Consider the following 57,671-nt stretch of genomic DNA (forward strand, 5'->3'; position numbering starts at 1 on the left):
CTCCCTCGTAAGTGTATTTCACAGTCTCCCCGCTAATCGTGGTGCGGCTGACGACACGGTCCATCCCGTCGTAATCCCAGGAGAGCTGTTTCCCTCCCGGCGTACAGAGCAGGACGAGGTTGCGGTTTCCGTCGTAGCTCAGGAACGTATCCTCGCCGTTCTCGTCCGTTATCCGGACGGGTTGGCCGGACTCGTTGTAGGAAGTCTTGCGGGTATAGCCTTCGGGGTTGACCGTGACCTCCAGTTCCTGGTATCCGTTGTACTGCTGGCGTGTGATTCCCCCATTGGCATCCACTATCTTGTAGATGAGCTTGTCCTCCCCGTAATGGTATTCGGTTTCGGCACCCTCCCCGTTACGGATATGGGTGTAGCCTTTGCCGTAACGGATGAAGTACTCCATGACGCCGCCGTCCCCCCATGTATGCACACAACGGGCGTTCTCACCTTTGCCCTCGTATTCCCAATGGAAGGACATGCCTCCCTGATTGGTCAGCTGTACCAGCAGATGCCCGTCGGTATAGACGAAATGCTTGCTGACATCCAGCGCGTCGGTGGTCTCCACCATGTCGCCCCGGTCGTCATAACGATAGCGGACAAGCCTGGTTTCCTCACCGTCCTGCTTCATGGACACACAGCATACCCGTCCCAGTTCGTCGGTTTCCACTTTCAGGCGCTCCCCCCGAGAAGATACGATTCCCGCCAGTTTTCCAGCCGAAGCGTATTCGAAACGGATGCGGAACCCGTCTTTGGTGGATATGCCCGACACCATGCGGTAGCCGAAGCGGTTCTCCGGTCCGTCGAACCTGTATTGAAGTCCCCGGATGTCGGTCAGCAGATAACCCTGCCCGTCAAGCGTCCAGAGCAATTGTTCCTTGCGGTCAAAATAGGAATCCCCCAGTTCCAGCACGGGCAGGAAGGACTCCCGTCCGTCGGCATGGCGGAAGAGGAAAGCCTCTTCTTCCAGCCGCCGGATGCCCAGGTTGTAACTGTGGTGCCAGTTGTAGCCCAACGGGCCGTCCACGGCGGCATCGCTGTAATAGGTGCGTTCCCAAACGATGGGGATGGGGCCGGGCAGCTCGAAATCCACGTTGGTGTGGTACACCCTGCCTGTTGCCGCATCGACCGGCTCACCGAATGTCTTGCATTTGATGGGCTGGAGAATGTCCGCCAGCCGGTTCTTTCCTTTCTTTCTCAGTCTGTCAATCAAGTCCTGGAACTTGTCGCCCAGTTTCTTCCACATTTTTCCCAGCCCCTTGAGTCCGAACTTCATTGCCAGCGCGAACATGTCGATGGTGGGCGGCCCGCCCACGAGCACCGGCTTGCCTACGGAGGTGATGGTGGAGAGCATGGATGTGGGTGCCAGCAACGCCTTGCTCACTTTCTTGGGCTTTCCCTTGCGGGGAATGGTCGGGATGCCGACCAGGTTGCAGGAGAGCGCCGGATGTGTCAGCGTGGAGCAGGGGGCACCGTCCGCCAGCACGGTCGCGCTGCCCATCCACATCTCCGACTCGGACATGCCGCTGACCAGCGGTGCCGGGTGCAGGACGAATGCGGGCAGGTGCACGATGCCTATGCCCGCTTGCGCAATCCACTGGTTATGCACCTTCACCGTGGGCGCCATCCCCTTGAGAATGCTGCACGCCACTCCCGCCACCCCTTCGGTGACGGGCGGCATGGCGGCGGCGATGCCTGCCATGATGTCCGCCATGAGGTCATATACTTTCCCCACATGCGGCACGGGCATGACGGGTGACGGCGGTGTGACCGTAGGGTGCATGTCTATCCCTATGGCAAGGTCGCCGAACTTGGCTACGGGCATGCCCGGCATGGATGGGAGCAGTCCGCCCAGTCCCGCCTGGAGCTTGTCCAGGGCAGCCTTTGAGTCGGCGAAAAGGTCGGAGAATCCCCGTCTGGTGCTGTTGTTGTCAACGGCATCAGCTATATTTTTCAACACATCTGACATAGTGAGAACGGTTTAGAAAAGTAAAGAAAGGAAACAGCCGGAGAGGTTAACCGGAGTTCTCCGGCTGTTTCAGAAAAGGGATTGCCTATGCATCCTGTGCATAATCGCTGTTCCAGTCATTCTCGTCATCCCCCTTGGTGCCTTCCAGCTTGATGACAAAACTCTTTGCCGGGAAGTAAGGAGTCAGGTGAATGTCGAGGAAAATGCGGTCTTTCTGTTTCGGGTCACGCTCGAAGCGGAGAATCTTGAATTTTTCAATCAGGCGTCCGGGACCCTGAATGCTGTCCAGGAACTTGCTGATTTGTCCACGCAAATCCCTCTCTGCCTTGCTGTTCCAGTTCTCGAAAGCGCGCCGGTTGAGGAAGTCCATCAATACCTTGGTCACCCAATCGAACACGCGTACCACCGAATAGGTCTGCAAGCCCAGGTTATCGCCGTTGAACAATGTCTTGGCCGAAAACGCCATCACCTTGCCGTATTCCTTCACCATGGGAATCAGACCAATCTTCTCCAGTTCGGAAATCTCGCTCTTCTTCAGGTTGAAAGCCACTCCGTCCACCTCACTCATGGAACCGTATTTCTTGCCGGCGGTGACCTGTGCCATCACCGTCTTGTACACGCTGCCCGCCAGTGCCGCGGAAGGCGGAATCAGCAAGTCCTCCGTTTCGCCCAGTTCGGCATAACGTCCACGTCCGACCAGGTAGTTGCAGGCCATACATACGTTGGACTTGTACACATCGCCTCCCGACAGGTTGGAGTCGAAGAACATTTCGATGACATCGTCCGGCTTTTCAAGGTCGGCGAAGTCGGTATAAATCATCACCTTGTTGTCATGCGCTATCTTCGCCCATTTCTCAATCACCTTGTTGGAACCCAGGTAGCCGGGGATGACCAGCAAGGAATAGTTGGTGCGCAGGTCCAGACGGTCGTAGTTGGCACGCAGCTCGTCCGCAATGGCATCGATGAAGAAAGAGTTGTCCAGGTCGGTGAGCTGCTCCATGGAAGCATTGACGATGGAAATGTTCTTAATCTTGTCGGAATCCGTATTCTTGTAGAAAAGCATGACCGTACGGTATGACTTCTCCAATTGTTTCACCTCTTCCACCGCCTTCAGCTGGTTTTGGGAAAGCAGATCGGAAACGGCCGCCGATTTCTTCTGGCACAGTTCAATCATTTCGCTGATGGACTTGTTGCCTTGCAGCATGTCCACCCACATTTCGAGCCGTTTCTCCAGCTCCTTGCGCTCAGGCGCCCGTTCGGGGTCTGTAAGGAAAATGTTACGGCGCGCCTTGCGCTCCGGGTTCAGGTTCTGTATGCCGTCCACAGAGGACTCCAGGACATTGAAACCACCAAACTTAGCCAGGACCTGTAGCTCCGCGTTCAGGTTTCTGGGCTGTGCCGCAGCCTGTTGTTGTACGGCTGCCTCCCTGTGTGTGTTCTGTTCACTCATAGCTGTTGTCATTCATTTGCAGGGTTAGACTTCTCGTTTTTCTTTAAATCGTCCAGCATGGCAGAAAGCGAATTAACGAATGCCTCGCGTGTCGCCGGATTCTCCAATACCCGTTGCAGCACCTTGTTGGAGCGCAACGACTTCTCCATTCTGTCAGCGAACTGCTTTTCCGTATTCAGGCCTGACAGGAAATGACTTTGCTCCGTCATTTTCTTGACAGAAAAGTCCCCCACATTGTGAAAACGGAAGTTTTCCTCCACGGGAGCACCTTCCGCATCGGTGAACTCAATATCTATCTCCGGTAAGAAATGCGCGAAGACCTGGTCGATATTGGTCAGCCCCGTGATCACTTCGGGAGCCACCGGTTCGTCTTTAGTCAACTGCTCCACCAATAATGTCCGGTTTTGTGGAATTTCCGCAATGCCTTCGGAGGCGTCAATCTTCACTTCGTTTCCGCCGATTCCGTAATTTCCAAGATCCATAAATTCGATATTTAAGTTTAAACTATATGTTGATTAAATTCTCTTTCAGTTGAAAATACCTCCTTTTCTTCTGGCTTTTGCCTGCCGCATGGAGGGGTTCTCCACCAGTTCCTTCCAGTCCTCGCCCAGCCATTCGTGAAGCTGGCGTTCCAGCACCTCGATGTCAATCGGCGCACGCACCTGCCTGCCCGTATGGAGCGCCAGGTGTGCCGCGTAGGTGAAGGTGGAGCTCCGTCTGATGTCTTCGGAAAGATAGCTTCCTCCCGCCAATGCCAGCAGGAAATATTCGAACGCCTGTTCCAGCTTTCCCTCCTCGTACCGCAGGAAGCCGCACATCCGGTAACCCTCCATGACATAATAGGGGTCCTTCCGTTCGACAGCTTTCCCGGCTATCCCCTCGTATAAAGCCACCGCCTCTTCGCGTTTTTTTTCGGCCGTCAGGATTGCCGCCTTCATGGAAACAGCCATCTTCCAGTAGCTGTATCCCGCCGCCTCGCCATCCTTCATCGCCTTTTCCGCCTCGCGGATGGTCTTGTCGCTGTATTTCATGCTGCTTTTGTATTCACGGATAGCATAGCAGGCTTCGGAAGCGATGAAGAGAGCGGATATCCGAATATTCGCATCCTTCAGTTCCCCGGCGATATCCAGGAGCTTCCTTATTTCCTTTTCCAGCGGTTTCAAATCCTGTTTCCGCGTGCAGTCCATGACCGCCGTCACCTGCTGTTTGAACCGGTTCTCGGGCGCAATCAAGTCGTTGCCGGCATCCGCCCGTGCCATCCGGTTATGCAATGCCGCCGCCATGTCAAAGCGTGGGCGTATGTGGACCACCTCCGGCGACTCGTCCAAAGCGACACTCCTGTTCTTTTTCAAATCAATGGTTGTCAGACGGATGCCCTGCGGGACACCCTCTTTCAGTACCTGTCCGAACCATTCCGTCCGGGGAAAATCCCCGGATTGTTCCGGAGGAAAATAGATGCAGAAGAAGGCATTCTCCAAACGGGATATGCACTCCTTGAAGCGCAACATCTCCTTCCACAGGTTTGCCGACGTAGGTTCGACCGACGTGTCGGGGCGGTACTCCGTCTTGAGCAGCCCGTCGTGCCGCAACGCCTTGAGCATGTCATCCTTCTCTTCCGCCTGCTCCTCAAACCATCCGGCATACTCCTGCCAGAGCTGTGCGGCATATTCGTCGTCATCGCCTCTGTAGGGCGTGTCGAAACGGAAAAATATGTCATCGAACTGTCCTACAGGGGAACGCTCTATCTCCAGGAACTTGTCCACCAGGTCCACATCGTTCCTTCCGACAATCCATATCGCCAGTTTCCAGTCTTTCTTTCCGGCTATGTCCGCCCAGTAATCGACCGCCTTGTAGTATTCCTGTATTACAGATGCTGATGCTCCCATATCCAATCCGTTTATGAATTAATTTTCACAATGCCTCCCGTTACGGTCATGTTTGCCGTTCCCTCCACGGTGAGGTTCGTGCCTTTCATGGTTCCGGTCTGTGTATTCAAGTCATATTCCTTGGCCGCCTCCAGTTTGATATTGGTGGCGCTGCCGTTGATGATGTTTTTTTCGCTGCTGAATACCATACTTTCATTGCCCGAGACCAATGTAATGTTTTTCTTTCCTTCGATGGAAATCGTTTCCGCCTGCATACCGATGGACTTTTCGTCCATTACGATAACGGACTTGTCCTCGTTGGTGATGACTACGCTCTTTTTCGCCATAATCGTAATGGCGTCCTTCCCGTCCAGCAGGATCAGTTGTTTTCCCGTCTGGTCGGTGATGACAATGCTTCCCGTTTCATCATCGAAAACGATGGCGCTTCCGCTGCGCGTGATAATGCTTTTGGTCTTGTTGTTCTTGTCCCCTCCCTTTCCTGAAGCGGAATGGAACATGGCTCCGGTCACATAGGGGCGGTCCGGATTGCCGTGTTCGTACCCCACCATGACCTGGTCACCGACTTCGGGAACAAACACCCATCCGCGGTTTTTGGATACGGCGTCGCTTACTCCCGCATTGGGGCTCTGCACCCTGATCCAGTTGGTTGTTTTCCCGTTTTTCTGCCAGTCGAAACTCACTTTTACCCGTCCCTGTTCCTTTTCGTCGTCATTTTTCTTCACCGTCGCAAGTTCGGGCAATGCCAGCGGGAGTTTTGCGTCGGGAACAGGGATGTTTACCGTTCCGTCAGGAATCCCGGCAAACGTGTTGGCATAATGCCCGTCACGGCGCACCTCGTGCGTGATTTCGGTGATGCGGAATTTTCCCAGAGGCGGCAGGTTCATGTCACCGGGGAAAGAGACCTCAATGACTTCGCCTATCCGGATCCGGCATGTCTTTCCTATGCCCCTTATGTTCAACAAATTGGCGCCGGACTCATTTTTGAGGACCTTCATCTGCCCGTCCAGCCCCGCCTTGTCGGCGATGTGCGGATTGGCGGCGGCAGTCGTCTTGGCCCCATACGCCTTTTCGGAACAGTCATGCGCAATGGACTGGAGGTCATTCATGCCATCGGGTTTGGCGGGCGTGTCTGCATTATGTTGTTTGTTCTCCTGCGCTACATAATCGTATCTTGCAGATTTGCCCGGCACCAGATTTGCCACCAGACGTACCTCCTCCAGGTCCACATCGTACATGATTTTTTCCGTGTTGTCCTTGTCGGGTTTGCCGAAATAGACTTTTTTCCCGTCGTAATAGAACCACTCGCCGTATTGGGCGGAGAGCCGGTTCATAAAGTCGAAGACGCTCTCGTTGTACTGCGCCATGTAGGGGATTTTGGCGGAGTATTTGGGATTGGAAGCCAGCGGGACCTTCCCGTATTCCTGTGTCGCCTCCTTTATGATGGCGGAGAGGGTCTGGTCCATCCACGAGTCGAGCGTCCCGTTGTTCTCATACAATATCGTGGGGCTTGCTCCGTGAATGGCCACTCCGCCCGCCTCACCCATGCTTCCGACCATTTCCACCTGTGTGACAACCCCTTCGAAGTCATAACTTTCGCCCGTCTGCTTGTGGGCGAACGAGATGCTGACAGTCTCCCCGACGTAATTGATGAATTTTTCAGGTGTCTGCTTGAACGTATTGCCGGGCGAGAGGTAATTCACAATTACAGTAAAGGCGTGATGCCGGTTAAACCGCTGATGAAGCCGCAGTGAAACGAACTTCTGTTCCTCTCCTTTCACTGTCACCTTGGTAGTTACCAAATTCAGAAAACTTGCTCCCATACTATCTTTTGCTATGAAAATTAATTAATCAATCCGACCAGTCGGTATGTTTTTTGGTGCCGAAATAACCGGAATTGGTATATTCCGGCACCTTAAAAACTTTGATTAGAAAACAACCGTTAGTTGTTTTCCGGCCAATCCTGTACAAATGTAGCCTCGTCCATCTTCACTGTCTGTGCGGAAATGGCGAACTTGATTGTCATCGGATAGGGGTTGGCCACATTCAGTGCCTCCTCGTATTCCACCACGTAACCGTTCTCAAATACCAGTTCCTTCATCTTGGCATCCTCATCCGCTTTCTTGAAGACGATGCTTCCGTTTACGGGCTGATACTGTTTGAACATCTTGTCCAACACAATGGTGTCCGGAGTAGATTCGACCTCCACATAGATTTTACCACCATAGATGTCAGATGCCGGACGGCCTTTGGGATCCACATCGCGATTGAACTTGACATCCCATCTCAATACATCAAACTCTCTTGAGTCTGAAAACTTAAATGACGCTTTAAATGCCATATTCTCAAAGTTTTAAAGTTTGTAAAAAAGTTGATTACGGAATTTCCGGCTACCGGCGGTTCGGCGCCTCCCCGCCTTTGGCTTTCAATTTCCGGGGGCTAATATATGGAGCTTTCTGAAAATTACAAAAGTTTTTCGGGAAATTTTTTGCGATATTTTTTGGTTTTTTCAAAAATTATGTTCGTTAACATAAAAAAATCTGCCCTGAAAAGTGGCGGACTTATTTTTTTGCCTTATATTTGCAATGTTCTCCTGCGCAATTTTTAAATCTTATTGATTATGGATACAGGAGTTGGTTTCATTAATCTTGATGATTCTGTAAAAATTGCGCTTAACATAGCACTTGCAGTGGCTCGTGAAAATGCGAACGAGTGTTACACTCCCTCGCATTTGTTGAAAGCTCTACTTCATAAAGATGTAGGGCTAAGAGATTTTATAATAAGTATAGGTAAGGATTTGGGGTATCTGGAGGAATGGGCGGATGTCCATATTGAACAATGTCCGAAATCCACCCGGTTTGCCGAAATCAAGCCGTCGGAGAAGATCGACGCCGTTTTCCGTGCAGCCGACGACGCTCGGATACAGATGGGGCTGTTTGACATCAATCCCATCTGCGTGTTGCTGGCACTGACGAAACCGGGCATCGCCTTTTCCAGTGACCAGCTCAGGTCTTTCCCTATCCTGGAGAAAGATATCCATTCCATATATACAGGCAACGAACCGGCGGGAGTCTCCGGCAACGTGCCGGAGAGTTTCATTCAAAGCTCCGTTTCCTCTTCCACTTCCTTTCTCGCCAAGTATTGCGTGGACCTTACCGCCACCGCGGCAGACAGACTTTACCCGACCATCAACCGTGACCGGGAGAACCGCATGGTCATGGAGGTGCTGGGCAGCCGCAGCAAATCGAACGTGCTGATTGTCGGTGATGCCGGGGTGGGGAAAACAGCCCTAGTGTACGGGCTTGCATGGAACATAGTCAACCATAAGGTGCCTTCGTTCCTGGAGGGAGCCCGTGTGTTTGAGCTTGACAATGCCTCGCTCATAGCAGGCGCCACCTACAAGGGGGAGATAGAGGACCGTTTGAAAAACATCGTGAAAGAGTTGCGCGGCATTGACAACGCCATCCTGTTCATTGACGAGATTCATATCCTGCTGGACAGCCGGCAGGGCAATTCCGGTGCCGGCAATGTGCTGAAGCCCGAATTGTCGCACGGCGACCTGACCGTTATCGGCGCCACCACCATTGACGAATACCGTAAGATTATAGAGCCTGACCATGCGTTCAACCGCCGTTTTGAGGTGGTGCAGGTCAATGAGCCGGATTTGAAGTCCGCCATACAGATGCTGCATTCCGTCCGGCAATCATACGTGGAGTACCACCGGGTGGGAATCAGCGACGATGCCGTGGCGGAATGCGTGCGCCTTGCCAAGCGGTATGTGAAAGACCGCCGTTTGCCCGACTCCGCCATCGGCCTGCTGGACATGACACTTTCGGCCATCAAGATGGTCAATGAAACAGGAAGGAAGGATACGGAAGCCTTGCTTGCCCGACTGGACGAGATAGAAAAGGAGGAAAAAACTCCTCAAGAAAAGGCGGAAGAGCTGAAAACGCTGCTTTTCCTGATGCACAACAAATTAAGCCCCATCCTTTTGGGCGTGGTTTCCGATGAGGCGGATATCCATGAATTGCAGGAGTATGAAGAGCTGGCGGCTTACCTGCGGAGCGCACTGGCCGCCATCCTGTCATTTGCGGAAAAGAGCATAGAGGAGGTAGGAATTTATGAGGTTGTCGCCGTTGTCGCCAGCAAGACGGGCATTCCTATCGGCAAGATACAATCGCAAGAGAAGGAACGCCTGCTCAATATGGAAGACTACCTGCGCCGTCGGGTTGTCGGTCAAGACCAGGCGCTGAAAACGCTGACCGATGCCATTCTTGAATCCCGCAGCGGTATGAACAAGCCGGGCCAGCCCATCGGCTCCTTCTTCCTGCTGGGACCTACCGGTACCGGCAAGACCGAACTTGCCAAGGCACTGGCGGAGGCGCTGTTCAACGATGAAAAGTCCATGATTCGTTTTGATATGTCCGAATTCAAGGAGGAGCACTCCGCCGCCCTGCTTTACGGGGCGCCTCCGGGATACGTGGGCTATGAGGAGGGCGGTATGCTGGTGAATAAAATCCGCCAGCAACCCTACGCGGTGGTCCTCTTTGACGAGATAGAGAAAGCGCATCCGTCCGTCTATGATATTTTCCTGCAAATCATGGATGAAGGGAAACTGCATGACCGTCTGGGCAAGGAAGGGGACTTCTCCAACTCCATCGTGCTATTCACTTCCAATGTGGGCAGCGAATGGCTGACGAAGCAGTTGGAATCGGGCAATGTGCCGGCTACCACCCAGATCATGGAGGTGATGGGGCAGTATTTCCGTCCGGAGTTCCTGGCGCGTCTGTCGGAAATCGTCCCGTTCTCTCCTATCCGTGAAGACATCCTGTTGAAGATATTCGATATACAGTTCAACAGTGTCAGGAAACTGCTGGACAAGCAAGGTATCGGTATCACCATCAGTGACGATGCCCGTAAAATGCTAGCCCACAAAGGATTCACTCCCAAATACGGCGCCCGCCAGGTTGCCGGGGTTATCCGCAACTACCTGCGCAGACCGATTTCGCGGCTTATCATCAATGAAGAGCTGTGCAAAGGAAAAAATCTGGAGGTGGGTCTGGACGAACAGAATGAATTAACCTGGAATATTCACCAATAATCAAGTACAGTATGTTTGGATATACAGTATTCTTAAAGATCGGCAATCTTGCCGCTTCCTCACTGGTCGATATGTATAAGGACAGTTACCAGCTTATCGGCTGTGAGTTCGGGTTCGCCCAGGGGATAGACATCAAAGGACAGGCCCAGACCGAAGTGAAAGGCGGTACGTTCTATGTGACTTACCCCCATCTTCCCAACCGTGACATGATCCAGTGGATGCTGGATGCCCGTAAGTATCAGAACGGAGCCATCGTGGTCCATGACAACCAGGGTTCCACGCTCGAAAAGATACTCTTTGAGAAAGCGACCTGTGTGGATATGGAAATCAGCTATATCCGGCAGGGGAAGAGCTATATCGCAACCAAGCTGACCGTGCAAGCTCAGAAGCTGACGTTCGGGTCGGAGGAATTTGAAAATCAGTGGGTATTTTAAAAACAACAATGTTATGGGACTCTTTAGTTTTCCGCAAGTGGACAGCAATGTGAATGTCATATTCAGTGTTGACGGTGACGAGTATACAGTGGAACAGTTCAAAATCGGTTTTCACCAGCCTGTCGATGGTATAAAGAACCAGCCGGAGGGGGAAGTGCGTGGCGGACGCATCATGATAACCCTTTCGCAAACAGTGAAGAACAACATCTACGGATGGGCTGTGAAACCGTGGATGAAAAAGAACGGGGCGGTACTGTTCAAAACCGGTACGTCCGGGGTGATATTTGAGGTGGCGTTTACGAATGCGTATTGTGTCAATTTGAAACGGGTTATTGAATCTTTGGGGCAAGGCTTGTCAACTACCTTGATTTTGTCTCCTGAAAGTGTAAGCGTGAATGGTATTGAATTTGATAATCGGTGGGTGAAATAAGAAATTATGCGATATAAAACAAATCAAGTAATATCATTTGAAGAGTATCTTTTTTTGCAAAACATGGGACTTCCTTATACCGGTTTTGTCAAAGGCATGGGATATACTTTTCCTAACTACCTACCTGTACAGATGCCTCACATAGAAAATAATAGAGTACAGTGGAATACTTGGGTAAATTATCCTGTTAGGCAACAAGTTTGGGATACATCTCCTCAAGCTGTGTTTAGGAGCATGGATTATTCTCCTGAGGATATAATCAACAAGATAAAGAAAGATAATGGTGATGGAACTATAACTTTTCAAATAGGCATGGATAAGATTACAGTTCCATCAGACCCAAGTAAATACAAGGTTGGTGTTGAAATAAATAAATCATCTGATTTTTATAGTGTAAGCATAGGTATCCATAACAATGAAAATAACCAATCTTATTTTAAGACAATAACGTATCGTGAAGAAATAGTTGATAATGTAAGTGAGCCATCTCATGGTGCGTTAGATAATACGTTGGAGACTTTAAAAAATATTGGGAATTATAATACAGGTATTGGGGTTGCCATAGGATCGCTTGAAACAGGTTTAAATCCTATAGCGAAGAAAATTCACCCCTTTAGACCTATCTATTATTCTGATGGCCACATATTTAAACCTGCTTTACCAGGATATAATTGGGGACCTATTTCCGGTCAATTTGTTGAGAAAAGTTTTGAAAAGCTAAATAGATGGGGAAGATATTCTGGAGGATTGGGAATTATATTAACAGCTACAAATTTTTTTGATGATGATTCGTCGTGGGAAAAAGTTGCTGTAGATGAAATCTTTAATATTATAGGATTCTTCTCATTACCGGGTTTCATAATCTCAACAACTTATACAGCTGTTGATGTTTTTTATCCTAATGGATGGAAAGGTTTATTTGATGACATTTCAAAACATTTATATGAAATGTACATGAACCAAGTAAATGAAGATGGGGTAATGATGGCTCCATGGATATTCGGAAAATAAAAAATGAGAAATATGATTTGGTACAAATATTGGTATTATACGATTTTTTTTATTTATGATTCAATATGTAAAAATCAAGCATCAAACAAAAGTTTTGCTGTTGAATTATTTAGTGTAATTATATATATAATTATTGCAATAATCAATAGTGTCTTATATTTTATATTTGGTTGTAGTTTGATGAGAAATTTATGTCACATCTATTCTCATTTAATATTGTTTTCAGCTATTTATTTCTTTAATGGATTTCTTTTTTGGTCAGAAAAAAAAGCTAGATTGGAAAGAGGTATTTATAGAGAGATAAGCAGGCAGAAGAAAAATTTATTATTCGTAATACTAACGATAGTTGTATTTGCGATATATTTTTACATTTTATTTAATCATAGAGAATATTTCTTATTAATATATTAGATGAAACAATATAAAACCATAATAATTTATGCCGTTTCTGGTATTGAACAAAAACAGGCATTGGAAAGTGAACTGGAAAAATACGGGCTGGAGCGATTGGGAGAGCAAGACATCTTCGCACTTCCCTTAGACGAATACCGCACGAAAGTACAAGCATTCAAAGCCTACCTGCGAGCCTATTCGCGCAAGCATCTGGACAGTCAGGACACAGTATTGTTCGTGGAATCACGCATGAATCCGGAACGGACCCTGACTACTATGCTGCAAACCAATCTGATGAGTGAGGACGAATAAAAGATTACGGATATTATGAGTGCACAATCGTATATCAAACTTTGGACCGCCGAGCCCTCGGAACATGATGAGGTGCAGGCTTACGACCTGTTGAGTTATGAGTATGACTTCCGGAAGCCGACGACCCCATGCGGGCAAGCGGTCGGAAAGATCACCGGGGGACAGATGCAGGTAAGCATAGCCGGATTTCCCTCGAAGGAGTTGCTGGAATGGATGTTCAATTCACGCATCCTGAAAAGCGGAGAGGTGATGAACACCTCGGGAAGGCTGGGAACACCGAAGGAAATAGTCAGGTTCAAGGGAGCCCAATGTCTGGATTTCCATGTGCATTCGACCGTGAAAGAGAGTTGTATCTCGCTGCTTATCCATTTCAGGGAAATGGAAGCCGGCGATTCGTGTCACCTAAATTTGAAATGAGATTATGAACTGGTTTGCTGCCTTGTTTAAACGGAAAGAGCCCGGAACGGTGAATGACCGTTATGCGATGAAGCTGTCCGTATGCCACGAGACATACACGGTAGAAGAATTTGACCTGCAATTCAAACGGAATACCGACCGTGACGGATTGCCGGAAGGTGAGGCATACGGCGGTTTCGTTACCTGTATCCTTGCTGGTATGCCGGGTGACGGCCTGCTGCGATGGGGCGCCTACAGCCAACCATGCGAGGACGGTGACCTGCGGGTTTACCGGAAAGACAAACCGGACCAGGAAGCCGAATTCGTCCTGCGTTTCGTGGAAGGGAACTGCATCCGTTTGCAGCGTAAGGCTGACCGTATGAACCAAAAAAGCAGCATTACCCTCCTGTTTGCCGCAAGGATATTGCAATTCAGTGACGACGAATTTGAGAATAACGAATGGCGCTGACAAGTATGGAAACGAAATTTTGCAAACTACCTCTGGATTTTGGAGCCTTGCTCAGCGAGGATGTGGAAAACAGCCGCCTCGCGTCCTGTACGGAGATAGAGTCCATCGACCAGTTCATCGAGATGCTGATTGACACGGCTCCCGGGGAACACGCCTTTGACAAGGATTTCGGCTGCGAGATTTTTTATCTTGATTTTGAGAGTATCATTTCGCATACCCGCTGGGAAGGGCAGTTTTCCGACTATATCACCCAAGCCATCACCCGGTACGAGAAGCGTCTTACGAATGTGAACGTCCGGGTCATTATCGACGATACCACCCGGCAGGACAATGTGTTCGAGGCTTCGACCATAAAAAAACGCGTGCAGGTATATGTCTATGGCAATCTGGTGCATACCGGAGAGAAGCGTTGCTTTTACTATGTGATTTATTTAGGACCCATTTCAACCCGATGAAAAGCGTATGAGTATGGAGAAATATAACAAGGAGCAAATCAGGAACCGTATGCTGAAATACGCGGCGGCGTTCTGGGGAATCAAGAAAGCGGAAAATTTTGACCCTGTCGTCAAACTGATGCTGGAGGCGCTGTCCAACGAACTGTATATGCTGGGGGAAGACTTCACGGCCATCGAGACACGGCTGCTGGAAAAAACCGCCCGCATTCTGACACCGGACATACTGACCTCGGCACTTCCCGCGCATGGTGTCGTGCATGCCTCTCCCATCGAACCCGGCTACCTGATTACGAAAGAGTCGGGCATGTATTATGAGAATGACCTGCTGACCCAGAAACTGTCCGCCGGAAGCATTTCCTTTTATCCGGCCTGTGACACCCTGTTGCACAAAGCCGATGTGAAATACATGGTGTGTGACGATATACTCTATCAGGTGGACCATACCCTGTCGAAAACCATGATTGCCCGTACGGAAACAAGGATGCCCGCCCGCACGGTGTGGCTCGGCCTGACGGTGGACGACTCGCTGACGGACCTGGAAAACATTTCTTTCTATCTTGACTTCCCCAACCTTACCGAAAGCTATGAATACCTGTTCCTGCTTCCGTGCACGGAATGGTCCGCCGGTGGAAACCCTATCCGGATGGAGCCGGGCATCTATGAGAAAAGCCGGTTGCCGGAGGAATCCACCCGTGCCTTCTTCCGGAGCTATGATGTGATGTCCGTCATAGACAAGGAGGTGATGGAGCTCTACAACAAGCATTTCCTGCGGGTTTCGCAACCGGTCCCCCTCAATGAGGTTGACAAGGAGCCCCTGCCGAAAGCCTTGTCTTCCTGTTTCGGGGAGCGTGTGCGGGAAAAGATGCAGGAAAAGTTGGTGTGGGTGAAAATCGTATTCCCCGCCCATTTCACTCCGGAAATCCTGGAGGAGCTTCATGCGGGCATCAACATCGTGCCTGTGGAAAACAAGCTGCTGCACGAACAGACCACCTCCCTCGAAGACACGTTCAGGGTGATTCCCCTGCGTACAGGCAATTACGAGTCCCTGCTGTCCGTGCACAGCGTGAAGGACTCGGACGGAAAGAGCTATCATGAACTCCAGTATCCGGTACCCGGTTCCACGGAGAGTTACGGCACCTATTCCATCCGCAAGGGAGGCTGCGAGCGTTTTGACTCCCGCTCCGCCAAGGAACTGCTCGGCTATCTGCTGGACCTGCTGGATGACGAGACCCACGCCTTCCATGCCGTTTCAAGTGTCAAGCTGCAAGCACTCGCCGGCCAGATGGAGCAACTGACGGCACAACTGAAACAGGCGACCGACAACATGAACGAATACAGGGAGCCCCCCTATTACCTGATGGTTGACCAAATGTCCGGCAAAGGGCAGGTCACCGTGAAATACTGGACCACCCACTGCGAGACAGGCAACCAAATACAGGCCGGCGTGGAGCTGTCGCCATACGCCACCACCTATCTGGACCCGAAAACACTCGCGCTTGTCAGTACCACCTACGGCGGGAAGCAAGCCCCCAAGAACCGGGAGCTGATCGATATCTACAAATACGGGATCATTTCACACGGGCGTGTGCTGACGCAAAACGACATAGCCAGCTTCTGCAAGAAAGAGCTTGGCGAGCTTTTGTTGCGGACAGAAATACGCAACGGGGTGGAAATCAGCCCAGTTCCCACCGAAGGGCTGATACGCACCAAAGAAGTGCATCTGGTCCTGGGAACGAAGCTGGACGGGCCGTCGCAGGAAAAACAGATGAAAGACAGCCTGCACACCAGACTGTCTGCCTGCTCGCCGGACACATTCAATTACCGCATATTCATCGAATACAATAACGCATAAACATAGAACTTATGGACCCTGTCACCCAACATCTGATTTCATCGTACCTGCTGATGCCCGTACTGACTGTGATTTTCGGGATTGCAGCCTATTTTATCGCACGGAAGAACAAGCTGCTCAACAATAAGAAACTGATTGTCTATCTGCTGCTGTGCGGCATTGTACTTGCCCTGCCCGGCCTGTCGGGATTCATGGACTACAACTTCATGCCCTACATCTATGTTTTGCTTGCCATCCTGTACTGGACCGCCGGGTATTACAACCGGTTCCTGCTGCGGAAAGTGTTCGCTTCGGGCAAGGAGACACCCTCTTTCGGTATCCGGTGCCTGCTGACGGTTACGGTCGTGCTGCTGGGCGCGGGGCTCTTCTCCGTAGTGTTCAACCTCTGCAACGAACTCCAGTACGGCATCTGGGCCTCCACCTGCCTGCTGCCTTTCGCCTTCCCGCTCCTGTACACCCAGACGGTAAACAGCTATTTTGACATACCCCTTGAAATATACAAGGTCTGGAAGTATTCGGAAGAGTATGATTCGGACTCCTTGTACATCAACCGTGAGCGGAGCATCGTGGTGGATGTGGAAATTTTCCGCAAGGTGGACGATCCCGCCGCGGAGCGTATTACCGGCAAGGCGTCCGAAGATGTCATTTTCGGGCATTGGTTCCAGCGCATGATTGACGACTGCAACCTCAAATCGCCGTCCTCTCCGATAGTCTATCAGAATGATGGCGGCGCCTATTACGAATGGGTGTTCTATACCAAATCCTCCTTTTTCAAGAGAAGGTTCTATATAGACCCGGACGTCACGCTTGCCGAGAACCGGCTGAAAAGCCATGATGTGATCATAGCCAAGCGCGTGGCGAACGAAATAGTGAATTACAAGGAATATTAAAAAAACAGACATGATGAATACAGGAAAACAGAAACCGGGAAAGAGATATCCGCTGGTAAACTGGGCGGACGGAATGCCGGTCAACAAGAAGCATTTTATCCAGCTGGAGGACCATTTCACGGACCGGCTGTGCGAATACCAGTCATTCCAGCTGAACCGTGCCAATTACGGGCTGCTCCCCTTCAGGAAAGGAGAAGCCGTTTCCGGTGATTTCAGCATCACGGAACTTGTCACGGGCACTCTGGAAGTCCGTTTGAAACGCTGCCTCGCCCTTACCGCCGGCGGCTACCTGATAGATTATGACGCGGGGGGAGACGACGAGCTGACCGCCAGTTTCCATATCGCCATTGACGAGACGGAGGATAAGGACCAGCGGTGGGATGTCATTCTGATGGCAGACCCTTTCGAGCGTCTGCCTTCGGGCGTCCCGGATGAAAAGGAGACCAGTCCCCGCCAGCCTGACGCGCTGCCCAACTACGCGTTGAGCGTCGTTCCGACGGGGCAGATTGATGGCAACAACCTGGGAAGGCACTTCCTGGTAATCGGCCGCCTGCGCAAAAACGGGAACCGCTGCGAGGTGGACGGGAACTTCATCCCTCCCTGTACCAGCATGTCCAGCCATCCGGACCTGAAAAACTACTATCTGAAATTCGGGCAGCTGGTCGATTCCATCGAGAAAGCCTCGTCGGATATTCTCGCCAAGGTGGAGAATGCGGAGAAGCAGACCCCGCTTGCCGTGAACATCGGCATGTTGTGCCGCCATGTCATGCTGTTCATATCCGACATCTATTTCTCCTACCGTAACGAAGGGCAGTACTATCCGCCCCTCCGTTTCCTGAACGTATTCTCCACGCTGGCACACCGCCTGTATGTCTGCCTGGGATTTATGAACAAGGAGGAGAAGGAGGACCTGCTGAAATATTTCAACGAGTGGAACGGCATCAATCCCGGCGCTTACGAGGGGCTGTTGCGGGAAAACAGCGGCCTGTTGTACAACCACCAGAACATCCGTCCGCTGATGATAACCGCGGAGCGTTTCCTGTACCAGTTCAATGACCTGTGGACCACGCTCAGCCGGCTGGAATACATCGGCAAGCACAAGGAAAACATCGTGGTTGCCGAACGCTCCAGACAACCGAAGGAGACGAACGAGTCACGCTGGAACATATTGGACTGATAATTCATACAAGAACAACCATGGCAGAAGAGACAGACAAAATCGTATGTTTTGAGGAACGCCCCCATCTGTTCAACCAGCCGGATACCGACTTCAAGGCGGAAGTGGTGGCCAGCGGGCTGAAGGAGGGCGGGTATGACGCGGAACGCACCCTTATCTCCAGGCGGGGCGACATGCGTCGCGGCTTCTCGAAGGACATCCAGGAAATACGCTCGGAATACTCCCATTACGACCTGACGGATTATCTGTATCTCCACGTGAACAGGCGCAGCATTTACGACGCCCTTCCGGAAGGCATCTTCCACAAGAATCTCCATCAGTCGGGGAAAGTGTCGAAAGAACAGGTACTGGATGAAATCCGCATCCACCGCGAGGAGGAATTCTTCGCCCGGCGTTTTTTCAAGCCTTTTGAAATCTCGCTGGACCATCTGCTGGTCGCTTTCCAGAACAAGGAGCGCCGTATCGACGAGATGAACGTGCACGCCGACTTTGTGAGCATCTTCTCCGGACAGTGGCCGGTGCTCAAGCTGCTGCCGCTCCATCTGGCGGTCATGCTGGTCCATCTGCTGCCCTATCTGGAACAGATTACCGCCAGCCTTGCGAAGACGGGCGAGTGCATGAGCATCCTGACCGGGGTGCCTGTCCGCCTGAAGAGAGGCGACAAATGCGTGACAGAGGCACCTCCCGGTCTTGTCCCCCGGTTAGGCCGGTGCCTTTTGGGCGACACGATGGTGGCGGGGAACCGTTTTGCCGACGGCACATACCGGCTGCTGCTGGAAATCGGTCCCCTGTCCGCCCGGAAAATGGAGACCTTTTTCCCGGAAGCCGCCAACAACCGGATATTGAACGCCCTCATGGAGCTGTTCCTGCCATCGGACAAGGAGATACAAGTCCGCTATATCATCCAACAGGAGGACGCCCGTTTCCGGCTGGGTACACCGGACGGACAGTGCGCGTACCTGGGAATCAGTACTTATTTATAAAGAAACAAAACATCATCCGACATGAAACCGAAAAATAACACCGAAGTGAGAAAGGCCTATCTGAGGTTCTCCGGCTACCTGACAAGCTGTATCGTGCTTGCGGTAACCATCTTTGCCTGTTTCCTCAAAACCTCCGGCACGGAGGTGAAACGGATTACGGAGCAGACGCTGGAATACGACCATGTCTATGCCAGGGAACTCGCCTTGGCAAACAGCGTGGATTCCGTGTACCAATACATGAAACTGATGAACACCTCGCCGAAGATCAACGACGTGCTTTTGCAAAGTGTGGTCAGCACACGCAAGATGAACCTGCTGAAGGATATCCAGGGCATGGATGCCAGGGATTGCAGGCTTTACAGCCGGCTGCTGGGAAATATCAACATATTCCTCGGGGTGAAGGATTCCATCCGCCTGTTGAACATTCGGGAGGAGATGGTAAAAAAAGACCTGATGCAGTGCATCCAGGACAACTGGAAGACACGGCGCAGCCTGAGTGTGGGACCCAATAACAAACAATGAGAACGCTATGATGGACAATAATAGAAAAACACTGAACAAACGGGAAATCCTTATGGGACACGCATACGTATTCCTGTTTTTTTTCCTGACGACCGTGGCGTGCTGCCTTGCCATCTTCATGTGGAATTCGGACTTCAGGATGTTCGAGCAGAAGGAGTTTGTGAAAATCAAGATGGACCGTATCAAGGACTTCCAGCAGGAACAGGCCGAAAGCCAGATGCCCGTGGACTCCCTGTTCCGGAAGATAGAGGCTTTCCAGCCCGGCGTGTATGCCCAATACGAGGAGGACGACATCCACTACCTGATCAACAACCTGCGGAACACCTACGAAAGGAACAGCTGGGACAAACGGTACAAGCTGTTCATGCATATCGCCGATTTTTATGCCATGTGGCTGTCGGACAAGAAACAGCTGTGGAGCATCGAACAAAACATACGCCTGTTCAAAGCCAATCTGGAGGAGTGCGAGATAGGCTTGCGGAAGAAAGAGGAAGACCTGCGCTCGGGAACTAAAAACAAATGACGCCATGGGAAAAATTCGTACCAGAAAGATTCTGTTTGTAGTTGCAGCGATGCTGCTGTGTGTGCTTGTCGCCGTGCTGATCCGGCTGTTTTTTTCCAACCGTATCGTACGGATGACCCTGACGCCCATCGAGGTGGAAGTCGGGGAAGCCGTTCATTATGCGGACAGCACCCGCAACGCGAGCTCCTGGCTGTGGGAGTTCGGCAACGGGGATGTCTCGCATGAACGGAGCGGCCAGTACGTGTTCAAGGAACCGGGGCGTTACCAGGTCCGCCTTCAGGTGGACCATTCGCTGGAGAAGAAGCAAATCGTCAAGGTGAACAGACGGGCCAATAATTACGGAAGCGACCAGCTGGTCAAGATAGAGGCGCCGGCGACCGCCTTCCAGGGTGAAATCATTTCATTCAAGGGGTACGGGCCGTCGAGGGAATGGCGCTGGCAGTTCGGTGAATCGGGCATTGTGGACTCACGGGAGCAGAATCCGCTCTATGCCTACTCCGAGGCGGGCAGGTACGAGGTGCTGCTGACCACGGAAGAGACCCAGTATCCGGTCCGGCACACCATTGAGGTTCTTCCGCAATATGCGGAGAACGACTCGACGGACGTGCTTGTCGTTATCGGCAACGACATCCGCGAGCATTTGCAGGCCATCGTGGACGGCAAGCCGTTCAATGTCCATTACAATTATATCCTCAAGAAGTATCTCTGCGGAAATCCGGACATTGCGGTGACGGTCAACAATAACAAAAAGAATGACTTCTACTCCTATTGCCAGGGTTTGAAAATCATTGCCCGTCGGAAGACCCTCATCGACGAGGTGTTTGTGGATATGGGTGACAACCTGAACAATGAATGCGTGATGCAACTGATGGTGACGCAGCACGAACGTTTTTCCGAATCAAAAAAGTAATGTGAGGCATGAAAAAGAACTGTTTGTCAATCCTGTTGAAAAGAGGATGGATTTGCGGAAGCATTATCTGTCTGGCGGCCTGCGGACCGGTACACCGTTTTACATGCGTGAAGAATGTCCCCCGCGAATATGTACGGAACTATTCCGTCGAAGGCGTGAAAGTCCCCCGCAGCCTGTCGCTGTTCAAGCATGACCCGTGGATTGTCTTTGCCAACGAGCCGGGGACAACCTACCTGAGTCCGAGCGGGAAGAATGAAATGCGCCCCGTGAACTATATGGATGCGTTTCTGGTCATCAAGCGCAAAGGCGACTGGCTTCAGTTGATCCAGTATGACCCCGCCATCCTGAAAAACGGAAGGCTGAAAGAGTGGAAGCAGGCCCGGTATTGCGGATGGATCAACCGGGACAACCTGTTGCTGACCCGAAGCGGTGTGACTGACATAGCTACAGGATTCAAGAACAAGCAGGTGGTGATGCCGGCCGACAGTGCGGCACTGGCTGAACCGGAAACATATTTCGTTGATGATTCCGTAAAACTGTTCAAAGATACCGACCTGACACAGGAAGCGGGCAGAATCCCGTTCTACGGCATTGTGTATCCTTATCAGGCATCGGCGGACAAAGGATGCGTGCTTGTGGCGGACCGGCCCAAACTCGACGCCGACAGTATCGGGGGGATGCCTGTCGGGTGGATAGACCGGCGGCTGCTGACCGAAATAGGCCAGCAATTGCATATGGATATCGCCTCGCTGCCCGACAGCGCACTGTTGTTTAAGGACAGTGAACGAAAGGATACCCTGACGCTGGCATCCGATGATATGCGGCAGGTTCGGGAGTTTGCCGGGCGGCATCACGCCATCCGGTACAGTCCGGTGTTGTCCTACCGGCACAATGATACGGCGTTCTGTTTCAGAACGCATGTGCCGATGCCGGTCATTGACAAACGGGAAAGCTATGTGCTGAACGTGAACGGCCATCCGATTTATTACGGAACCTTCAAGAACAAGATAGAAAAGGACCTGCAAAAAATAAACCTCGTGTTTGTCCTGGAAGGAAAGGATAAGGCCATCGAACAGTTTCCTGCCGTGGTGAATGCCATCCAAGGGTTGCAGTCCCAGCTGGCGAACGATGAGAGTTTCTCCTTCAAGTTCGGCGCCGTGCTCACTTTCAACGAGCCGGACAGCCAAGAAGATCCCATCTGCAAACTGACTCCCGACTATATGGAATTTCTGGACTTTCTGTCGGACAAGGCACGGAATGCGGAAAAACTGAAACCTGTGTACGGTAGATTCGGCAGCTGGTCGGGTGTCCGTACAGGGGTGGAACTGTTCAACAAATGCCGGGACGAGAGCAATGTCCTGGTGGTGGTAGGTGACAAGGGGTTCAACAGCGAATGGGCGGATTCTATCCTGGTGGACCGGCTGGTGGAGAACAACTGCCGGTTGCTGGGATTCCAGCTTTACGGCGGAGAACCGGACAACTTCAACAATTTCGTGCTGCAAATCGGGAACATGATAGACTGCTCGGCTCCACGCATCAGCCGGAAGAAACGGGAACTGATTGTGTATCCCGAACAGCTGCGGAACGGAAACGAATATGCGGAGGTGAACCACAATACGTATTGCCTGGACTTTCCGAACCGGAGCATGACACAGGGATGGCTTGTCTTTCCGCAGAAAAACGAGTCGCTGGAGCTGGAGGGGCTGACTACCGCCGTGGACTCCATGCTGTTGCAGGTGAAGTTTGACAATACGCTGTTGGGCAACAGCCTGACAAGGGCGTTTGAGGAGGTGGGAACCCACCGGTATAAACTTGACTCAACGCTGGTGGACTACTATCATATCCGCAGGTCAGGCGTGCAACCGATATTGTCTGTCCTGCCGGGTGTCGAGCCGGGATGGAAACTGCCGGCAGAGCCTGTCGTATTGCCCGACTCGCTTTCGTCCGTAACGGACTATTACCTGCTCGTCAATGAAGAGGAGTTCAAGCGGCTGAGAAAGTATGTGGAAGTGCCCGCCAAACTGGTCCTGGACTATAAATATGAGGCGGTCAGAAAGAAAAAGCAGGCAAAGGCCGATATCTGCAACTGCCCGGAAGATTATCTGCCGGCAGATACAGAGGAGGCTACCATACGTGTGAAGACGGACAGCCTGAACATACCGGAATATGCCCCGACGCGCCGTGTGAGAAGGCAACTGGTAAGGCATCTGCTTTCGGAACGCAACAGGGACAAGTACTGCAAGACGGGAAGAAGGGATTTCCTGAACATGCCTTTGTCGGAAGCGTTACAACGGTTCACATCGTGTCCTGTGGATTATCCGTTCTTCGAGGTTTACCGGGTCAAGGACTTGCGGAAAAAGGAGATGATTACGGACGTGGAACTGGACGGGCTGATTGAGTATTTCAAGGAAAAGAAAAAACTGCTGGATGAGGCTGCCAGTAAGGCGTTTCGGTCCAACGGGCAGGCTTATTATTGGATTAGTCGTGATTTATTACCATAGTTGATTACTTGAAATTTTATTATCATGATTTATCAAGCTATATTGAAAATTCGTGGCAAAGAAATTCCGATACTTTATTACAATTATCGCTGCCATATCCAACACCATGATGATTCAAACCTGAGAAGAATCATCCAGCTGCATATACAGGTTTGTGAAGAAATCGGCAACCGGGAGAATCTGCCGGTCGAGGGGGATTTGATTACGCTTGCGTTTGAATACAGCGGAGACGAGGCGTTTTTTTATGACTGGCTGAATGAAGGGATGATGCAGGACGGGGAAATCCATTTTATCTATAATGAGGTGGAGGTTGCGGATATTTTCCGGTTCTGGGATTGCTATTGCGTGAAAATAGAGGAATACATGAGTGTCGGGAACGCTCCGATGATGATGGTAGTGTATTTGTCGCCGGGGATTATCAAGAGGAATAATCTGGAGGTGAGGGAGAAGGTTTGGAAGGTGTCGGAAATTTCACAACAGCCGATTGCTCCGATTGCATCTGAATCGAAGGAAGAAAAACAGCCTGAGATTGTGGAGGTGTATTGGAAGGATGCAGAAGGTACTAATAGAATTGAAGAATTACCCAAAGATGGAATTGTAACTTTATATGCAAAAACAATAAATACACAACCAGGGGATAAACTATCTTTTACGATAATATTGGAAGATGGGAAAACATTAATTAAAGTTGATGATTGTATTGTAGATGCCCAAGGTGTCGCTAATATGATTCATTTTGATTTAAAAAAGTATAAACAAAATAACACAATGCTATGAAAATGACATTAAAGGCTTCGTTATCTTCTTCTACAAAAGAAATTGATATTTATTATGGAGATCCATTGTTATATATTCGTCCTAAAGAAGGTTCTTATAGGTTTCCCGAGTTATACACTACAGATGGGTGTGAAATAGTAATATCTGAATTGTTTTTAGATTATGTATCAGATAAAATAGTTGATTCAATAGAAGAAGGAGCAAAACAACAGATAAAGAATATTGCCTTGTTAAAATTGGAAAAAGGGAAAATGGTTACCAATACGGGGAAAGTTTATACAGGTAATAGGAAAATATATGAAGCGACCTATTACACTATTGACGGAAGCGAAGTTACGGTAAAGCAAGGCAAAAATTTCGGATTTCAAGTTGATGGTAAGATTGTAACAACTAAAGGTATTAATCAATATCATTTTTTTGCAAATAATGGAATGAGAGTTTCAATTTTTCGTTTGTTAAAACACACAAGTATGATATTGGACGTTTTTAGTTTTTTTGATTGGGCTAAAGATCCGAAGTCTTCATTATCAATACCTTTAGTTCCTAATGCTATCGTAGGGATGGCAATTGAGTGTATGGTTCAAGATATTGAAGAAGGCATAAGTGCTGCAATTGAAAACCGTTTGCAAGCAGCAAAAATAGAAGGTATTGATGCTGTAAGAAGATTTGTAAATAGTTGGAAACCAAATAGTGGTATTGAATTTAAATTATTGAAAATATCTACTAAAACAGCATCGGATATATTACATGGCAAATTCAAAACTTTACACGAAGTGGAATTACGGGAATATAATGAAGCTGATGGTATAAACTGGGTATATATTTTAGTTAGAATAGTAGATACCCCCAAATCTTATGCTCCCGAAGCAATTATTGAAACTTTTTTTTATTTAACAGATTAAGTCATGAAATGGTTAGTGGTGTTTTTTGTTTTTAGTGGTATTATATTATCTTCATTTCAATATAATGCAAACTCAGTTTTAGTAGAACAAATAGAATCAAATTTTCCTATTGTAATTCGATATGATAGTATAAAAGATTATATATTTAGGATTCAATTCCCTCTAATGTTTAAAGTCTGTAATATGTCAAATAATAGCAAACAAATGGGGCATATTTCTTATTATTATAAAGATATAAAATATGCGCTTTCATACGAACAAGGATGGAATTATAATCTACTTATAAACAAGGAGAAGAACGGAGAACTTTTAACTCCATATAGGAGGGGACGAATAGTAATTGATAGTTTGTCAAATGAAAATTTTGTATTTCATACAGGACATTCTATACGCTATGAAGATAGTATATTACAATCTGTTTTTTGTCCATTTATTTCTCAATTTAAAAACACAGGAAAAGATACTTTACATATCGGTACTATTCAAGAGTTTAAGAAAAAATATCCTGAAATTATTAATTTATTGCTTCAAGATGATAGCATTCAATTTTGGATTTATACTCCTTGGAGTAAAGATAATGGCAATCATTTCATTTTACCTATTGAGCAGAAATAAAATGTAGTTATGGATCGAGGAATATTATTAAATCAGTTTAATTTATCTGTCGTTTTTTTTCTTCGTATTGAAAGTGATTATAATTATACGAGAGATTATGTGGAAAACGTAGCTCGGAACTTCACCCAAAAGTATCCCAGCTACCTTATCCATAAGAAAAGCGAAGACAAGATAAGAGCCTTTCTAACTGATACAGTCAAAGTTAAAGTGGAAACTTTTGCCGACGCAGAGACAAAGAACGTAACCGTGACCGAAGTACGTGAGATAGCGGACTTGATAGCAGAATATGAGGGCATGGAAGGAGAACGGAACAGTTCTTCATTATTCGGCAATCATCCTACGGATGCTCCCTCTTTGGGTAGTACCGGAGTGGAACTTGCCATGAGCATGGATAACGGGGCTTCGGATATCCGTCCCATCAATGTAGCCAAACCTACAGGTGCATCGGGAAAACCCAAGATAATGAAACGAAGTGTTATTCGTGTAACCATGGAGTTGGAAGTGTTGATGGAAACCAAACAATACCTGCATTTCTTGCAGGAACTGCCAGAGTTGTTCAGCCTGCATGAATTCCCGAATTTACGTTGCAGAGTAACATGGAAACAGAAACGGGTGAGCTATCAGGAATCTCCATTACCCATTGAGGTGAAGGTTGTGGAAGACCGTAAATATCAGCGGTGGTTTGTGACCTTTACGGTATTGATGGTGCTGTGTTTCATCGGGATTATCACACTGTTCTTTTCCATTCCGAACCTGTATAAGCAGGACATTCACTTTTTGCGGAATGATACGATTCATCAGGAGTTCTCCATTTCTAATAGCCGGATAGACTTGAAGAATGTTAATTTGATGAATAATGGTGGAAAGGATACGCTTGTTGTTAAGGATAAAAAGATTATCATTGCCAAATAAAAAATGATGGAAAATTTGATTCAGATACATAGCGTAAAAAACGTGTTATCTCATAGCGGATGTCCAGAAGATCTGCTGGAGAGTTATTTGCAATTCTTACAAGCCGGAGGGCAACAGGTGCAGATTGTCAGAGGTGAAGTTACTATGATGTTCCAAAAGGAGATGCAATACCGTAAACGAAGGAATGAGGAGATGAAAGGAACCGTCACGTTTAGCAATAAGGAGAAACATAATGCCAGGAGCTCCGATATAGGGGTATTTGTCGGAATGGAGTTTATCCAATGCTGCTTTGGACATGGGATTCCTGCACGAGTGTTGGATGTGCGGAGGGAACATGGAGAGGTGGTGAAGGTTGTTGTGAAATTTGGTTGATAGTGCTGTAAATAGTAATATGGGAAAAGGTGACAGTAGAACAAGGAAAGGAAAGCGATTTATGCATTCTCCCCGGAAGTTTTTGAAGAAGAAACAATTAAATACTAGAAAGATGGAAAATAATAGTGAATATGGTATATATGAAGAGTTCTTAAAGAATTTTGATTCTGTAAATTATAAGAATAAGGACTCATCTATAATTAATAATGAATTTCAAAAAGTAATAAGTGAACTTTGTGAAAAAGATATGATTAATGTTGCTTTGCAAGCAGAATTAGATCGACAAGTTTTTTTAATAAGAAAGTCTTTTGAGTTTCAAGATGATGAAACAAAGGGGACAATTAAAGGATTATCGTGGCAAATGGCAGGAACACAAGATATGGCAAATGGAGACAAAATACCTTTTTATTGGCCTAATGTTAGAAATCTTACTAAAGAAAACTTCGAGTTCTTTGAGCAGCGTTATAAAAAAACGAATAATCTCTATGCAAAAACCGAATATGGTTTGATGGTATATTTCGGACAAAAAACAGACTGGTCGAAAAATAACAGTTTCAAGCTTCAGTTATGCAACGAATTAATCTCCTTAGCTCAAGAATATTATGGTGAAGCTCAAAAAGGAGAATATTTCAAATTGGGATATGTTCTTAATCGTTTGGAATTGGCTTTACAAATTGCAATAAATAGTAAGTTTGAAGATTGTCAAAAGGCAATCATTGAACAAGTTTTTGATATACAGCAACATTGGAGTGTAAATGATAACACAAAACATGTTCCTTTAAATTATTCAAGGTTCATGTTAGAGCATTATAGCATTTGTAAAAAATACATAGATTTTGAAAAAGTTATAGAGCGTAATAAATATGCTATCAGCTTGATAGAAAAAGATAATCTTTATATGGCCGCAGATGCTATTGAATTTACGGATAAGTTAAAACAAAAAATAAATCTTTCGATAGAAGATTCTTTAAGACAGAGAGCTGAGGTATATGAACAGATTGCCAAAAGCAGACAGGAAGATATAGCTTCAATGCATTTTATAAAATTAGCTTTGGATATTTATCTTAAAATAAAGGATAATACAAAAATAGAAGAAATGGAAAAATTATACTCTGAAAAAAGAAATACTTTCCAATTGACAGAAACTTCCATTCCAATTCCAGATGATTATATAAAGGCAATTGACAAAGCTGTAAAACAGACTATAGAGACTTGTTCTGTAGATGAATTGTTAGATCAATTTGCAGAGACTCCTTGGTATGAAACAGACGATTCTATCCAAACTTTATCTGATGTGACGGATAATGGACTTATCGATATCCTTCCTTTGTCAAGCATAGACAGATATGGCAACACCGTTAAAACATATACACCGGCAGAAGGGAAATTTTGGTCTACATATAGTTTCTTTTTCAAAATTGGTACATTAAAAATGCTTAAATTGTTTGTGGCGGCCATTGACTCTCAAAAGTTATCATACGATTCTGTTTTAAACTATTTGGAGAAGACATGGTTAAATGAACCTATTGAGAGAAACTATAATAGTAAAAAGGTTTGTGTTGTTCCTTTGGATACTGTCAAACCTGGATTAAAGAGGATATTTGATGAACTTAAACAAGCTGAAGGAAGTTATATCCTTGATTATGTTACTATTGTAGATAGCTTAACACTTAAGATAGAAGGCCTTTTGAGATTTTTTATTGAGAAACTTAAAATACCCACTTTTGCCAAGAGACGTTCAAAAGATGGAGATGTCATAATGGAAAAACTCTTTGATGATATTATTGCTGACCTTAAAGGTACTCCGGAGAGACCTTCTGGTTTTGTCAAAGATCATCTTACCATGTTCAAATATGTAATGTCGGAGAAAATAGGGTGGAATTTGAGAAATGAAGTAGCACATTCTTTACTTCAAATCGAAGATTATTCGTTAGATAAAGTTGTTGTCTTGTTCTGCTTAATTCTTAAATTAAGTAAATATATATTTAAAGAACAGTGTGAAAATTAAAATCATAAAAGGAATAAAGTATAATTTGTTAATATAGGTTAGCTGATTTAATATTTTGATTATGGATGATGATTTGAAAAAAGAAATATCGGATTTTTTCTTGACAGACAGTTCTAATTATTTAGCACGGTATAATGCTTTAATAGATGTATTTACAGACATAAGTACACGTAGTAAAATATTGGTAGATTTATTATTTTCTTTTGAGTGCAGTTTGAAATCTTTGATTTTTTTGAGAAGTAACTCTGATGAAAAATCAACGTACAAAAACATTCGAACTCACAATTTAAACAATCTCTTGTCAAAAATAGACACAGCTAAATTTCAAGATATTGCTAGTTTTATCCTTGATGAAAATTTAGATGATATATCCGTGGGGGGTCGTTATACTCTTGAAGCCAATATTAAATTCAGAGAAAACGGCTCATTGGGGAGTAAATATTATGAGACAATAGCATCGTATCATTGGATAGATAAAGTTTATCAAGAGGCTAAGAGATTGAATGAGTTTGTACGTAGCGAAAGCATTTCTATGTTTGGACTTATAACCATAATTAATATTCAAGATATTGATATTAATAAATTGATTGATCGAGAAAATCGCATCAGGAATATTAATAAACCTTAGAAATATCCTAATATCATTGTCATAAAGAAAGGTATACTAACATCTGAAAAGAAGAACAACAGTACTTAAAGGTCGTGAATAATCTTTTCAGATGTTATGTTTATTTTGAATTAGATAGATTTTACTTGTGTGAGGCATCATCTTTCAATCCCAACCTTTCACATAACTCCGGATTACTTTTGATTCGATTCATTTCCTCATTGATGATTGCCTGGGCATCCAATTTAATCTGGTCGTAGTTGCGCTGTATCTGCTGCATCATGATATCGTTTCCATCCTTGTCCTTGAACTCGTTGATGACAGGGATTTTCCGGTAAGCCTTTTCCTCCGCGCTGACTTTGGCATGGTCCACAATGATTTCAGCATGGAATATTTTCTGGTCTATCTTTTCGCCAAAATTGTCGGAAACGGCTCCGACAAATGTGCCCTGGGACAGGTTGGCAATCTTGGAAGCCGGGATGAGCGAGTCAAGCTGTGTGCTGATGGAAGTGGATACATCCTGGCGGTTGATGGAAACGGACTGCCGCTGCTGGAGCACTTTGCCGAAACGTTCGGAAAGCGTCTTCGCGGTTTCTCCAACCACCTGGCCGCTGAAAATATTGCCTACCGTGTTTTGGATGACTTTCGACTCTTTTTCACCGTAATCGCGGTTCAACTGGCTGAAATCCTGAAAGCCGAGACAGACCGCCACCTTGTTGCTTCGGGCGGTAGCGATGAGGTTGTCCAATCCACGGAAATAGATGGTCGGCAGCTCGTCTATGATGACAGTGCTCTTAAGCTGCCCTTTCTTGTTGATGAGTTTGACGATGCGGGAATTGTATAGTCCAAGCGCCGCCGAGTAGATGTTCTGCCTGTCCGGATTGTTGCCCACGCAAAGCAGTTTGGGTTCTTTCGGGTTGTTTATGTCCAACGAAAAATCATTACCTGTCATCACCCAATACAACTGTGGGGAAATCATGCGCGTAAGGGGGATTTTTGCTGAAGCGATCTGACCCTGGAGCTGGTCCTGGGCGCCCCCTTTCCAGGCATCCATGAAGGGGGAAAGGTAGTTTTCCAACTCCGGATACGAGGTCAGGATGGTAAACAAATCCGAATAAGGTTTATTGAGCAGCTCCACCGCGTGCGGAAAGGAACAATAAATGCCGTTTTTGTAAATTTTTAAGTACCAAATAATTGCGGCAAGCAGAATGATGGGTGACTCCACGAAGAAATCCCCCTGCTTTTCAATCCAGGTGCGATTGAGGTTGAGCATTATCGTGTAACTCGCCTCATACGCGTCGGAGATATCCGTCATGAATTCCGGATTGATGGGATTGCAGCGGTGTGACCTGCGCGGATCGTCGAAATTGATGACATAGAACCGGGGCTTTACCTTGTACTTGTCCATGTTGTTCAACAACGTGTTGTAAGCGATGGTGGAGAGGTCGTCGAACTTGTAGTCGTAGATGTAACAACTGTATCCTTTGGAAATCATTTGGCGTATGTAGTTGTTTACCACGGCATACGACTTGCCCGATCCGGGCGTTCCCAGCACGATGGTGGCACGGAAGGGATTTACCACGTTGATCCATCCGTCATGCTGTTCCCCCTGAAAGCGGAAGCTGGTGGGCAGGTTGACGGAGTACTCGTTCTCCAACAACCGGGTTTCCTGCTGGAAGGATTCGTTTTCGATATTGAACACATCGCCCATCAGGTTATGCCTGTAAAGCCGGCTCATCCACAACCCCGCCATCAGCAGGCCGAGGTAACCTGCGGTAAGTGTTACAACGTACAGTATGGTGCTTGTCATGTGCGGCAGGGACAGGTCAAGCAGCCACCAGTTCAGAAAGAACAGCACGCATCCGGCTACCAGTGCCGCGTAGATTTTGGGCCAGGTGATTTTTTCACCCTTGACTCCATGTGTTCCCAGGCAGGATATTGCCAGTAAGGTCACAGCCAGCAGCTTGGTCCAGAGGATACAGTTGAAAATGCCGGTCGTGTTGTTGAAGTTCACCAGAATACGGTCTGTCACCTCCAGGTTCAGGTTCCATGCGGTGATACTCGGATAACAGTACACATAGACGTGCACCACCAAGAGAAAAATACTCACTGCCCTGCCAAATTCCATGATTTTGGCAAGTGCCCTCAAATCGTCTTCCTGTTGCATAGGGATGGGGATAAATGGGTTTTGAAAATTATTTTCTGTTTAAATGCCGCGCGACTTGCGTTTGGCCTTTTTCCTCTTTTTCATACGGCGTGCGAAAGCCTCCTCTTCGTAATCCCTCGGATTGGTTTCCAGGGAGAGAATGCCCGCCGCCTGCTCGAGTGCGCTTTCCGGACACGCCTTGTGCCGGTGATGCTGCCAGAGTTCCACTGCCGTATGTCCGTTCCGGTCGTTTTCAGGGATGCCGTCCAGCCACCTGAAATAGTCGTTGAACACGTTTGCGGAAAACTCCTTGCCCATGCGTGAGCCGTTGAACACCTCCCTGCGGTCGTGGTCAATGAAGGTGACGCCGTAGATGCGTCCCTGCTCATTCTCCCGGAACACCACGCCGATACGTTTCTGTCCGAGCAGTTCCACAAACCGTTGCCGTGAGTCAGCCTGTTGCAAGGCGCGGGCAATGTCCGCCTGTATGGAGGGAGCCCATTTCCCTTCCTTGAGCGCCTTCAGGTTGAGAAGCATCCGTTTTTCCAGCTGTTCGTTGCCAAAGCGTTTTCCAAAGCGGGAGCTCTTGAACGGAGGGCTGACCACCTTGCCGGCATCATCCGTGGCCGCATAGACAATGCCGGTGTAAGGCACGCCGTGGTATTCCCCCCTGACCTGTTTCGCCTCGATATTGAAGGTGGAAAGCAGGGCGCTATACTCCCCGAAGGTCTGGAAACGGTAGCTTTCCAGCACCGCCTTGAGGGTGTTGCCGATCTGATGGCGGACATCCCCCAGGGAAGCATCCACTTTTTTCAGTTCCGCTTTCGGATTCCGTTTCTCCGTGTCCGCACCGTTGCGCAGGCCGAAGTCCGCTTCCAGCTCCCGGCAGGCGGTCATGGAACGGCGGTGCTCGTAGGAGTCACTGATCTTTTTCCCTTGCTCGTCCACGCAGACGCTGACGATATGGATGTGGGCATTGTGGGTGTCGGCATGTTTGTAGGCGATATAAGGCTGGTCTCCATAGCCCATCTTCCGCATATACCGGTCGGCCACTTCCGCCAGTTGGTCGTCGGTCAGCCTGTCTTCCGGTGCCGGAGAGAGCGAGATATGCAGGACGGGCTTCTCCGTGTTGCGGTTTGCCAGCAGGTAGTTCTCGAAAGAGAGCAATGCCAGGCGCATGTCTTCGCTTGGCAATCCCAGCCGGTCGGAAATCATGCGGTTTCCCGAAAGAATCCCTGCCGCCCCGGTCGCCACCTTGTTATGGTTGTAGGCCAGTGCCCCGTACAGGCTGGCGCCATGACTTATCTTTGCAACCATTTCCGCTCGTATTCCTGGGTGAGTGCCGTGATTTTCTTGCAGAGAAGCATCAGCTCGACGCTCAGCTTCTCCAGCCTGTAGAGCAGTGACATCGCCCGTTTCTCCCCGAAATTGTTCTTCAAGGCACGCACCACCTGGTTGTAGTTGTTTCCTATTGCCTGGAACTGCTTGTGGAATTCGGTCAGCTTGATGTAGTAATCCATGGTCGCCTTGTCGATTCTCACTACCTTTATCTGTCCCGAAAAGATGGATTTCTTGATGAACAGCGTGCGGTCCCTGGCCCCGGAATCCGCCAGCAGCCTTTCAAATCTGGTGTTCTCCTCGGCGTTCAGGCGGAAGCTGTACTTGCGGTCCGCCGGGTCATTCTTGGGTTTCCTGCCTGTCCTTGTCCCTGTTGTTTTCTCCATAATGCATGAGATTGTTGGTTTGTACTTTTTTTCTTTTCCAGAATCCGCGACTTTGGAGCGGATTCCCCCGCCCCAGGGCGGGCAAGTTGGTCCTTGTCGGACAAAAGACTTTTTGTCGGACAAGGACACAACTTGCTCTGTTCGTTTGAACAGAGAATCCTCCTTCGTCGGATTGCTGCGCGACGTTCACGGCGTGCTGTGGTCCGATGAAGCATGTTCCTCTCCATTGACGGATTTTGATTTTGCAAAATTAGAGAGTGTTAACTGGCTGGTAAATAGTGTTTTATATGACGTTTGATGACATCTGACGACATCTGATGTCAGGCCGGGGAAATGTTGGCGGAAGTCTCAAAAATAGCCGCTACTTTTGGCACAGTGCATGAGGGCATACATTGGAACATTGTCCTGTAAGGTGTATTGCTTGCTTGCCACAGGCGGTACATGGCACGGATGCAATATCATCCCTGTAGGTACATTGTCATACATGTTGCACGGTGATCCTGCATGGCGGGTTACATTGCATGAATGCAATACAGTACGGGTTGCATTGGACTCCGTATTACATGAATGCAATGCACCTTATATGGCAATACCCTCCGGTAACCGGCAATACATTGGTGCAATAGGGTACGCAATGTATTCATGCAAGCGGGCAGGCAGTGCGTCATTGCCATATACCGACGGATGCATTGTCACGTAATGAAACAGAAAAAACAGAACCGGACAGATATGAAACCAAATTATACACTCTAAATTCAAGCCTATGAAGAAAGAACCTTTATTTGTCGCTTTGAGCAACCAGAAGGGCGGTGTGGGAAAATCCACGTTCACCGTCTTGCTCGCCAGTTACTTCCATTACCTGAAGGGATATAACGTGCTTGTGGTGGATTGCGATTATCCGCAGCACAGTATCAGCACTATGCGGGACTGGGAAGTGGGGACCATTGAAAAGAACGTGCATCTGCAAAACCAGCTGGTGGAACAGTTCGGGACAAGCGGAAGGAAAGCCTACAGCATCCTGAACTCCACTCCGGAGGAAGCCCGGGAAACTGCCGGCCGTTTCCTTGAAAAATCGGGACTGGACTATGACCTTGTCCTTTTTGACCTCCCTGGAACTGTGAATGTGCCCGGTGTCTTCCGGTCCGTCATCAATATGGACTATGTATTCACTCCCGTCACACAGGAGAGAATGGTTATGCGGAGCAGCATGGCTTTTGTCCTTGCCATCCGGGAATACATGCACCGTCATAAGGATGTGCCCTTGCGTGGCATCTATATGTTCTGGAACCGGATGGACAAACGTGTGTCCAAAGACCTGTATAACAGCTACACTGAAATTTTCCGCTCGCTGAAATTGCCGGCGATGGAAACCGTCATTCCCAGTGCGGAGCGCTACAATAAAGACTTCGGGATAAAGGGATTTTTCTTTCGCAGCACCTTGTTCCCTCCACCCCCTTCCGCATTGAGGGGCAGCAATCTGGACTTGCTGGCAACAGAGATAGAAACCATACTGAAACTTCAATAAGAACAATCATGGCTACCAAAAGAAGAACGGATTACCAGGTGGATGAGGAGGCATTGAAACGTATGATGGCCGGGGATGTAACAGCATTGGACAAAATGGCTTCTCCCGCTGAGGCTCCGGAAACAAAAAGCCGGCCTGCCCCTTCCCAGGAGAAGCAGGAGAAGAACTTCGCCGGTTCTCCCAAACAGCAGATAGGAAAATCCACGGATGAGGCGTCCGGCCCGGATGAATACCGGCGACGGTTTCTGAAAGAGAGGCTGTCCGGTTCAAGAAGGCAGACCTATATTCACGATGCTTTGTACAGGACTGTTGCCAAATTATTGCCTGTCATTGCACCGGATATGTCAGTTCCCATGTTTTTAGGCAGTGTCCTGTCGGACCACCTGGAAAGATATCAGGATGTTATCAATGAAATATATAACCAGGAAGCAAATCAAAATCCTTTGGAATGGAAGAAATAGTTTATTTGTCAGTAAGGATCGGCTGTGCCGGCTACTTGTTATACAAGTTATGGAATCAGAAAAAACGGGTCCGTAAAATCTGCGGGCTGCTCTATACCCCCGGGAAAAAAGGGAAGGAGGAAGAGGGAACATCGTGCGGTACAGAATCGGGCGATGTGATGGGAACCACCCGATTTGTCTATCTGGACGAAAACGCGGGTACGTTTGTTGCCCCCTACATGAGCCAGCCGTTGGAAACCGGGAACGATTATCTCGGAGAGGAAGAGGCGGTGCTGGAGAATGAGGTGGAGTGCGAACTCCCCCTGGAAGAGATGAGACTGTTGAAAGAGGAACAGGAAAGACTGGACGAACAGACTCCCGGTACGGAAGGTATCGCTCCGGTAATCACGTCCGATGACCTGCTCAATGCCGGCGATGTGCTGCTTAATCTGGATGGTGCCCAAATGAACGAGGAGAAAAAACGCCGGGCTGCCGTCACCTTGCATGCCATCCGGGAAACGGACATGTTTGAACTGATTTCATCCCAGGTGGAGAATAAAAGCCTGATTGAGGAGCTGATAGACCAATATATCGGCAATGACGGAAATGTATTGCCGGTGAAAAGAAAGAAAAACGAAGGACAGCCGGAACATGCCTGGAGACAGTTTCTCTGAACCTGGAGGCAGTCGGTGCGATACGAAAGGAAGAGGTTTTGGAAGAACCTGCCTTGTACCGCTATCATGGTTGCCTGTTCCCGGTTCCTTTGTCATGCCTGGCTCTTTAAATGTCCATATATTTTGATTATTCGGTTGGTAACGGATTCCTTTCCGGAATCATATAGAAGCTAAGATGTTAATGAAAGATAATTCATTACGTTTATCCTATTTTTTTTTAAGAAAAATATTGTGTTCTTGAATGGAATCTGTATATTTGAGACAGATTGCAAAAATGAATTATAGAGCCGTGATTTATCAGGAAAAACGAATGTAAGTATCGCGGCTATGGGATTTGAATAACCGGTAAGCTATATCGGCATTGCAATATTTTAAAGGAGTGAAATGTTGCAAGTATGAACTAACTCCAATTTTAAAGGCTATGGGAAAACAGATTGCCAAACTAGGTATCCGTCCGGAAGACCTGAAAGACAAGACGGTCACTTCGGAACAGTTGGAAAAGACGAAAGGCGGGAAAGCCGCCGGGTCTGAAGAGTGTGTATGCTACTGCGGTTGCTATACCGATGACTCCGCTTTCGGTGTAGATTTCAACTGGTGGTCAAGAGACTGGGATTGATTCCTGCATTGTACGATGCTTTGTAAACAGATTAGCCACTATGGAAAAACAAAAAACGAATAAGTTTCCCCTGGTCAAATTGTTCACAGTTGACGGGGCGTCCTGTTATTTATATGACGGCAGAGCGAACATGTTCCTGTCGCTGTCCGAGACTGAGAAGAACCTTGTCTGTGAATACATGGCGTCGTATGGAACTTCTGAAGGAGAGCCTTGCCCGGCCTCCTTCCCTTCCGGTGCCGCCGCTTTCATCGCCCGTCTTAACGGAAACGGCATCCTGCTTCCAGGTCCCCTGGAAGCGAGGACACCTTCCGGAATGCGTGGTGAGGAACAGTTATGGCAACAATGGGAGGAGGAAGCCATTCCCAAAAAACTGACACTGGAGATGACCAATACCTGCAATCTGCGTTGCAGGTATTGCCCCTATACAATCAACGAGCAACGCGGACAAGGAAAAATGCACGCCTCCCATCACTTGAAAGAGGAGGATGCCCGGAAAGCCATTTCGGATTATTTCCATGAATACACACGTATTTTCCGCAAGGTGGAACCGGAACACAGGACGCTGTTCCTGAAACGGAATCCTCCCGCCGTCAGTTTCTACGGCGGAGAGGCGCTTCTGCGTTTTTCCCTGCTGGAACCGTTGGTGAAATATGTACTCTCGCTTCCTTGGGAGGAACACCATATACCTGCGGAGAAGGTCGTATTCCACATAACGACCAATGCCACCCTGCTGACACGGGAGATGGTGGAATTCTTTATACGGTATCATTTCACCCTCGCCATCAGCTTCGACGGTCCGCCGGAGGAGAATGACAAGTACCGCGTGTTCAAAAACGGGCAGGGTACGGGAACGGTCGTGGAGCGTGCCCTTGACATGATCCGTGAGGTTTCGGAAGAGTACCTGCTGAACCATGTACACATACAGGCCGTGCTGGCTCCCGAATACGACCATGACAAAGTCGGCAGATACTTTGAGGGGCGTAGCCTGAACGGTTGTTATGGCGGGGTCCGTCAGTTTTCCTACCTGGAATTCAGCGATTACAGTGAAAGCAAGAAGACGGACAAGCAACTGGCGCAGTTCAATATCCGGGAGCGGATCAAGGAACTTTATGGAAAGGGCCTCTCTCCGGAGGAACGGTACCAGTATATTCTTCGTGACCCCCTGATCAGCGCGTGGCTGCGGTATGTGTACGCCATTCTGACCAAGGTCGGTGACGCACCCTTACACAAAGCCAGATTTTTCAATTCATGCTATATCGGGCGTACCAATCTGTTGCTTGACACATACGGCAACCTGCATCTCTGCGAACGGTCAGATTTCTCCATGCCTGTCGGTGAGGTTAACTCGGGCATCAACCGTACCGCCGTCCGGCAAATGTACCGTGATTTTTTTGAGAAGACAGACAGCCCGTCCTGCCGTTCCTGCTGGGCCGGCCGCTTCTGTACCCTCTGCACCGCCGCGCTTATCAAGAACGGTGCGGTTCAGGAACCTGACCGTTCCATTTGCAGGAGCTTGCGGCACGCACAGGAGAAACAGATAGAGGACTTGCTGTATATCAAGGAGTATTATCCGGAAATTCTGGAACAGATGGAACGTATGTATTTCCAGGCGAATGACATAACGCTCGGCGCTTTTCATGCCTACGTCAAGGAACAACAAGACGTCGCCCCATGAGGTTCAGGGTGTCCTACCAGCATGACTCCATGCAGTGCGGTGCGGCATGTCTCCGTATGGTCTGCAAGCATTACGGAAAGGAATATGCCCTTGACTTCCTTTCCGAGCAATGCGGCTGCATGATTGACGGGGTTTCCTTGCAGGCCATTCGCGAGACGGCGGAGGACCTGGGATTCCGGACATTCGCCGTATCGGTCGGTCTGTCCGAATTGCAGGCCGGATGGTGTCCCTGTATCCTTCATTGGGAGCGTAATCACTTTGTCGTCCTGTACAGGATTCATAAGGATAAGTATCATGTTGCCGATCCGGCCAAAGGAACGGTCATATACCGGAAAGAAGATTTCCTGAAGCGTTGGGCGGGAGACGGGGAACAGGGAATCGCCTTGTTACTTGAACCCACACAGGCTTTTTATGACTTCTCTTCGGGCATGGAACCAAAAGTCCCGTCCCCTTTCCGTTTTTTATGGAGGTACATAGCTTCTTATAAAAAAGCATTTGCATCGGTCGCCTTGACCCTGCTTGTCGGCAGTCTCGTACAGCTGGTGCTTCCGCTGCTTGCGCAAATGATGGTCGACAAAGGTATCGGTCATAAAAATATCCCGCTTGTCTATCTGATTCTCGGCGGCCAGCTGGTGCTTGTGCTTGGTTCTGCCGCCATGGAGTTTGTCCGCAACCGTCTTCTGCTGTTTGTGGGGATGCATGTCAATATATCATTGATAACCGACTTCTTCGCCAAACTGTTCCGCCTGCCGATTTCATTCTTCGAGACAAGGACCACCGGGGATCTTTTGCAGCGTATCGTCGATCACCGCAGGGTGCAGGATTTTCTTACTGGACAGGTTCTCTCCGTCTTGTTCTCGGTAATGGTCTTGTGCATATTCATGGGCGTCCTGTTTTCATATAACAGCTTCCTGTTCCTTGTCTTTCTGGCGGGAAGTATCGGCTACGGCCTGTGGACCATGTGTTTCCTGCATAAGCGCAAGTTGTTTGACTATATGATTTTCGAGAAACAGTCGGCCAGCAACAACAAGGTATACCAACTCCTTACTTTCATGCAGGAGATAAAGCTGCAAGGCGGCGAGGGAAGGCGCGCCGGGGAATGGGAGGCGTTGCAAAAGGAGCTTCTTGACATCCAGATGAGGTCTTTGAGCCTGCAACAGTTCCAGCAGACAGGCGGGATATTTATCAGCCAGTCCAAGAACCTGGTTGTGACGGTCATTGCCGCCGTTTCTGTCATTGAAGGGGAGATGACTTTGGGTATGCTGCTTGCCGTGCAATTCATTATCGGGCAGTTGAACATCCCGATTGAACAACTGATGCAGTTTCTCTATAATTTCCAGAATGTGCGGCTAAGCATCGAGCGTATCAGCGCGATTCATGGGAAGGCGGAGGAAAGAACGGGGAAAAAGATACCGGAACAGCCGGAGATTTCCCGAAAGGATATCCGGATTGAACACCTGGATTTTAAATATAACCTGCATGGCAAAGCCAAGGTGCTGGATGACATAACGCTGACCATTCCGGCACAACGTACCACCGCCATCGTGGGCGCAAGCGGAAGCGGAAAGACCACCCTTGTCAAACTGTTGCTGGGCTATTTTGCTCCTACAAGCGGAAATATCTTCCTGGGGGACACTCCCTTGCAGGATTATGATATGACATCGTGGAGGCACAGCTGCGGCGTAGTGCTGCAAGACAGCCATGTGTTTTCCGAATCTCTGGCAAGGAACATTGCGGTGGAGGACAAGCATATAGACCGTACACGTCTCCGGACCGCCGCCCGCCAGGCCAACCTGGAAGAGTTCATAGAGAAACTGCCCTTGAAATACCAGACGATGGTGGGGGCTGAAGGCGTGGGGCTGAGCCGGGGACAGGAACAGCGTATCTTTATCGCCCGTGCGCTCTATAAGGACCCTTCGTTCGTGTTTCTTGATGAGGCTACCAACTCGCTGGATGCCAACAATGAAAGAATCATTACCGGGAATCTGCTGGATTTCTGCAAAGGAAGGACGGTCCTGATAGTGGCCCACCGGTTAAGCACCATCCGTCATGCCGACAGGATAGTCGTTCTGCATAAAGGCAGGATTGTCGAAGAGGGTACCCATGACGAATTGTGCGCCCGTCATGGGCATTATTATGAGTTGATTAATAACCAGTTGATTGCTATGGGGTGAAATTGTATTTTTTTCAACGGGCGGAATACGATCAACAGACACAATATACCGATTATAGTCCGTCGCTTTCCAACCTGAACAAGCTTCCGGCGGTTTTAGTCTGCGATTTTCTCACCGATATATCCTATGTAAAAGATCTGTTCAGATTCATTTGGACAAAAATGTATTCGTCCCGCACCGGGTGTAAAGCGTGAATGCCAGGAGCAGAGTCTGGTCTCTCCATCCGAAAATAAGATTTTCAATTGTGGCAACCTGCTACGTGTATCTGATTCCGGTGTCGTTTTGTATCTGAACTTTTCCGGCGAGACAGGTGAGGTGGAATTAGCCGCCACTCTTTCCAAATCCGATAATCTCCAATAGATTTGTTGTACAACAGCCGGATCTTTGATTTTATCGAGCTGATCCGATGCCTGTTCTGCAAATCTAAGATGCGGAAACAATTTGGCGGTTCGTTTCGACAATACCTTCCCGTTGGTTGGCATATTAATATTTTTTAGGAGAAAATCCCTATGCGTTTCGACTCCATCCGGAGAAACCACATGCTTGCATCCGGATGTAAGCGGCAATTCATTTCCATCCTCATCCAGCAGGCTTATATCCACGTTGTAATTTCCATTGTCCCAAGCGTCTTTTTGCCTGAATCCTAAAGCAAGCGTATTTTCCATTGCTTCCGAGGCCCATCCCAAACCTTTGCATGGTATCCCATTATAAGAGAAACCCAATACGTTGTGCTTGTCTTCAAGGCTGTCGACAGGTTCTAAAGTGCACAATTTGGCAATCAATACGGATTTTAAATCCTTGTCAATCACAGTTTCATTATTCAGGATCCTGTTCCATGTCTGTCCGGGAAGCATTCCTTTTCCCATTGCTTCATTTGTCATACGCACGTTTGAAACGCCTAATTCCGACATTTTAGACAAGCACCTGCCCAATAACGAGAAAGCGTCTTGGGCGTCCTTGTTGTTTGAGAATGCTTTTACACTCAATTCATTAAGATATGCTTCCATGTTTTCAGTCAATTAGCCGGGTCAGTACATCATCCCAACTGTCAAAGAAATTTTTAGGACGCTTGTTCAATTTCCCCTCATCCGTGATTTGAATTTCATCAATATAGGTAACCTCCATATCATCGTCTGCTCCAAAGTCTCTTTGGACAAAGATTACATTCAAATCCTCCTGTGAAATGACTTTTTCTTTCCTTGCCAGCCTTAAACTGTTCAATATATGGTCACTGTGTGATTCTATTATGATCTGCACTCCCTTGCCGGCAGCCAGTGCCATCAGTTTGCCCAGTTCCACTTGTGCGGCCGGATGCAGGTGTGCTTCCGGATTCTCAAAAACAAGCAGGTCGTCTGCCTTTGCCCTGAGCAGGGCTACAATGACAGGCAAGCAATAGGTGAAGCCAAAACCGACTTGTAAAGCCGAGTACTTCTTGCCTTTGGTTCCCGCCATGCCATATTCAAGCCTGATTTTATCTTTGTCTATTTCAGTCGTATTTGCTTTCAACGAAGGAACTTGCATGATTTGGGCCATCCATGCATTCACATTTTCCGTCAGTTGTATCTGCTCTTCTTTCAGGTTGGGATGTCGCATTTCTTTTATGCCGATCTCCTCATTAACCGACAAGGCGTTGTTCAGGTAAGCCGGCGTAAGTTCCCCCTGTATGCCTAATGAGGTATTGTATGCCCTGGCCTCCGATTTGTTATATTGAGCTTTGGGTCCCCACCGCTCCGCTTCCAGAAATATGAATCTGTCATCAAATAAAGAAAGCCCGTGAATATCGCTGCCGGTATATGTATAGCCGACTTCCTCGCTTCCGGCTTCACTGGTGTCCAGTACCCATTGATATTCGTTCCCGTTGTCTTCTTTGATGGATATGCATACACTTTTTTCTTCAGCGAATGTGTAACATATATCTCCGGCAGATTCCAGGTTGACAAAGTCATGCTTCAAACGTAATTTTTTCTTCGGGTTGGATAAATACCCCAATTCATAGTTCTGTTTGAGGAACAGCAATGACTGTATAAGGGTAGATTTCCCCATGCCATTGACACCTGTTATCAAAGTCAGAGGTTTTATGTTGAAAGATTCCTCTTCAAAAACCTTAAAGTTCTTAAGTCTTATTTCCTTTATCATACTAAACTAAGTAAATTTCCTGATAAATCTATCCATTGTATCAAACCGTTTGCGGACGGCTTCTGTTGAAGTCTTCCGCAGTTCCTTTCCGCATAAAAATCCTTTTTCCTCAAAAAGCCGTTTGTATTCCTCTTCAAACCGGTCCGACTGCCGAAGCAAACTCTGATATTCATTATCATTCAACCGGGATATTGAATAAGAAAAGGCGTCAAATAAATTCTTGTTTATCCGTTTCCGTGTGGCTTTGATATTGATGAATGTAATGTCCCCCAGTACATCGTAGCAGCGTTGCATAACAGTTTTAAACCGGGCTGTCTCCCTCTCAAAATCATTTTCAGGCAATGCGGAAAGAGCATCCATCCCTTTATCCAGGAAATCGTCCATGGTTTCTGTGGTATCAAAGAATGGCCGAAGAAGTCTGAAGGCGAAATATCTGCATACAAGTTCCCGGTCGGACATCCCTTTTTGGCTCATCATTTTATGGGTGGCTTGCAGAAATTCGTGAGATTCCGCCAATTCGGCAATGCACTTTGACACGGAACCTTGAAAGAAAGCATTTCTTAGCTCCTCCCTGTTGCGTTGTTTCCCTATCTTGTTTATTCTCTTGAAAATATTGAACTTTACAGCATCAGGAGTGCCGGGGTTGATAACATAAGCTACTATGTTTGTAGATTCAATCCGGCTTCGTAAGTAAAAGGGGATGGAGGAAAAAGACATTCCCTCGCATTCTTTGCTGAAATATTCCAATCCGTCCAACACGAATTCATTTTGGAGGAACTTATGGAGTGAACTGATCCGCTGTACCCCGTCGATTACTGTCCATGGGGTTTTGCTTCCATCCAGGTATATTAACTGGATGGGTAAATTTGCCATAATGGATTCTATAAACGAACTTCTTTCTTTGTCATTCCAGACATTTGACATTCTTTGCAGTTCCTCCGTTCCAGGTATACATAGTTTACCCGTTTCAACCATCTTTTCCAGTTGACTGACGGATATGTATTGCAACCTGATGTCTACGTCATCAGGGCTGAACAATTGTGGGAAAACATACTCCATTCTCATTATAATCCTAATTATCAATTAGCCTATATATACCTGTCCGGGCAAAAATACAACAAAAAATCATGATTGCCACCTTGTCTTGGTAATATTCTGATTTTATTTGCAAAAGTAAAAACATTAGTCTTCTTAATTTTCAAAGAAAAGTGAGCAATCACGCAGATAAATCTTGTATCATACAAAATGTAGTATGAATTAGGCAAATATGTTATTGCTATGACATCTGATGACATGTAGTGACATCTGATGAAACCGCTGAACCATAGCCTGTTAACACCATTTATCTTCGCCGTCGAATTCAAATTTATGTCTTACCCAAACGATTCGACAATGAAGAGAAGAATCCTTTTTTCCATGGTGTGCGCGGTGATTGCCGCCCACGCTTTCGCGCAGGGCCAGGGCCTTGCCGGTATCAACGAGGCAACCAGCCTCATGACCTCGTATTTCGACCCCGCCACCAAGTTGTGCTACGCCATCGGCGCCGTGCTGGGACTGGTGGGCGGCATCAAGACTTACGGCAAGTTCTCCAGCGGTGACCCCGACACCTCGAAGACCGCCGCCAGCTGGTTCTTCGCGTGTATCTTCCTGATCGTGGCCGCCACCATCCTGCGTTCCTTCTTCCTCTAAAGGCATGGAGTATCCGGTAAACAAAGGCGCGGGCAATTCCGTCGAGTTCAAGGGGCTCAAGTCGCAATACCTGTTCGTCTTCGCGGGCGGGCTGACGGCGGTGCTCCTTGCGGTGGTCATCCTCTATCTGGCAGGCGTGGACCAGTGGATATGCATTCCTTTCGGAATTGTGTCCGGCGGTCTGCTGGTATGGGTGACGTTCCGGCTGAACACCCGTTACGGTGAACACGGGCTGATGAAGCTGCTGGCCGGGAAACGGCACCCGCGCTACCTGATTCACCGCAAAAGAGTTTTCAGATTATTCACGAAAAGAAAGAGGAAACAACCATGAGAAATGTATTGAAAGCGGAAACGCTGGAACGCAAGTTCCCCCTGCTGTCGGTGGAGAACGGCTGCATCGTGAGCAAGGATGCCGACCTGACCGTGGCTTTCGAGGTGGAGTTGCCCGAACTGTACACGGTGACGGCGGACGAGTACGAGGCCATGCACGCCTCCTGGATAAAAGCCATCAAGGTACTGCCCGAACACAGCGTGGTGTGCAAGCAGGACTGGTTCGTCAAGGAGACCTACCGCCCGAAAACCGGCGGGGAGGAACAGAGCTTCCTTGCACGCAGCTACGAGCGGCACTTCAACGAAAGACCCTTCCTGAACCACAGATGCTACCTGTACCTGACGAAGACCACCCGTGAGCGCAACCGTCGGCAGAGTGACTTCAGCACCCTCTGCCGCGGCTTCCTGCTGCCCAGGGAGATAACCGACAAGGAGACGGCGGAGCGTTTCCTTGAGGCGGTGGAACAGTTCGAGCGCATCATGAACGATTCCGGGCACGTAAGGCTGCGCCGCCTGGATACGGACGAGGTGACCGGGACGAAAGAACATCCCGGACTGGTGGAGAAGTATTTCTCCCTCTCGCTGGAGGACGGGACCGCCGTGCTCCAGGACATCTGCCTCAAACCCGGACGGATGCGTATCGGCGACAAGCGGCTCTGCCTGCATACCCTTTCGGACACGGAGGACCTGCCAGGCAAGCTCTCCACCGACATGCGTTACGAGCGTATGTCCACAGACCGGAGCGACTGCCGGCTGTCCTTTGCCGCCCCCGTGGGGCTGCTGCTGTCGTGCAACCATATCTATTCGCAATATGTGTTCATCGACAGCGCGCAGGAGATCCTGCAAATGATGGAGAAGAACTCGCGCAACATGCTCTCGCTGTCGAAATACAGCCGGAGCAACGCGGTGAACCAGGAGTGGACGGAAATGTACCTGGATGAGGCGCACGCCAAAGGGCTGCTGCCCGTCAGGTGCCACTGCAACGTCATCGCCTGGGCCGAGGATGCGGACGAGTTCCGCCGTATCAGGAACGATACGGGCAGCCAGCTCGCCATGATGGAATGCACGCCGAGGTACAACACTGTCGATACCCCAGTGCTCTACTGGGCGGGCATCCCCGGCAATGCGGGCGACTTTCCCGCCGAAGAGTCGTTCTACACCTTTCTGGAGCAGGCGGTCTGCCTCTTTGCCGGGGAGACTAATTACCGGAACTCGCCCAGCCCGTTCGGTATCCGCATGGCGGACCGGCAGAACGGCATCCCGGTGCATGTGGACATTTCCGACCTTCCGATGAAGCGCGGCATCATCACCAACCGCAACAAATTTATCCTGGGGCCAAGCGGCAGCGGCAAGTCCTTTTTTACCAACCATCTGGTGCGCAACTATTACGAGCAGGGCACGCATATCCTGCTGGTGGACACGGGAAACAGCTACCAGGGGCTGTGCCGCATGATCCATGACCGCACCCAGGGAGAGGACGGGATATACATCACGTACGAGGAAGACAACCCGATATCCTTCAACCCGTTCTACACCGACTCCGGACAGTTCGACGTGGAGAAGCGCGAGAGCATCAAGACCCTGATACTGACCTTGTGGAAACGGGAGGACGAGGCTCCCACACGTGCGGAGGAGGTGGCGCTGTCGGGCGCGGTGAACGCCTATATCCGGAAAATATCGGGGGACCGGAGCGTCAGGCCGGACTTCAACGGATTCTACGAGTTCGTGTCGGTTGACTACCGCCGGATGATTGAGGAGAAGAGGGTACGTGAGAAGGATTTCGACATTGACGGCTTCCTGAACGTGCTGGAGCCTTTTTACCGGGGAGGCGACTACGACTTCCTGTTGAACTCCGACAAGGAGCTGGACCTGACAAACAAGCGGTTCATCGTGTTCGAGCTGGACAACATCGGCAGTAACAAGGTGCTGCTTCCGGTGGTGACGCTGATCATCATGGAAACCTTCATCGCCAAGATGCGCAGGCTGAAAGGCGTCCGCAAGATGATACTGATAGAGGAGTGCTGGAAGGCGCTGATGTCCGCCAACATGAGCGAGTATATCAAGTACCTTTTCAAGACCGTCCGGAAATATTTCGGCGAGGCGGTGGTGGTGACGCAGGAGGTGGACGACATCATCTCGTCCCCGATCGTGAAGGAGGCCATCATCAACAACTCCGACTGCAAGATACTGCTGGACCAGCGGAAATACATGAACAAGTTCGAGCACATCCAGCGGCTGCTCGGCCTGACCGACAAGGAGAAGGGACAGATTCTCTCCATCAACCAGGCGAACCATCCCGGACGTTCCTACCGGGAGGTGTGGATCGGGCTGGGCGGCACCCATTCGGCGGTGTATGCCACGGAAGTGAGCGAGGAAGAGTATTTCACGTTCTCAACGGAAGAGTCCGAAAAGCTGGAAGTGCAGCGGCTGGCGGAAGAATCCGGAGGAGACCTGGAGGCGGCCGTCAGACGGATGGCGGAGAAGAGACGGGAAGAACAGAGACGAACATCAACCTTCAAACAAGAACGATTATGAGAAACAGACCCTTGAAACTGGCGGTGTGCCTGATAAGCATGGCCGCCCTGATATTGCAGAGCTGCTCGGAGAGCGGCATTGACCGTGACAAGCTCTGCGGCTCGTGGACCAGCGTGGAAGGCAAGCCGGACGTGCTGGTATATAAGGAAGGAGAAGCCTACAAGGTGACCGTGTTCGCCCGTAGCGGCAGGATGCGTGTACTGAAACCGAAGACCTACCTGCTGGTGGAAGAGAACGGCAACCTGTTTATCAACACGGGCTACCGCATCGATGTGTCCTACAACGAGGCGACGGACGTACTGACTTTCTCCCCCAACGGGGACTATGTACGCAAGGAGGAACGCCCATGAGAGCGAAGTCACTCCTGATAGGAACCGTGCTCGCCTTGTGCGGTACCGCTGCGGACGCCCAATGGGTGGTGACCGACCCCGGCAACCTTGCCCAAAGCATCATCAACATGTCGGACAACATCGCCCACACCTCCAAGACCGCCGTGAATACGGCCGAGAGCTTTGCCGAGACGGTGAAAATCTACGAGCAGGCGAAGAGGTATTACGACCAGCTCAAGGCGGTGAACAACCTGATACAGGACGCCCGCAAGGTGCGCGACATCATCCTGATGGTGGGCGACGTGTCGGACATCTACGTGACCAACTTCGGGAAGATGATGAACGACGGGAATTTCTCGCCCCGCGAGCTGGACGCCATCGCCTTCGGTTACGCCCGGCTGCTGGAGGAGAGCAACGGCGTGTTGCAGGACCTCAGGCAGGTCATCAACGTGAGCACGCTCTCCATGACCGACAAGGACCGTATGGACGTGGTGGACCGCTGTTACTACGAGATGCGCCGCTACCGCAACCTGGTGAGCTACTATACGAACAAGAACATCGCCGTGAGCTATCTCAGGGCCAGGAAGAAGAACGACCTGGAGCGCGTGATGCGGCTTTACGGGGATGAAACCTCCAAATATTGGTAGCCTATGGTACTTTTGTCGATAGATTTCGCCAACCTGCATACCATACTGGAGACCCTGTATGGAGAAATGATGCCCCTTTGCAAGGACATGATGGACGTGGGCAAGGGGCTTGCCGGGCTGGGGGCGCTCTTCTATGTCGCCGTCCGTGTGTGGCAGTCGATGGCGCGCGCCGAGCCGGTGGACGTGTATCCGCTGCTCCGGCCCTTCGCCATCGGCATCTGCATCCTGCTCTTTCCCACACTGGTGCTCGGCACGCTGAACAGTGTGCTCAGCCCCATCGTGCAGGGCACGCACAAGATGCTTGAGGGGCAGACGCTGGACATGGAACAGTACCGTGCCCAGAAGGAGGAGCTGGAACGGGAAGCCATGCTGCGCAATCCCGAGACCGCCCATCTGGTGAGCGACGAGGAGTTCGACCGGCAGCTGGACGAGCTGGGCTGGTCGCCCACGGACGCCGCCTCGCGGCTGGGCATGTACGTGGAAGTGGGGATGTACAAGCTGGAAAAGAGTATCCGTGACGCGTTCCGCAGCCTGCTGGAGCTGATATTCGCGGCGGCATCGCTGCTGATAGATACCGTACGGACCTTTTTCCTGGTCGTGCTCTCCATACTGGGTCCTGTGGCGTTCGCCTTCAGCGTGTGGGACGGCTTCCAGTCCACGCTCGGGCAGTGGTTCACGCGCTATATCTCCGTCTATCTGTGGCTTCCGGTGAGCGACCTGTTCAGCACCCTGCTCGCCAAGCTCCAGGTGCTGATGCTCCGGAACGACATCCAAGAGTTGCAGGGCAATCCCGACTACTCGATAGACAACTCCAACAGCGTGTACATAATCTTTATGCTGATAGGGATTATCGGGTACTTCACCGTCCCGACGGTGGCGGGGTGGATCGTGCAGGCGGGCGGTGGAGGAAACTTCAGCCGCAACCTGAACCGGACCGCCACGAAAGCGGGCAGTTTTGCTGCCGGGGTGGGCGGTTCCGTACTGGGGAATATCGGAGGACGGCTGAGAGGAAAATAACAGAGACCGGTTTACGGGATACGTACGCCGCATACGGCTACTAACGTATGCAGCCCGATACGACTAACGTTAGTAACCATGCACGACTAACGTATGTAGCGACCTGCTACTAACGTATGTAACAAGCCGTCACTAACGTATGTCGCCAGGGGTGCCATACGTATCCCGCCGGGAGAAAGAAAAAACAATCAATCCAAAGAAACGATTCATACATGGAATTCAAGTCATTGACCAACATTGAAAGCAGCTTCCGCCGCATCCGGCTGATGCTGGCGGTCTTCACCGGCTGCTGTGCGCTCGTCACCGGCTATGCGTTGTGGAGCTCGTACCGCTTCGCCGAAAGGCAGCGTGAGAAAATCTACGTGCTGGACGGCGGCAAGTCGCTGATGATGGCCCTCTCGCAGGACCTTTCGCAGAACCGTCCCGCCGAGGCGAGGGAGCACGTGAGGCGCTTTCACGAGCTGTTCTTCTCGCTCTCGCCCCAGAAGGACGCCATCGGGCACAACATCAACCGCGCCCTGCAACTGGCGGACAAGAGCGCCTACCACTATTATGTGGACTTTGCCGAGAAGGGCTATTACAACCGGCTGATTTCGGGCAACATCAACCAGGTGGTGCATGTGGACAGCGTGGTGTGCGATTTCGCCGTTTATCCTTACAAGGCAACGACGTATGCCCGCCAGATGATCGTCAGGGAGAGCAACGTGACCGAGCGCAGCCTTGTCACCTCCTGCTCGCTCCAGAACACGGGGCGCTCGGACGACAATCCGAACGGGTTCATCATTGAGCAGTTCACCATCCTGGAGAACAAGGACATAAGGAGCACAGAACGATGAAAAAAGGATATGTCAGCCTGAGACGGGCGGACGGCCGGATACGGCTGTTCTGCCACCGCCTGACAAGAAGGCAACGGAGCCTGGTGACAATCACCGCCTTCCTTCTGTTCCTGGCCGCCTGCCTGTACACGATTGTCTCCGCGCTCTCCGGTCCGGGAAAGAGTGACGACGGGACGATGAGCATAGAACATATCCGGCGGCTTGACTTGCGGCCGGAGAACAATACCAATCCATCCAAACAACTGCTACGATGAAAACGGATATACAGAAGATAAAGAAACTGCTGGGACTGTCGGGTGACAAGCCGCTGACACCCGAAGAGAAACGCCGGCGTGCGAAGTTTGTCATCTACCCGCTTTTTTTCCTGATGTTCGCGGGGACCATTCTGCTGATATACAGCCCGACGGAGAAAGAAAGGGAGGAAGCCGGAAAAGGCCTGGGCTTCAATACGGAGATTCCCTCGCCCGAGGAGACCCGCATGGAGGGCAACAAAGTCAGCGCCTACGAACGGGATGCCCTGGCAAAAAAGGAGAGAAAGCGCAAGGACACCTTTCAGGAAATGTCGGAACTGTTCAACAGGAAGCGGAACGACACCCTGCGTGTTGCGCAGGGCGGAGTGAACGTGGAGCTTCCCCCGGAACCGGAAGCCATGACACCCCGCAGTCCGGTGCGTTCGTCCACGGAGGCCTACCGCAACATGAACCGCTCACTCCATACCATCCATGAGCCGCGCGACCATCCGCAGGACAAGGAGCTGCTGCGGCGCATCGAGAATCTGGAAAAGAGGCAGTCCGGGGAGCACCCTGACGGCGGCGGGCAGTCACTGGAAGAGAAGATGGCACTGATGGAGAAGTCATACGAGCTGGCGGTCCGTTACAACGGGAAGCAGACGACCGTCGCTCCGGCAGCCGACCGGAAAGAACGGACCGCCGCCCGACCGGTGAAGCAGGTGAGGCAGCAGGTGGTGTCCTCCCTGTCCCGGCCGGTGAATGACGAAGAGGGGATTTCCGGAGAGCGGAATACGGGATTCCATACCCCCGTCGGCAAGACGCTCTCCCCGGACAGGAACACCATCGCCGCCTGCGTGCACGGGACGCAGACCGTATCGGACGGGCAGGCCTTGCGCCTCCGGCTGCTGGAACCCATGGCGGTGGACGACCGCCTCATACCCAAAGGCACCCTGCTGACCGGAAGCGCGCGTCTCCAGGGGGAACGGCTGGACGTGCTCGTTGAGACGGTGGAATACAAAGGGGCGGTCATCCCGGTGGAGCTGGAAGTGTATGATGCCGACGGCGGGCAGGGAATACTTGTCCCGAACTCGCTGGAATATGATGCCGTACGTGAGATAGCCGCCAACATGGGGACCTCGATGGGGAGCAGCATCAACATCTCGACGGACGCCGGCGCGCAGATAGCCTCGGACGTGGGGAAAGGCGTGATACAGGGCGTGTCACAGTACGTCACCAAGAGGATGCGGACGGTGAAAATCACGCTGAAGGCCGGGCACAGGCTGCTGCTCCATACCCCGGAGCGGTAAGAACCGGTCCGGGTGGAAAAAGAGAAAACACAATTATTCAACAACCAACCAACAACAATCGGACATGAAGAAGATTCTGATGATGTTTGCCCTTCTGACGGGCTTTTTAGCTGCCCATGCGCAGCAGAGTAGCGGAGATTATTTTGAAGGGCTGAGCCGCAAGATAGGCTTCAGCCAAATGATACCTCCGCATGGCCTGGAAATCACCTACGACAAGACGGTGCATGTGATTTTCCCCTCATCCGTCAAGTACGTGGACCTCGGTTCCCCCAACCTGATAGCCGGCAAGGCTGACGGCGCGGATAACGTGATCCGGGTGAAGGCCACGATGAAGCATTTCCGCAACGAGACGAACATGAGCGTGATTACCGAGGACGGGAACTTTTACACGTTCAATGTCAAGTACGCCGACGAACCGCTGCTGCTGAATGTGGAGATGTGCGACTTCATCCACGACGGGGAGACGGTGAACCGTCCCAACAACGCGATGGAGATTTATTTGCAGGAACTGGGTAACGAGTCGCCCAGGCTGGTGCGCCTGGTCATGAAGTCCGTGCACGGACAGGACAAGCGGAGAGTGAAGCACATCGGCTGCAAGCGGTTCGGCGTGCAATACCTGCTCAAAGGGCTCTATGCGCACGGTGACCTGCTCTATTTCCATACCGAGGTAAGAAATTCCACCCACGTGCCTTTCGATGTGGACTTTGTGACCTTCAAGATCGTGGACAAGAAGATAGTGAAACGTACCGCCATGCAGGAACAGGTCATCTGTCCGCTGCGTGCCTTCAATTACCTGACCCGTGTGGACGGGAAAAAGAGCGGGAGAACGGTGTTTGCCCTGCCCAAGTTCACCATCCCCGATGACAAGAAACTGGTGGTGGAGATGTATGAGAAACAAGGGGGGCGCCACCAAACCTTTGAGATAGAGAATGAAGACCTGGTGCGTGCCGAGACCATCAATGAACTGAAAGTGCGATGAAGAGGTATGTGTATGTCACCCTTGCGTTGCTTGCCCTTATGGCGGGGCAGGCCCGTGCGCAACGCTGTCTGCCGGGAATGAAGGGTGTCCGTCTCACGGCGGAAATGGCGGACGGCTTTTACTGCGGAGCGAACCGGCACGATGCCGGTTACGCCTTCTCGCTGGCCGTTTCCACCTATACGAAAAAAGGAAACCAGTGGGTGTTCGGCGGGGAGACGCTCCGGCGCAACATCCCATACAGGAACACGCATATTCCGACGGCGCAATACACGGGCGAGGGCGGTTATTACCATACGTTCTTTTCCTCGCCGGGCAAGGTGTTGTTCCTGAACCTCGGTGTCTCGGCCCTGCTGGGGTATGAGACGGTAAACGGAGGCAAGAAACTGCTGGATGACGGTGCCGCCCTGCACAGGTGTGAATCGTTCATTTACGGCGGTGCGGCGACACTGGAAGCGGAAGGTTACCTGTCGGACAGGGTTGTCCTGCTGCTTCGGCTTCGTGAGCGGTTTGTGTGGGGCGGCGCCTCGGGCCGTTGCCACTGCCAGTATGGAATCGGAGTCAAATACATTTTCTAACCCTAAAACAGATATATACCCATGAAGAGAAAAATCCTTGATTGTATGATGGCGGCCTGCTGCCTGGCTGCCGCCCTTTTTTGTCTTGTTTCTTGTGACGGCGGGCTGGATGTCCGGCAGGAATACCCGTTCACGGTGGAAGCCATGCCGGTAGCGGATGGAATAGCAAACGGCGAAACGGTGGAAATCCGTCTGGAAATCAGACCGGAAGGCAACTTTGCCGGAACGGTCTATACGCTGAGGTACTTCCAGCCGGACGGCAAGGGCAGCCTGAAGATGGAGGACGGAACGGTGCTGAAGCCCAATGACCGCTACCTGCTGAATGAACGGAGATTCCGGCTGTATTACACTTCGCAAAGCGCGGATGACTCGCAGACCATCGACCTCTATTTTGAGGACAACTGGGGGAATATGCGGCAGCTGACCTACGGTTTCAATGTGAATGATGCGGAAAACAACGTTCCGGACAATGAGTAGGGCATGGCTCAGGCTGACGGCCGGAGTGTTTATGGCGTTTGTGGTCTCCTCCGCTTTTGCCCAAGGAAAGGGGGAAGTGCCGGATTCGCTGTTTGACAAGGCCGTGGAATTCATCAAACGGGCGGAAGGCTGGCATCGGGGACAGATGCCTTACATCGGTTACGGGCATTGCTTGCTTCCGGGGGAGACATTGACCGAGAACCTGAGCAAGGCACAGGCTGATTCGTTGCTGAGGAGTGACCTTAGAAAGTGTTGTGATGCGTTCCGGGAGTTTGAGAATGATGCATTGCTTTTGGGCGTTTTGAGCTATAATGTGGGCATTTTCAGATTGAAGGGCCATGGCAGGATGCCGAAAAGCCGGTTGATACGGAAGCTGGAAAAAGGGGAGCGTGACATCTATGAGGAGTATGTTTCCTTTAGGTGCTATAAGGGGAAAGTGATTCCGAGCATAGAGAGAAGAAGAAAAGCCGAGTTTGCGCTTTTCTATATACCTTGATTATAAAAAAGCCGTGAACGACGATGGGGAAATCGATGTACACGGCTTTTTTAACTGCTATTTTTACTCACTTTCAAATCAGTATATACAACAGGTTATTCCAATTTGTGCTTTAGATTGAAATGATAATGTCTTGTGGTATTCCCGTATAATATGCTATTTTTCCCACTGGTATATTATCTTCCTTCATTTTTATTATTATATCAATGGTTTCTCTGGTAAGAGAAGATGGTATAGGGGTGAACAGAATATCTGACAGTTTATTTATGGCTTTAATAACTCTTTGCCTGTCTGATTCCATTTTTAAATTTATACCACTGAAAGTAGAAAGTTCATCATGCAAAATGAGATAGTATATTCCGCCTATTATCAGTGCGGATATAGTTACAATGTCAATATCCGTATCTGAGAACAGTTTTGAATATTTTTGGCATAGAGGCAATGTATGTAATTCTCGTAACCGGGCGGTACGCTGACTGGTTTCATTATTATTAGCCAGTTCCCATTTCAGAAGCTCTTGCATTGCTTTGTTCTCCGATAAAGAATGGAACAATCCTGTCAGAATGTTCGTGTACAATTCTTTATCATTGCTTGATTGTTTCTGGGACTTTATGATATCATTGAACCAGTAATCGTACTTTTTGACATACTCATCAATAAACTTGTTCAAATCCTCATATCTATGGTAGAATTGGACAGGTTCGATTTCTGCCAGATGTATGATACCGGTAACTGTCAATTTTGAAAATCCATCATTTTCAATCAATTGATTTGCCGCATCAAGTATACTTTCTTCTATGTCCTTTGCACTTCTTCGCTTTCTCCTTTCTTTCATTGTTCCTTTTTTATTTTTATATCTTTATTTATATCATTAAGAGCGTTGATTAAAGCATCCAACTGTTCATGTTCATGCGTGGCAAGAACACTGACCCTTAATCTGGCCTCTTTGGTTCTTACTGCCGGATATACAATTCCAATTGTAAAGATACCTTTTTCCTGTAACATTTTAGCTATTTCATAAACTTTTTTATTATCTCTTATCATAATGGGGAAAATAGGTGACACGGATTTGCCTATGTCAAACCCTTCGGTTGTCAGCCGGCTCCTGAGGTAATCGGTATTTTCCCAAAGTCTGGCTCTTATTGCCGGTTCTTTCTTTATTATTTCCAAAGCTTTCAAAATGGATGCGGTTACTTGTGGTGTAGGGGCTGCCGAGAAGACATTGCTGTCCGCATAAAATTTCAGGTATTGTATTATCTTTTTTGAGGCGGCGGCAAATCCTCCCACACAACCAAATGATTTGCTGAATGTTCCGGTGATGATATCCACTTGCCCCAAACAATTGAAATGTTCTGCTGTTCCTCTACCGTTGGCTCCCATTACACCTATTCCGTGTGCATCATCCAACATCAACATAGCTTCATGGGTTTTGCAAAGAGAAATTATTTCCGGAAGCAAGGACAAATCCCCATCTTGTGAATATACCCCGTCTATTATTACAAGCCTGGTCTGATATTGATCTTTGGTTTCTTTCAGCGTTTTCTCTAAATATTCCAAATCATTGTGTCCTATCCGCTTTACATTTGTCCCTTTTAATCCTGCCATTGCGCTTGTATGGATGTAAGGATCCACTAACGCAATGTCATTTTGACCTAATAAGGCTCTTAATATCCCTGCATTTGCCCCGAAACCGGAAGAAAACAGCATTGCGTCCTCCTGCCCTACAAAAGATGCGATTTCTTGTTCCAGTTGTTGATGTATATCGAGATAGCCACCTATAACCTGTGCGGCACAAGCACCTGTCCCATACTTGATAATAGCATCTATTCCAGCCTGTTTGGTTTCCTCTCGTTGTGACATTCCCAAATAGTCATTGGAGATAAATGCAGTGACAGGTCGGTCAAAGTCTTCAATGGTCATTGTTGACCCGACTCCTGTCTGGGAAGTTATCCAATAGCTTTTGCAACCAAATTCATTTAATTGATTGATGTACTGCTGGAAGTCGTCAGCTCTCTCGATAGCGTTCTTCTTTAAAGAAAGTTCAAAGTCTTTTAATGAGTAATAAATATTTTCCATATTAATATAATTTAGATTGTATAATACAAATATAGATATTATTTATGTTTATCAACATATAATGGCAAAAAACATCTAAAAATATTATTTTATATACAATATAGATTGTATATTTGCGCTGTAAACAATAAAAATAAGGATATGAAAATGGATTTTAAATTAAGGTGGGTGCAGTTAATTGCTCTTTTCTGTTTGATTGGAATGTATTCTGGTAGTTTAGATGATGAATGTAAAAATAGGAAGGAAAAAATAAACTTATATATAGGATTTGAAACTGTGGATTTGTCTTGAAGGTTAGCAAAATGGCAATAATAACTCTCAAATAAATAAAGTAATATGAAAAGTAAAAATTTAATATCGTTGTTACTGACTACCTTATTTATGGTGTCATGTACAAATGAGATGGATGAATTAGTCAAGGATTCTTCTGAAAATGTTTCTGAAAATCTTCCATTGACGCGTTCGTGTTCAAATGACACGATTGATTGGGGAGAACTTGTTTGCCTTGAAGAGACAGAAGAACTTCTGAATTTGAAAAGACGTTATGAGGAAAATCATTCTGGAAATCATAAAGTGCAAGTTCTTTCTACGGCATTAGATGATTTTTTTTCATCTAATGTATATGCAATCAGAGAGCTCCCCATAACGATCAAAGTCCGTTCTGTGGCAAGTGGATCAACTGCGGCGAATGCATATCTTTTCTGTGACGGGGCAGAAAAAGAGGTTACACTTGGCAATTCTTCCACAGTGGCAGGCAGCAAATTCTATCTCAAGATTCTCCCTGCATCATCAGGAATTCCATATTTGATATATTCAAATGTGTCAAAAACCCCTTTGACGGTAGGTCATTATACTAATAATCCTAACAATAAAATACTCATGTCTGCAAAAGACAATTCAGGTTCATTGTATGGTTCTGGTTGGAATCTTATACCATCGTCTTATAAAGGGTATTTTTCAATTCAAAGTGAATCATATTTGGGGCAATCGGATCCTAATAATAGTTGGTCTATATTCTATTATGTGCTTGAGGCAAAAGCAGACAACAAATTGGGTTATGGCCAAAGAGTGAATTACAAAGCACAACAGGAATTTCTAATCAATCCAACCACTACATTTACTCTGCAAAATGTGACTTTTGACTTGGATAATGCGGTAGTAACTAACAGTACTGCTGTTTCTAAGGTCAC

At 48.9% G+C, this 57,671-nt stretch carries 57 protein-coding genes (1 of these 57 running past the window's edge); 43 read left to right on the top strand and 14 right to left on the bottom strand.

The window, feature by feature from the left end; genetic code table 11:
- The 6 genes from QZ331_RS03855 to tssD (QZ331_RS03880) all read right to left on the bottom strand — a co-directional run.
- The coding region (locus QZ331_RS03855) for a DUF6531 domain-containing protein (RefSeq protein ID WP_294628252.1) at positions 1–1,963 on the bottom strand (1,963 nt) is incomplete at its 3' end.
- Positions 1,964–2,048: 85 nt separating this feature from the next.
- Positions 2,049–3,413 carry a DUF5458 family protein gene (locus QZ331_RS03860; RefSeq protein WP_151878305.1) on the bottom strand — a complete coding sequence of 455 codons (1,365 nt, stop codon included), beginning with the start codon at positions 3,411–3,413 and terminating at the stop codon, positions 2,049–2,051.
- An 8-nt stretch (positions 3,414–3,421) separates the two neighbouring features.
- Entirely contained in the window at positions 3,422–3,895 is a 474-nt protein-coding gene (locus tag QZ331_RS03865; RefSeq protein ID WP_005682896.1) for a hypothetical protein, read from the bottom strand.
- A 45-nt stretch (positions 3,896–3,940) separates the two neighbouring features.
- Positions 3,941–5,299 (bottom strand): hypothetical protein, encoded by a 1,359-nt coding sequence (locus QZ331_RS03870; RefSeq protein ID WP_151878304.1) that lies wholly within the window; start codon positions 5,297–5,299, stop codon positions 3,941–3,943.
- Positions 5,300–5,310: 11 nt separating this feature from the next.
- Positions 5,311–7,119, bottom strand: a complete 1,809-nt coding sequence (locus tag QZ331_RS03875; protein WP_151878303.1) for a phage baseplate assembly protein V — start codon at positions 7,117–7,119, stop codon at positions 5,311–5,313.
- Positions 7,120–7,238: 119 nt separating this feature from the next.
- Entirely contained in the window at positions 7,239–7,637 is a 399-nt protein-coding gene (tssD, locus tag QZ331_RS03880) for a type VI secretion system tube protein TssD (RefSeq protein WP_005682899.1), read from the bottom strand.
- Positions 7,638–7,916: 279 nt separating this feature from the next.
- Between tssD (QZ331_RS03880) and QZ331_RS03885 the strand changes: the two genes are divergently transcribed.
- The 23 genes from QZ331_RS03885 to QZ331_RS03995 all read left to right on the top strand — a co-directional run bounded on the left by QZ331_RS03885 (position 7,917) and on the right by QZ331_RS03995 (position 29,869).
- The gene (locus tag QZ331_RS03885; protein ID WP_294628257.1) at positions 7,917–10,397 is read left to right on the top strand and encodes an ATP-dependent Clp protease ATP-binding subunit; all 2,481 of its coding nucleotides are present in this window, start codon (positions 7,917–7,919) and stop codon (positions 10,395–10,397) included.
- 11 nt (positions 10,398–10,408) lie between these two features.
- Entirely contained in the window at positions 10,409–10,831 is a 423-nt protein-coding gene (tssD, locus tag QZ331_RS03890; protein ID WP_016271573.1) for a type VI secretion system tube protein TssD, read from the top strand.
- A gap of 13 nt (positions 10,832–10,844) precedes the next feature.
- Entirely contained in the window at positions 10,845–11,261 is a 417-nt protein-coding gene (tssD, locus tag QZ331_RS03895) for a type VI secretion system tube protein TssD (RefSeq protein ID WP_151878301.1), read from the top strand.
- 6 nt (positions 11,262–11,267) lie between these two features.
- Positions 11,268–12,272: a hypothetical protein gene (locus tag QZ331_RS03900; protein WP_138272038.1), complete on the top strand. Its 1,005-nt coding sequence runs from the start codon at positions 11,268–11,270 to the stop codon at positions 12,270–12,272.
- Positions 12,273–12,683: 411 nt separating this feature from the next.
- The gene (locus tag QZ331_RS03905; RefSeq protein WP_138272039.1) at positions 12,684–12,977 is read left to right on the top strand and encodes a hypothetical protein; all 294 of its coding nucleotides are present in this window, start codon (positions 12,684–12,686) and stop codon (positions 12,975–12,977) included.
- Between the two features lie 15 nt (positions 12,978–12,992).
- Positions 12,993–13,394, top strand: coding sequence for a type VI secretion system tube protein TssD (tssD, locus tag QZ331_RS03910; RefSeq protein ID WP_151878300.1), 402 nt, complete (start codon positions 12,993–12,995; stop codon positions 13,392–13,394).
- A 4-nt stretch (positions 13,395–13,398) separates the two neighbouring features.
- The gene (tssD, locus tag QZ331_RS03915) at positions 13,399–13,842 is read left to right on the top strand and encodes a type VI secretion system tube protein TssD (RefSeq protein ID WP_151878299.1); all 444 of its coding nucleotides are present in this window, start codon (positions 13,399–13,401) and stop codon (positions 13,840–13,842) included.
- On the top strand, positions 13,833–14,297 hold the full coding sequence (locus tag QZ331_RS03920) for a GPW/gp25 family protein (protein ID WP_054349518.1): 465 nt from the start codon (positions 13,833–13,835) through the stop codon (positions 14,295–14,297). Before tssD (QZ331_RS03915) ends, QZ331_RS03920 begins: the two co-directional genes overlap by 10 nt.
- A 7-nt stretch (positions 14,298–14,304) precedes the next feature.
- Complete coding sequence (locus QZ331_RS03925; protein ID WP_151878298.1) at positions 14,305–16,149, top strand: type VI secretion system baseplate subunit TssF; 1,845 nt, start codon at positions 14,305–14,307, stop codon at positions 16,147–16,149.
- An 11-nt stretch (positions 16,150–16,160) separates the two neighbouring features.
- Complete coding sequence (locus QZ331_RS03930) at positions 16,161–17,039, top strand: TssN family type VI secretion system protein (RefSeq protein WP_057279549.1); 879 nt, start codon at positions 16,161–16,163, stop codon at positions 17,037–17,039.
- Between the two features lie 13 nt (positions 17,040–17,052).
- Entirely contained in the window at positions 17,053–18,216 is a 1,164-nt protein-coding gene (locus QZ331_RS03935) for a hypothetical protein (protein ID WP_054349577.1), read from the top strand.
- Positions 18,217–18,236: 20 nt separating this feature from the next.
- On the top strand, positions 18,237–19,199 hold the full coding sequence (locus tag QZ331_RS03940; protein WP_302614011.1) for a type VI secretion system baseplate subunit TssG: 963 nt from the start codon (positions 18,237–18,239) through the stop codon (positions 19,197–19,199).
- Positions 19,200–19,220: 21 nt separating this feature from the next.
- Positions 19,221–19,721 carry a type VI secretion system TssO gene (locus tag QZ331_RS03945; RefSeq protein ID WP_117966068.1) on the top strand — a complete coding sequence of 167 codons (501 nt, stop codon included), beginning with the start codon at positions 19,221–19,223 and terminating at the stop codon, positions 19,719–19,721.
- A 10-nt stretch (positions 19,722–19,731) separates the two neighbouring features.
- Entirely contained in the window at positions 19,732–20,244 is a 513-nt protein-coding gene (locus QZ331_RS03950; protein WP_117866855.1) for a type VI secretion system transmembrane protein TssO, read from the top strand.
- Positions 20,245–20,248: 4 nt separating this feature from the next.
- A complete protein-coding gene (locus QZ331_RS03955; protein ID WP_118413730.1) occupies positions 20,249–21,154 on the top strand; it encodes a PKD domain-containing protein in 906 nt (301 codons plus the stop codon).
- An 8-nt stretch (positions 21,155–21,162) separates the two neighbouring features.
- Positions 21,163–23,655 carry a type VI secretion system protein TssR domain-containing protein gene (tssR, locus tag QZ331_RS03960; protein WP_294628269.1) on the top strand — a complete coding sequence of 831 codons (2,493 nt, stop codon included), beginning with the start codon at positions 21,163–21,165 and terminating at the stop codon, positions 23,653–23,655.
- 24 nt (positions 23,656–23,679) lie between these two features.
- Positions 23,680–24,432: a type VI secretion system tube protein TssD gene (gene tssD, locus QZ331_RS03965; protein WP_294628270.1), complete on the top strand. Its 753-nt coding sequence runs from the start codon at positions 23,680–23,682 to the stop codon at positions 24,430–24,432.
- The gene (locus QZ331_RS03970) at positions 24,429–25,334 is read left to right on the top strand and encodes a hypothetical protein (protein WP_118171042.1); all 906 of its coding nucleotides are present in this window, start codon (positions 24,429–24,431) and stop codon (positions 25,332–25,334) included. The genes tssD (QZ331_RS03965) and QZ331_RS03970 overlap by 4 nt, the downstream gene beginning before the upstream one ends.
- A 3-nt stretch (positions 25,335–25,337) precedes the next feature.
- Positions 25,338–25,949, top strand: coding sequence for a hypothetical protein (locus QZ331_RS03975; RefSeq protein WP_294628274.1), 612 nt, complete (start codon positions 25,338–25,340; stop codon positions 25,947–25,949).
- A 9-nt stretch (positions 25,950–25,958) separates the two neighbouring features.
- A complete protein-coding gene (locus tag QZ331_RS03980; RefSeq protein ID WP_118171043.1) occupies positions 25,959–26,861 on the top strand; it encodes a translation initiation factor 2 in 903 nt (300 codons plus the stop codon).
- 6 nt (positions 26,862–26,867) lie between these two features.
- Positions 26,868–27,233, top strand: coding sequence for a hypothetical protein (locus tag QZ331_RS03985; RefSeq protein ID WP_118171071.1), 366 nt, complete (start codon positions 26,868–26,870; stop codon positions 27,231–27,233).
- A gap of 19 nt (positions 27,234–27,252) precedes the next feature.
- On the top strand, positions 27,253–29,241 hold the full coding sequence (locus QZ331_RS03990; protein ID WP_118171069.1) for a DUF4209 domain-containing protein: 1,989 nt from the start codon (positions 27,253–27,255) through the stop codon (positions 29,239–29,241).
- A 61-nt stretch (positions 29,242–29,302) separates the two neighbouring features.
- Positions 29,303–29,869 (top strand): hypothetical protein, encoded by a 567-nt coding sequence (locus QZ331_RS03995; protein ID WP_294628280.1) that lies wholly within the window; start codon positions 29,303–29,305, stop codon positions 29,867–29,869.
- Between the two features lie 121 nt (positions 29,870–29,990).
- Here QZ331_RS03995 and mobC read toward each other — a convergent pair whose 3' ends face one another.
- The 3 genes from mobC to mobA are packed head-to-tail and all read right to left on the bottom strand — an operon-like array spanning position 29,991 to position 33,718.
- Positions 29,991–32,015, bottom strand: a complete 2,025-nt coding sequence (gene mobC / locus QZ331_RS04000) for a conjugal transfer protein MobC (RefSeq protein ID WP_151878294.1) — start codon at positions 32,013–32,015, stop codon at positions 29,991–29,993.
- Positions 32,016–32,054: 39 nt separating this feature from the next.
- Positions 32,055–33,311 (bottom strand): conjugal transfer protein MobB, encoded by a 1,257-nt coding sequence (gene mobB, locus QZ331_RS04005; protein WP_151878293.1) that lies wholly within the window; start codon positions 33,309–33,311, stop codon positions 32,055–32,057.
- Positions 33,296–33,718, bottom strand: coding sequence for a conjugal transfer protein MobA (gene mobA, locus QZ331_RS04010; RefSeq protein WP_100263085.1), 423 nt, complete (start codon positions 33,716–33,718; stop codon positions 33,296–33,298). Before mobA ends, mobB begins: the two co-directional genes overlap by 16 nt.
- A 763-nt stretch (positions 33,719–34,481) precedes the next feature.
- On the opposite strand from mobA, the gene QZ331_RS04015 reads away from it, so the two are divergent.
- From QZ331_RS04015 to QZ331_RS04040, 6 genes are all read left to right on the top strand, one after another.
- Positions 34,482–35,243: an AAA family ATPase gene (locus tag QZ331_RS04015; RefSeq protein ID WP_057279532.1), complete on the top strand. Its 762-nt coding sequence runs from the start codon at positions 34,482–34,484 to the stop codon at positions 35,241–35,243.
- A gap of 8 nt (positions 35,244–35,251) precedes the next feature.
- Positions 35,252–35,704, top strand: coding sequence for a DUF3408 domain-containing protein (locus QZ331_RS04020; RefSeq protein WP_057279531.1), 453 nt, complete (start codon positions 35,252–35,254; stop codon positions 35,702–35,704).
- Positions 35,692–36,357 (top strand): DUF4122 family protein, encoded by a 666-nt coding sequence (locus QZ331_RS04025; RefSeq protein WP_117741529.1) that lies wholly within the window; start codon positions 35,692–35,694, stop codon positions 36,355–36,357. The genes QZ331_RS04020 and QZ331_RS04025 overlap by 13 nt, the downstream gene beginning before the upstream one ends.
- 421 nt (positions 36,358–36,778) lie before the next feature.
- A complete protein-coding gene (locus tag QZ331_RS04030) occupies positions 36,779–36,973 on the top strand; it encodes a hypothetical protein (protein WP_005682935.1) in 195 nt (64 codons plus the stop codon).
- Positions 36,974–37,013: 40 nt separating this feature from the next.
- Complete coding sequence (locus QZ331_RS04035) at positions 37,014–38,648, top strand: radical SAM protein (protein ID WP_117741528.1); 1,635 nt, start codon at positions 37,014–37,016, stop codon at positions 38,646–38,648.
- A complete protein-coding gene (locus QZ331_RS04040) occupies positions 38,645–40,822 on the top strand; it encodes a peptidase domain-containing ABC transporter (protein WP_117741527.1) in 2,178 nt (725 codons plus the stop codon). Before QZ331_RS04035 ends, QZ331_RS04040 begins: the two co-directional genes overlap by 4 nt.
- A 95-nt stretch (positions 40,823–40,917) precedes the next feature.
- On the opposite strand, the gene QZ331_RS04045 is transcribed toward QZ331_RS04040, so the two are convergent.
- From QZ331_RS04045 to QZ331_RS04055, 3 genes are all read right to left on the bottom strand, one after another.
- Complete coding sequence (locus tag QZ331_RS04045) at positions 40,918–41,703, bottom strand: hypothetical protein (protein WP_294628289.1); 786 nt, start codon at positions 41,701–41,703, stop codon at positions 40,918–40,920.
- A 130-nt stretch (positions 41,704–41,833) separates the two neighbouring features.
- Positions 41,834–42,958: a DUF3696 domain-containing protein gene (locus tag QZ331_RS04050; protein WP_117741525.1), complete on the bottom strand. Its 1,125-nt coding sequence runs from the start codon at positions 42,956–42,958 to the stop codon at positions 41,834–41,836.
- Positions 42,959–42,964: 6 nt separating this feature from the next.
- A complete protein-coding gene (locus QZ331_RS04055; protein WP_005682961.1) occupies positions 42,965–44,023 on the bottom strand; it encodes a DUF262 domain-containing protein in 1,059 nt (352 codons plus the stop codon).
- A 243-nt stretch (positions 44,024–44,266) separates the two neighbouring features.
- Here QZ331_RS04055 and QZ331_RS04060 point away from each other — a divergent pair, with 243 nt between their 5' ends.
- From QZ331_RS04060 to QZ331_RS04120, 13 genes are all read left to right on the top strand, one after another.
- On the top strand, positions 44,267–44,647 hold the full coding sequence (locus QZ331_RS04060; protein WP_171029021.1) for a DUF4134 domain-containing protein: 381 nt from the start codon (positions 44,267–44,269) through the stop codon (positions 44,645–44,647).
- 4 nt (positions 44,648–44,651) lie between these two features.
- Positions 44,652–44,978 carry a DUF4133 domain-containing protein gene (locus QZ331_RS04065; protein WP_117741523.1) on the top strand — a complete coding sequence of 109 codons (327 nt, stop codon included), beginning with the start codon at positions 44,652–44,654 and terminating at the stop codon, positions 44,976–44,978.
- On the top strand, positions 44,975–47,512 hold the full coding sequence (locus QZ331_RS04070; RefSeq protein WP_117741522.1) for a TraG family conjugative transposon ATPase: 2,538 nt from the start codon (positions 44,975–44,977) through the stop codon (positions 47,510–47,512). The genes QZ331_RS04065 and QZ331_RS04070 overlap by 4 nt, the downstream gene beginning before the upstream one ends.
- Positions 47,509–47,862, top strand: coding sequence for a DUF3876 domain-containing protein (locus QZ331_RS04075; protein WP_005682965.1), 354 nt, complete (start codon positions 47,509–47,511; stop codon positions 47,860–47,862). The genes QZ331_RS04070 and QZ331_RS04075 overlap by 4 nt, the downstream gene beginning before the upstream one ends.
- Positions 47,859–48,488: a DUF4141 domain-containing protein gene (locus tag QZ331_RS04080; protein ID WP_005682966.1), complete on the top strand. Its 630-nt coding sequence runs from the start codon at positions 47,859–47,861 to the stop codon at positions 48,486–48,488. The genes QZ331_RS04075 and QZ331_RS04080 overlap by 4 nt, the downstream gene beginning before the upstream one ends.
- Positions 48,489–48,491: 3 nt before the next feature.
- A complete protein-coding gene (gene traJ / locus QZ331_RS04085) occupies positions 48,492–49,505 on the top strand; it encodes a conjugative transposon protein TraJ (RefSeq protein WP_117741521.1) in 1,014 nt (337 codons plus the stop codon).
- Between the two features lie 212 nt (positions 49,506–49,717).
- Complete coding sequence (traK, locus tag QZ331_RS04090) at positions 49,718–50,341, top strand: conjugative transposon protein TraK (RefSeq protein ID WP_151878292.1); 624 nt, start codon at positions 49,718–49,720, stop codon at positions 50,339–50,341.
- Entirely contained in the window at positions 50,338–50,595 is a 258-nt protein-coding gene (locus QZ331_RS04095; protein ID WP_240058697.1) for a TraL conjugative transposon family protein, read from the top strand. Before traK ends, QZ331_RS04095 begins: the two co-directional genes overlap by 4 nt.
- Positions 50,592–51,878, top strand: a complete 1,287-nt coding sequence (gene traM, locus QZ331_RS04100; protein WP_117966103.1) for a conjugative transposon protein TraM — start codon at positions 50,592–50,594, stop codon at positions 51,876–51,878. Before QZ331_RS04095 ends, traM begins: the two co-directional genes overlap by 4 nt.
- 64 nt (positions 51,879–51,942) lie before the next feature.
- The gene (gene traN / locus QZ331_RS04105; RefSeq protein WP_117966106.1) at positions 51,943–52,857 is read left to right on the top strand and encodes a conjugative transposon protein TraN; all 915 of its coding nucleotides are present in this window, start codon (positions 51,943–51,945) and stop codon (positions 52,855–52,857) included.
- Positions 52,854–53,432, top strand: a complete 579-nt coding sequence (locus QZ331_RS04110) for a conjugal transfer protein TraO (RefSeq protein WP_151878291.1) — start codon at positions 52,854–52,856, stop codon at positions 53,430–53,432. The genes traN and QZ331_RS04110 overlap by 4 nt, the downstream gene beginning before the upstream one ends.
- A 21-nt stretch (positions 53,433–53,453) precedes the next feature.
- Positions 53,454–53,909: a DUF3872 domain-containing protein gene (locus tag QZ331_RS04115; protein WP_054349544.1), complete on the top strand. Its 456-nt coding sequence runs from the start codon at positions 53,454–53,456 to the stop codon at positions 53,907–53,909.
- A gap of 31 nt (positions 53,910–53,940) precedes the next feature.
- On the top strand, positions 53,941–54,405 hold the full coding sequence (locus QZ331_RS04120) for a glycoside hydrolase (RefSeq protein ID WP_100263101.1): 465 nt from the start codon (positions 53,941–53,943) through the stop codon (positions 54,403–54,405).
- Positions 54,406–54,517: 112 nt separating this feature from the next.
- Here the strand turns inward: QZ331_RS04120 and QZ331_RS04125 are convergent, their stop codons facing one another.
- Together QZ331_RS04125 and QZ331_RS04130 are read right to left on the bottom strand one after the other, a co-directional pair.
- On the bottom strand, positions 54,518–55,240 hold the full coding sequence (locus tag QZ331_RS04125; RefSeq protein ID WP_005682974.1) for a TetR/AcrR family transcriptional regulator: 723 nt from the start codon (positions 55,238–55,240) through the stop codon (positions 54,518–54,520).
- Positions 55,237–56,481 (bottom strand): aminotransferase class I/II-fold pyridoxal phosphate-dependent enzyme, encoded by a 1,245-nt coding sequence (locus QZ331_RS04130; RefSeq protein ID WP_117741514.1) that lies wholly within the window; start codon positions 56,479–56,481, stop codon positions 55,237–55,239. Before QZ331_RS04130 ends, QZ331_RS04125 begins: the two co-directional genes overlap by 4 nt.
- A 336-nt stretch (positions 56,482–56,817) precedes the next feature.
- Here QZ331_RS04130 and QZ331_RS04135 point away from each other — a divergent pair, with 336 nt between their 5' ends.
- Positions 56,818–57,671: the 5' portion of a hypothetical protein gene (locus tag QZ331_RS04135; RefSeq protein ID WP_227793861.1), read on the top strand. 508 nt of this gene lie beyond the right edge of the window; the window shows 854 of its 1,362 coding nt (coding positions 1–854); it begins with the start codon at positions 56,818–56,820; its stop codon lies off the right edge, out of view.

The organism is uncultured Bacteroides sp., assembly GCF_910586915.1.
Classification (GTDB): Bacteria; Bacteroidota; Bacteroidia; order Bacteroidales; family Bacteroidaceae; genus Bacteroides.

What these genes read in the sequence shown, in the direction of transcription:
- QZ331_RS04025 (WP_117741529.1), top strand. Translation starts at nt 35,692, where the DNA reads ATGGAAGAAATAGTTTATTTGTCAGTAAGGATCGGCTGTGCCGGCTAC.
- QZ331_RS04030 (WP_005682935.1), top strand. Translation starts at nt 36,779, where the DNA reads ATGGGAAAACAGATTGCCAAACTAGGTATCCGTCCGGAAGACCTGAAA.
- QZ331_RS04115 (WP_054349544.1), top strand. Translation starts at nt 53,454, where the DNA reads ATGAAGAGAAAAATCCTTGATTGTATGATGGCGGCCTGCTGCCTGGCT.
- QZ331_RS04110 (WP_151878291.1), top strand. Translation starts at nt 52,854, where the DNA reads ATGAAGAGGTATGTGTATGTCACCCTTGCGTTGCTTGCCCTTATGGCG.
- QZ331_RS03980 (WP_118171043.1), top strand. Translation starts at nt 25,959, where the DNA reads ATGGATCGAGGAATATTATTAAATCAGTTTAATTTATCTGTCGTTTTT.
- QZ331_RS04075 (WP_005682965.1), top strand. Translation starts at nt 47,509, where the DNA reads ATGAGAAACAGACCCTTGAAACTGGCGGTGTGCCTGATAAGCATGGCC.
- QZ331_RS03925 (WP_151878298.1), top strand. Translation starts at nt 14,305, where the DNA reads ATGAGTATGGAGAAATATAACAAGGAGCAAATCAGGAACCGTATGCTG.
- QZ331_RS03920 (WP_054349518.1), top strand. Translation starts at nt 13,833, where the DNA reads ATGGCGCTGACAAGTATGGAAACGAAATTTTGCAAACTACCTCTGGAT.
- QZ331_RS04040 (WP_117741527.1), top strand. Translation starts at nt 38,645, where the DNA reads ATGAGGTTCAGGGTGTCCTACCAGCATGACTCCATGCAGTGCGGTGCG.
- QZ331_RS04050 (WP_117741525.1), bottom strand. Translation starts at nt 42,958, where the DNA reads ATGATAAAGGAAATAAGACTTAAGAACTTTAAGGTTTTTGAAGAGGAA.
- QZ331_RS04065 (WP_117741523.1), top strand. Translation starts at nt 44,652, where the DNA reads ATGGAGTATCCGGTAAACAAAGGCGCGGGCAATTCCGTCGAGTTCAAG.
- tssD (WP_294628270.1), top strand. Translation starts at nt 23,680, where the DNA reads ATGATTTATCAAGCTATATTGAAAATTCGTGGCAAAGAAATTCCGATA.
- QZ331_RS03955 (WP_118413730.1), top strand. Translation starts at nt 20,249, where the DNA reads ATGGGAAAAATTCGTACCAGAAAGATTCTGTTTGTAGTTGCAGCGATG.
- mobC (WP_151878294.1), bottom strand. Translation starts at nt 32,015, where the DNA reads ATGCAACAGGAAGACGATTTGAGGGCACTTGCCAAAATCATGGAATTT.
- QZ331_RS03865 (WP_005682896.1), bottom strand. Translation starts at nt 3,895, where the DNA reads ATGGATCTTGGAAATTACGGAATCGGCGGAAACGAAGTGAAGATTGAC.
- QZ331_RS03885 (WP_294628257.1), top strand. Translation starts at nt 7,917, where the DNA reads ATGGATACAGGAGTTGGTTTCATTAATCTTGATGATTCTGTAAAAATT.
- QZ331_RS03990 (WP_118171069.1), top strand. Translation starts at nt 27,253, where the DNA reads ATGGGAAAAGGTGACAGTAGAACAAGGAAAGGAAAGCGATTTATGCAT.
- QZ331_RS04020 (WP_057279531.1), top strand. Translation starts at nt 35,252, where the DNA reads ATGGCTACCAAAAGAAGAACGGATTACCAGGTGGATGAGGAGGCATTG.
- QZ331_RS04060 (WP_171029021.1), top strand. Translation starts at nt 44,267, where the DNA reads ATGAAACCGCTGAACCATAGCCTGTTAACACCATTTATCTTCGCCGTC.
- QZ331_RS03935 (WP_054349577.1), top strand. Translation starts at nt 17,053, where the DNA reads ATGAATACAGGAAAACAGAAACCGGGAAAGAGATATCCGCTGGTAAAC.
- QZ331_RS04015 (WP_057279532.1), top strand. Translation starts at nt 34,482, where the DNA reads ATGAAGAAAGAACCTTTATTTGTCGCTTTGAGCAACCAGAAGGGCGGT.
- QZ331_RS03860 (WP_151878305.1), bottom strand. Translation starts at nt 3,413, where the DNA reads ATGAGTGAACAGAACACACACAGGGAGGCAGCCGTACAACAACAGGCT.
- QZ331_RS04130 (WP_117741514.1), bottom strand. Translation starts at nt 56,481, where the DNA reads ATGGAAAATATTTATTACTCATTAAAAGACTTTGAACTTTCTTTAAAG.
- QZ331_RS03875 (WP_151878303.1), bottom strand. Translation starts at nt 7,119, where the DNA reads ATGGGAGCAAGTTTTCTGAATTTGGTAACTACCAAGGTGACAGTGAAA.
- QZ331_RS04125 (WP_005682974.1), bottom strand. Translation starts at nt 55,240, where the DNA reads ATGAAAGAAAGGAGAAAGCGAAGAAGTGCAAAGGACATAGAAGAAAGT.
- QZ331_RS03940 (WP_302614011.1), top strand. Translation starts at nt 18,237, where the DNA reads ATGGCAGAAGAGACAGACAAAATCGTATGTTTTGAGGAACGCCCCCAT.
- QZ331_RS04055 (WP_005682961.1), bottom strand. Translation starts at nt 44,023, where the DNA reads ATGAGAATGGAGTATGTTTTCCCACAATTGTTCAGCCCTGATGACGTA.
- tssD (WP_005682899.1), bottom strand. Translation starts at nt 7,637, where the DNA reads ATGGCATTTAAAGCGTCATTTAAGTTTTCAGACTCAAGAGAGTTTGAT.
- QZ331_RS04095 (WP_240058697.1), top strand. Translation starts at nt 50,338, where the DNA reads ATGAAAAAAGGATATGTCAGCCTGAGACGGGCGGACGGCCGGATACGG.
- mobB (WP_151878293.1), bottom strand. Translation starts at nt 33,311, where the DNA reads ATGGTTGCAAAGATAAGTCATGGCGCCAGCCTGTACGGGGCACTGGCC.
- QZ331_RS03995 (WP_294628280.1), top strand. Translation starts at nt 29,303, where the DNA reads ATGGATGATGATTTGAAAAAAGAAATATCGGATTTTTTCTTGACAGAC.
- QZ331_RS03950 (WP_117866855.1), top strand. Translation starts at nt 19,732, where the DNA reads ATGGACAATAATAGAAAAACACTGAACAAACGGGAAATCCTTATGGGA.
- QZ331_RS03900 (WP_138272038.1), top strand. Translation starts at nt 11,268, where the DNA reads ATGCGATATAAAACAAATCAAGTAATATCATTTGAAGAGTATCTTTTT.
- QZ331_RS03905 (WP_138272039.1), top strand. Translation starts at nt 12,684, where the DNA reads ATGAAACAATATAAAACCATAATAATTTATGCCGTTTCTGGTATTGAA.
- traK (WP_151878292.1), top strand. Translation starts at nt 49,718, where the DNA reads ATGGAATTCAAGTCATTGACCAACATTGAAAGCAGCTTCCGCCGCATC.
- QZ331_RS04045 (WP_294628289.1), bottom strand. Translation starts at nt 41,703, where the DNA reads ATGACAAATGAAGCAATGGGAAAAGGAATGCTTCCCGGACAGACATGG.
- tssD (WP_151878301.1), top strand. Translation starts at nt 10,845, where the DNA reads ATGGGACTCTTTAGTTTTCCGCAAGTGGACAGCAATGTGAATGTCATA.
- QZ331_RS03970 (WP_118171042.1), top strand. Translation starts at nt 24,429, where the DNA reads ATGAAAATGACATTAAAGGCTTCGTTATCTTCTTCTACAAAAGAAATT.
- tssR (WP_294628269.1), top strand. Translation starts at nt 21,163, where the DNA reads ATGAAAAAGAACTGTTTGTCAATCCTGTTGAAAAGAGGATGGATTTGC.
- QZ331_RS04120 (WP_100263101.1), top strand. Translation starts at nt 53,941, where the DNA reads ATGGCGTTTGTGGTCTCCTCCGCTTTTGCCCAAGGAAAGGGGGAAGTG.
- tssD (WP_151878300.1), top strand. Translation starts at nt 12,993, where the DNA reads ATGAGTGCACAATCGTATATCAAACTTTGGACCGCCGAGCCCTCGGAA.
- QZ331_RS03975 (WP_294628274.1), top strand. Translation starts at nt 25,338, where the DNA reads ATGAAATGGTTAGTGGTGTTTTTTGTTTTTAGTGGTATTATATTATCT.
- traJ (WP_117741521.1), top strand. Translation starts at nt 48,492, where the DNA reads ATGGTACTTTTGTCGATAGATTTCGCCAACCTGCATACCATACTGGAG.
- mobA (WP_100263085.1), bottom strand. Translation starts at nt 33,718, where the DNA reads ATGGAGAAAACAACAGGGACAAGGACAGGCAGGAAACCCAAGAATGAC.
- QZ331_RS03930 (WP_057279549.1), top strand. Translation starts at nt 16,161, where the DNA reads ATGGACCCTGTCACCCAACATCTGATTTCATCGTACCTGCTGATGCCC.
- QZ331_RS04080 (WP_005682966.1), top strand. Translation starts at nt 47,859, where the DNA reads ATGAGAGCGAAGTCACTCCTGATAGGAACCGTGCTCGCCTTGTGCGGT.
- QZ331_RS04070 (WP_117741522.1), top strand. Translation starts at nt 44,975, where the DNA reads ATGAGAAATGTATTGAAAGCGGAAACGCTGGAACGCAAGTTCCCCCTG.
- QZ331_RS03945 (WP_117966068.1), top strand. Translation starts at nt 19,221, where the DNA reads ATGAAACCGAAAAATAACACCGAAGTGAGAAAGGCCTATCTGAGGTTC.
- traN (WP_117966106.1), top strand. Translation starts at nt 51,943, where the DNA reads ATGAAGAAGATTCTGATGATGTTTGCCCTTCTGACGGGCTTTTTAGCT.
- QZ331_RS04035 (WP_117741528.1), top strand. Translation starts at nt 37,014, where the DNA reads ATGGAAAAACAAAAAACGAATAAGTTTCCCCTGGTCAAATTGTTCACA.
- tssD (WP_151878299.1), top strand. Translation starts at nt 13,399, where the DNA reads ATGAACTGGTTTGCTGCCTTGTTTAAACGGAAAGAGCCCGGAACGGTG.
- QZ331_RS03870 (WP_151878304.1), bottom strand. Translation starts at nt 5,299, where the DNA reads ATGGGAGCATCAGCATCTGTAATACAGGAATACTACAAGGCGGTCGAT.
- tssD (WP_016271573.1), top strand. Translation starts at nt 10,409, where the DNA reads ATGTTTGGATATACAGTATTCTTAAAGATCGGCAATCTTGCCGCTTCC.
- QZ331_RS03985 (WP_118171071.1), top strand. Translation starts at nt 26,868, where the DNA reads ATGGAAAATTTGATTCAGATACATAGCGTAAAAAACGTGTTATCTCAT.
- traM (WP_117966103.1), top strand. Translation starts at nt 50,592, where the DNA reads ATGAAAACGGATATACAGAAGATAAAGAAACTGCTGGGACTGTCGGGT.